The organism is Flavobacterium sp. MMS24-S5, from assembly GCF_050320125.1.
Classification (GTDB): domain Bacteria; phylum Bacteroidota; class Bacteroidia; order Flavobacteriales; family Flavobacteriaceae; genus Flavobacterium; species Flavobacterium tyrosinilyticum.
In genome coordinates this window covers 4,097,211-4,154,881 of record NZ_CP190016.1, presented here as the reverse complement: position 1 = coordinate 4,154,881, position 57,671 = coordinate 4,097,211, and the positions used below count along the sequence as shown (strand labels likewise).

43 protein-coding genes, 2 tRNA genes and 1 pseudogene (1 of these 46 only partly in view) are annotated in these 57,671 nt (G+C 33.5%); 28 read left to right on the top strand and 18 right to left on the bottom strand.

Annotated elements, in window-relative coordinates:
• The 5 genes from ACPWTF_RS19070 to ACPWTF_RS19050 all read left to right on the top strand — a co-directional run.
• A protein-coding gene (locus ACPWTF_RS19070; RefSeq protein WP_248725862.1) for an LptF/LptG family permease crosses the window boundary here: on the top strand, window positions 1–5 show its 3' portion. The gene continues 1,450 nt to the left of window position 1, outside the view; only the last 5 of its 1,455 coding nucleotides appear in the window; the start codon falls outside the window, past its left edge; its stop codon occupies window positions 3–5.
• Between the two features lie 2 nt (window positions 6–7).
• Complete coding sequence (gene ribB, locus ACPWTF_RS19065) at window positions 8–1,141, top strand: 3,4-dihydroxy-2-butanone-4-phosphate synthase (RefSeq protein WP_172426962.1); 1,134 nt, start codon at window positions 8–10, stop codon at window positions 1,139–1,141.
• Between the two features lies 1 nt (window position 1,142).
• On the top strand, window positions 1,143–1,541 hold the full coding sequence (locus tag ACPWTF_RS19060) for an acyl-CoA thioesterase (RefSeq protein ID WP_125721663.1): 399 nt from the start codon (window positions 1,143–1,145) through the stop codon (window positions 1,539–1,541).
• A gap of 151 nt (window positions 1,542–1,692) precedes the next feature.
• A tRNA-Ser gene (locus ACPWTF_RS19055) sits at window positions 1,693–1,777 on the top strand.
• A gap of 227 nt (window positions 1,778–2,004) precedes the next feature.
• Window positions 2,005–3,072: a DUF4291 family protein gene (locus tag ACPWTF_RS19050; RefSeq protein ID WP_427872528.1), complete on the top strand. Its 1,068-nt coding sequence runs from the start codon at window positions 2,005–2,007 to the stop codon at window positions 3,070–3,072.
• 28 nt (window positions 3,073–3,100) lie between these two features.
• Here the strand turns inward: ACPWTF_RS19050 and ACPWTF_RS19045 are convergent, their stop codons facing one another.
• Window positions 3,101–3,298, bottom strand: a complete 198-nt coding sequence (locus ACPWTF_RS19045; RefSeq protein WP_427875775.1) for a YqaE/Pmp3 family membrane protein — start codon at window positions 3,296–3,298, stop codon at window positions 3,101–3,103.
• Between the two features lie 285 nt (window positions 3,299–3,583).
• Here ACPWTF_RS19045 and ACPWTF_RS19040 point away from each other — a divergent pair.
• The 3 genes from ACPWTF_RS19040 to ACPWTF_RS19030 all read left to right on the top strand — a co-directional run bounded on the left by ACPWTF_RS19040 (window position 3,584) and on the right by ACPWTF_RS19030 (window position 6,458).
• Window positions 3,584–3,671, top strand: a tRNA-Ser gene (locus ACPWTF_RS19040).
• 763 nt (window positions 3,672–4,434) lie between these two features.
• Entirely contained in the window at window positions 4,435–5,826 is a 1,392-nt protein-coding gene (locus tag ACPWTF_RS19035; protein ID WP_427872527.1) for a hypothetical protein, read from the top strand.
• Between the two features lie 14 nt (window positions 5,827–5,840).
• Window positions 5,841–6,458: a hypothetical protein gene (locus tag ACPWTF_RS19030; protein ID WP_427872526.1), complete on the top strand. Its 618-nt coding sequence runs from the start codon at window positions 5,841–5,843 to the stop codon at window positions 6,456–6,458.
• Window positions 6,459–6,625: 167 nt separating this feature from the next.
• On the opposite strand, the gene ACPWTF_RS19025 is transcribed toward ACPWTF_RS19030, so the two are convergent.
• The 9 genes and pseudogenes from ACPWTF_RS19025 to ACPWTF_RS18985 all read right to left on the bottom strand — a co-directional run bounded on the left by ACPWTF_RS19025 (window position 6,626) and on the right by ACPWTF_RS18985 (window position 22,019).
• Entirely contained in the window at window positions 6,626–7,525 is a 900-nt protein-coding gene (locus tag ACPWTF_RS19025) for an ROK family protein (protein ID WP_427872525.1), read from the bottom strand.
• 22 nt (window positions 7,526–7,547) lie between these two features.
• The gene (locus ACPWTF_RS19020; RefSeq protein ID WP_427872524.1) at window positions 7,548–9,011 is read right to left on the bottom strand and encodes a glycoside hydrolase family 125 protein; all 1,464 of its coding nucleotides are present in this window, start codon (window positions 9,009–9,011) and stop codon (window positions 7,548–7,550) included.
• A gap of 6 nt (window positions 9,012–9,017) precedes the next feature.
• Window positions 9,018–11,303 (bottom strand): GH92 family glycosyl hydrolase, encoded by a 2,286-nt coding sequence (locus ACPWTF_RS19015; protein ID WP_427872523.1) that lies wholly within the window; start codon window positions 11,301–11,303, stop codon window positions 9,018–9,020.
• A 103-nt stretch (window positions 11,304–11,406) separates the two neighbouring features.
• Window positions 11,407–13,548, bottom strand: a complete 2,142-nt coding sequence (locus tag ACPWTF_RS19010) for a GH92 family glycosyl hydrolase (protein WP_427875774.1) — start codon at window positions 13,546–13,548, stop codon at window positions 11,407–11,409.
• Window positions 13,549–13,786: 238 nt separating this feature from the next.
• Window positions 13,787–15,775, bottom strand: coding sequence for a beta-mannosidase (locus ACPWTF_RS19005; RefSeq protein WP_427872522.1), 1,989 nt, complete (start codon window positions 15,773–15,775; stop codon window positions 13,787–13,789).
• Between the two features lie 436 nt (window positions 15,776–16,211).
• Window positions 16,212–17,471, bottom strand: a pseudogene (locus ACPWTF_RS19000) (SusD/RagB family nutrient-binding outer membrane lipoprotein); the annotation flags it as partial.
• A gap of 18 nt (window positions 17,472–17,489) precedes the next feature.
• Window positions 17,490–17,726, bottom strand: coding sequence for a hypothetical protein (locus ACPWTF_RS18995; protein WP_427872521.1), 237 nt, complete (start codon window positions 17,724–17,726; stop codon window positions 17,490–17,492).
• Between the two features lie 11 nt (window positions 17,727–17,737).
• The gene (locus tag ACPWTF_RS18990; protein WP_427872520.1) at window positions 17,738–20,830 is read right to left on the bottom strand and encodes a SusC/RagA family TonB-linked outer membrane protein; all 3,093 of its coding nucleotides are present in this window, start codon (window positions 20,828–20,830) and stop codon (window positions 17,738–17,740) included.
• Between the two features lie 178 nt (window positions 20,831–21,008).
• Window positions 21,009–22,019: a LacI family DNA-binding transcriptional regulator gene (locus ACPWTF_RS18985; protein ID WP_427872519.1), complete on the bottom strand. Its 1,011-nt coding sequence runs from the start codon at window positions 22,017–22,019 to the stop codon at window positions 21,009–21,011.
• Between the two features lie 389 nt (window positions 22,020–22,408).
• Here ACPWTF_RS18985 and ACPWTF_RS18980 point away from each other — a divergent pair, with 389 nt between their 5' ends.
• Window positions 22,409–24,013: a class I SAM-dependent methyltransferase gene (locus ACPWTF_RS18980; protein WP_427872518.1), complete on the top strand. Its 1,605-nt coding sequence runs from the start codon at window positions 22,409–22,411 to the stop codon at window positions 24,011–24,013.
• A gap of 238 nt (window positions 24,014–24,251) precedes the next feature.
• Here ACPWTF_RS18980 and ACPWTF_RS18975 read toward each other — a convergent pair whose 3' ends face one another.
• The 5 genes from ACPWTF_RS18975 to ACPWTF_RS18955 all read right to left on the bottom strand — a co-directional run bounded on the left by ACPWTF_RS18975 (window position 24,252) and on the right by ACPWTF_RS18955 (window position 32,921).
• Entirely contained in the window at window positions 24,252–26,072 is a 1,821-nt protein-coding gene (locus ACPWTF_RS18975; RefSeq protein WP_427872517.1) for an alkaline phosphatase, read from the bottom strand.
• 250 nt (window positions 26,073–26,322) lie between these two features.
• Window positions 26,323–27,858, bottom strand: a complete 1,536-nt coding sequence (locus ACPWTF_RS18970) for a RagB/SusD family nutrient uptake outer membrane protein (RefSeq protein WP_379797203.1) — start codon at window positions 27,856–27,858, stop codon at window positions 26,323–26,325.
• A 19-nt stretch (window positions 27,859–27,877) separates the two neighbouring features.
• Window positions 27,878–31,258, bottom strand: a complete 3,381-nt coding sequence (locus tag ACPWTF_RS18965; RefSeq protein ID WP_427872516.1) for a TonB-dependent receptor — start codon at window positions 31,256–31,258, stop codon at window positions 27,878–27,880.
• A gap of 71 nt (window positions 31,259–31,329) precedes the next feature.
• The gene (locus ACPWTF_RS18960) at window positions 31,330–32,250 is read right to left on the bottom strand and encodes a FecR family protein (protein ID WP_427872515.1); all 921 of its coding nucleotides are present in this window, start codon (window positions 32,248–32,250) and stop codon (window positions 31,330–31,332) included.
• 113 nt (window positions 32,251–32,363) lie between these two features.
• Window positions 32,364–32,921 (bottom strand): RNA polymerase sigma-70 factor, encoded by a 558-nt coding sequence (locus ACPWTF_RS18955; protein ID WP_095931264.1) that lies wholly within the window; start codon window positions 32,919–32,921, stop codon window positions 32,364–32,366.
• Window positions 32,922–33,444: 523 nt separating this feature from the next.
• On the opposite strand from ACPWTF_RS18955, the gene ACPWTF_RS18950 reads away from it, so the two are divergent.
• Both ACPWTF_RS18950 and ACPWTF_RS18945 read left to right on the top strand, forming a co-directional pair.
• Entirely contained in the window at window positions 33,445–36,687 is a 3,243-nt protein-coding gene (locus ACPWTF_RS18950; protein ID WP_427872514.1) for a YCF48-related protein, read from the top strand.
• Window positions 36,688–36,910: 223 nt separating this feature from the next.
• On the top strand, window positions 36,911–37,834 hold the full coding sequence (locus tag ACPWTF_RS18945) for a bifunctional helix-turn-helix transcriptional regulator/GNAT family N-acetyltransferase (protein ID WP_427872513.1): 924 nt from the start codon (window positions 36,911–36,913) through the stop codon (window positions 37,832–37,834).
• A gap of 208 nt (window positions 37,835–38,042) precedes the next feature.
• On the opposite strand, the gene ACPWTF_RS18940 is transcribed toward ACPWTF_RS18945, so the two are convergent.
• Complete coding sequence (locus tag ACPWTF_RS18940; RefSeq protein ID WP_427872512.1) at window positions 38,043–39,092, bottom strand: hypothetical protein; 1,050 nt, start codon at window positions 39,090–39,092, stop codon at window positions 38,043–38,045.
• A gap of 25 nt (window positions 39,093–39,117) precedes the next feature.
• A complete protein-coding gene (locus ACPWTF_RS18935) occupies window positions 39,118–43,092 on the bottom strand; it encodes a hypothetical protein (RefSeq protein WP_427872511.1) in 3,975 nt (1,324 codons plus the stop codon).
• A 432-nt stretch (window positions 43,093–43,524) separates the two neighbouring features.
• On the opposite strand from ACPWTF_RS18935, the gene ACPWTF_RS18930 reads away from it, so the two are divergent.
• The 10 genes from ACPWTF_RS18930 to ACPWTF_RS18885 all read left to right on the top strand — a co-directional run bounded on the left by ACPWTF_RS18930 (window position 43,525) and on the right by ACPWTF_RS18885 (window position 51,940).
• On the top strand, window positions 43,525–43,722 hold the full coding sequence (locus ACPWTF_RS18930) for a hypothetical protein (protein WP_427872510.1): 198 nt from the start codon (window positions 43,525–43,527) through the stop codon (window positions 43,720–43,722).
• A gap of 102 nt (window positions 43,723–43,824) precedes the next feature.
• Entirely contained in the window at window positions 43,825–44,421 is a 597-nt protein-coding gene (locus ACPWTF_RS18925) for a hypothetical protein (protein ID WP_427872509.1), read from the top strand.
• Window positions 44,422–44,572: 151 nt separating this feature from the next.
• A complete protein-coding gene (locus ACPWTF_RS18920) occupies window positions 44,573–46,978 on the top strand; it encodes a hypothetical protein (protein WP_427872508.1) in 2,406 nt (801 codons plus the stop codon).
• Window positions 46,979–47,135: 157 nt separating this feature from the next.
• Window positions 47,136–47,954 (top strand): hypothetical protein, encoded by an 819-nt coding sequence (locus ACPWTF_RS18915; RefSeq protein WP_427872507.1) that lies wholly within the window; start codon window positions 47,136–47,138, stop codon window positions 47,952–47,954.
• Between the two features lie 321 nt (window positions 47,955–48,275).
• Window positions 48,276–48,470, top strand: coding sequence for a hypothetical protein (locus ACPWTF_RS18910; RefSeq protein ID WP_427872506.1), 195 nt, complete (start codon window positions 48,276–48,278; stop codon window positions 48,468–48,470).
• A gap of 24 nt (window positions 48,471–48,494) precedes the next feature.
• Entirely contained in the window at window positions 48,495–48,965 is a 471-nt protein-coding gene (locus ACPWTF_RS18905; RefSeq protein ID WP_427872505.1) for a hypothetical protein, read from the top strand.
• Between the two features lie 19 nt (window positions 48,966–48,984).
• On the top strand, window positions 48,985–49,542 hold the full coding sequence (locus ACPWTF_RS18900; RefSeq protein ID WP_201999912.1) for a DUF6046 domain-containing protein: 558 nt from the start codon (window positions 48,985–48,987) through the stop codon (window positions 49,540–49,542).
• Complete coding sequence (locus tag ACPWTF_RS18895) at window positions 49,535–50,833, top strand: hypothetical protein (RefSeq protein WP_427872503.1); 1,299 nt, start codon at window positions 49,535–49,537, stop codon at window positions 50,831–50,833. The genes ACPWTF_RS18900 and ACPWTF_RS18895 overlap by 8 nt, the downstream gene beginning before the upstream one ends.
• Before the next feature lie 10 nt (window positions 50,834–50,843).
• Window positions 50,844–51,689, top strand: a complete 846-nt coding sequence (locus ACPWTF_RS18890) for a hypothetical protein (protein ID WP_427872502.1) — start codon at window positions 50,844–50,846, stop codon at window positions 51,687–51,689.
• Between the two features lie 2 nt (window positions 51,690–51,691).
• A complete protein-coding gene (locus tag ACPWTF_RS18885; RefSeq protein WP_427872501.1) occupies window positions 51,692–51,940 on the top strand; it encodes a hypothetical protein in 249 nt (82 codons plus the stop codon).
• 83 nt (window positions 51,941–52,023) lie between these two features.
• Here the strand turns inward: ACPWTF_RS18885 and ACPWTF_RS18880 are convergent, their stop codons facing one another.
• Window positions 52,024–52,824, bottom strand: a complete 801-nt coding sequence (locus tag ACPWTF_RS18880) for an XRE family transcriptional regulator (RefSeq protein ID WP_427872500.1) — start codon at window positions 52,822–52,824, stop codon at window positions 52,024–52,026.
• A 282-nt stretch (window positions 52,825–53,106) separates the two neighbouring features.
• On the opposite strand from ACPWTF_RS18880, the gene ACPWTF_RS18875 reads away from it, so the two are divergent.
• The 7 genes from ACPWTF_RS18875 to ACPWTF_RS18845 all read left to right on the top strand — a co-directional run bounded on the left by ACPWTF_RS18875 (window position 53,107) and on the right by ACPWTF_RS18845 (window position 57,503).
• Complete coding sequence (locus ACPWTF_RS18875) at window positions 53,107–53,682, top strand: hypothetical protein (protein ID WP_201999902.1); 576 nt, start codon at window positions 53,107–53,109, stop codon at window positions 53,680–53,682.
• A 100-nt stretch (window positions 53,683–53,782) separates the two neighbouring features.
• A complete protein-coding gene (locus ACPWTF_RS18870; RefSeq protein ID WP_201999900.1) occupies window positions 53,783–53,962 on the top strand; it encodes a hypothetical protein in 180 nt (59 codons plus the stop codon).
• Between the two features lie 303 nt (window positions 53,963–54,265).
• Window positions 54,266–55,423 carry a DUF2586 domain-containing protein gene (locus ACPWTF_RS18865; protein WP_427872499.1) on the top strand — a complete coding sequence of 386 codons (1,158 nt, stop codon included), beginning with the start codon at window positions 54,266–54,268 and terminating at the stop codon, window positions 55,421–55,423.
• Window positions 55,424–55,554: 131 nt separating this feature from the next.
• Window positions 55,555–55,980 (top strand): hypothetical protein, encoded by a 426-nt coding sequence (locus ACPWTF_RS18860; protein WP_248729710.1) that lies wholly within the window; start codon window positions 55,555–55,557, stop codon window positions 55,978–55,980.
• Window positions 55,981–56,231: 251 nt separating this feature from the next.
• On the top strand, window positions 56,232–56,576 hold the full coding sequence (locus tag ACPWTF_RS18855) for a hypothetical protein (RefSeq protein ID WP_427872498.1): 345 nt from the start codon (window positions 56,232–56,234) through the stop codon (window positions 56,574–56,576).
• Window positions 56,577–56,614: 38 nt separating this feature from the next.
• Window positions 56,615–57,343 carry a hypothetical protein gene (locus tag ACPWTF_RS18850; protein ID WP_427872497.1) on the top strand — a complete coding sequence of 243 codons (729 nt, stop codon included), beginning with the start codon at window positions 56,615–56,617 and terminating at the stop codon, window positions 57,341–57,343.
• Window positions 57,309–57,503 (top strand): hypothetical protein, encoded by a 195-nt coding sequence (locus ACPWTF_RS18845; protein WP_427872496.1) that lies wholly within the window; start codon window positions 57,309–57,311, stop codon window positions 57,501–57,503. Before ACPWTF_RS18850 ends, ACPWTF_RS18845 begins: the two co-directional genes overlap by 35 nt.
• The last annotated feature ends 168 nt before the right edge of the window (window positions 57,504–57,671 follow it).

The window sequence follows — 57,671 nt, the reverse complement described above, 5'->3', positions numbered from 1 at the left end:
AATAATTATGTCAACAACAAAAATACAACTGAATACCATTGAAGAAGCTATAGAAGATATTCGTCAAGGTAAAGTAATCATTGTAGTCGATGATGAGGATCGAGAAAATGAAGGTGATTTTTTGGCTGCTGCTGAAAAAGTGACTCCAGAAATGATCAACTTTATGGCTACTCACGGACGCGGATTAATCTGTACACCACTTACAGAAAGCCGATGCAAAGAGCTGGATCTTCGTGCAATGGTTACCAACAATACAGATCACATGGAAACTGCTTTTACGGTTTCTGTTGATTTAAAAGGTCAAGGAGTTACAACTGGAATTTCTGCAGCTGATAGATCAAAAACAGTTCAATCTTTAGTTGATCCAAATACAAAACCACACGATTTAGCTCGTCCTGGTCATATTTTTCCTTTAATTGCTAAACAAGGTGGTGTTTTAAGAAGAACTGGACATACTGAAGCAGCAATTGACTTTGCACGTTTGGCAGGATTTAAACCTGCCGGTGTAATCTGCGAAATTTTGAACGAAGACGGAACAATGTCTCGTTTGCCAGAATTGATTAAAGTGGCTAAAAAATTCGATTTAAAATTAGTTTCTATAGAAGATTTGGTTGCTTATAGAATGCAGCACGATAGTTTGATTGTTAAAAAAGAAGATTTTGATATCGAAACTCGTTTTGGAACTTTCCGTTTAAGAGCTTACGAACAAACCACAAACAAGCAAATCCATATTGCTTTAACTAAAGGAACTTGGAATCTTGGCGAACCTATTTTGACCAGAATTCACTCTTCTCAAGTAAACAACGATTTATTAGGCACATTGACTAATAATGCAGAACAGCAATTAGACGATATGTTTAAAGTGATTAATGAAAACGGAAAAGGCGCTGTTATCTTTATCAATCAAGATATGACCGCTGTTAATCTTTTAAACAGAATTTCTGAGCTTAAAACATTACAATCTAACGGAACTTTAAAAGCTCCGAAAGTGATTATTGACAGTAAAGATTACGGAATCGGAGCTCAAATTCTTCATGATATAGATATTTCTAAAATAAGATTGGTTTCGAATACAGAACAAACAAAACGAGTGGGTATGATTGGATACGGGCTTGAAATTACAGAATACGTTAATTATTAATATGGGAACAGTAGAAGAAAGAATTCAAAAATCGGAAACTCGTATTTTTAAAGCCGTTTTCCCTAGTACAACGAATCATTATGATACTTTATTTGGAGGAACTGCTCTTCATTTAATGGATGAAGTTGCTTTTATCTGCGCGACTCGATTCAGCCGTAAAAAAGTTGTTACGATTTCTACAGGACAAATTGACTTTAAAAAAGCAATTCCTGCAGGTACATTAATTGAATTAGTAGCAAAAGTAGACAGCGTTGGAAGAACCAGCTGTAAAATTCACGTCGATATTTTCATGGAACAAATGTATTCTGAACTTCGTGAAACGGTAGTTTCAGGAACTTTTTCGTTTGTTGCTGTCGACGAAAACAAAAAACCAACGCCAATTTTAGACGATTTAGATTAATTTCTCAAAAAACATCACTTTCGGAAATACTGATAATTAGACACTTGAAAATTATCTTAAAAAACTTCAAAAAAAAGTCCGAAAAAAGTTTTTATAACCGAAAAACCGTCTTATATTTGCACCCGCAATCAGGCAATGATTGCGACATACTGGAGAAATGGCAGAGCGGTCGAATGCGGCAGTCTTGAAAACTGTTGACTGTAACAGGTCCGGGGGTTCGAATCCCTCTTTCTCCGCAGAACTTTGAAACCCTTAACTTTGTTAAGGGTTTTCTTTTTTACTACAACATCCTCCGACTTTAAATTTGAGTTATATATTCAAGATTTATTCTAAGTGGAACTTCCACCGTAAATAAAGTTGTTCAAAAACCAAACTACTTAGCCAACGCAAATTGTTTATATTAGCTCAAGAAATAAACGAATACCAATCAACCGTTCCCAAAATCCAAATCTTTAATAAACGAATGACCCAAAGAGAAACTGATTTAATTGAAATAAAAAGGCTTTTAACAGAGAAAGACAGTGACGGAGTATATGAAGATGCTCTTTCTTTTATTTACACTTATGAAAAAGATGAAGAAATTCTTTTACTTCTTTGTCAACTGTTTGAATCGGAATGGCATGAAGCTCACGAAGATATGGCTAGCGCTTTTCAATATATTTCAAACCCTATTACAGCAGAAACTTTATTTAAAATAGCATTCTCAGATTATGAATATATTAGTTGGAATGAGTATTTTCCTTTGCAGAGAAAATGTACTTGGGCGCTCGCAGATATTGGCACCAAAGAGGCTAAAAAGTATTTAGAACAAATAGAACAGCAAGCCAATGAAGTAATAGCTGCATACGCAACCAAAAGACTGGTGCAATGGGATTTTGAATTCAGAAGGAAAGTTCCCGTTTTAGGCGAATCAAAATATAAGGGTTTTGCAATAGCTCTTGAAAATTATCCAGATAGATTAAAAGAGTTGCCTGAAAACGGGCAAAACATAATAGGTTATGTAATGAAAAACCTTGACATTCTTGACAACCCTCCATATGATGGTATAGTAAAAGAATTTGCCGTGTTGTATCTGCTTAATACAAAAACTATAGCTACCTCTATTATAGAAAATCAAGACCTCGGGAAGGCTGATTACAGCGGTTTAAAAGTAAATTCAATACAACTAAGTTTTCTATCCATAATGCATCATTACCAATTGAGCGAAAAAGAAAATCAGGAAAGCGCATTGGCTGTTTGGATAAGAAAAGAAGCTTTTGAAGAGATTTTACAAAAAGTAAAACCAGAATGGAATACTGATTACAATTATTTTGGAAAAGAAATCGAAAGACAAACCATACAGCTGGATTTGACAGAAGAAGATTTTGAAAAACTGGTGAAAGAAAAAATTGAATTTGTATTAGACGCTTCTGATTTTATCAAAGAGCAAAAACAATATCTAGATCAAAATCAGATTGAAAAACTGATGATTCCCAAAGAGAGAATAATTGATTTTGAAAAACCTGGAATTATTGATGAGAAATGGGCATAAATTTCCAGATACTTTGAAAATGAAAAAATCATCTTTTTCGCACGGCTCTTATTAGTTTTTCATTACGTCTGTCGGCTCTTGAATTCTGAAGCGATATGACAGCCCATATGGCAGCAGGCAACCAGCCGATTAAAGTAAGCTGTAAAATTAAACAAAGTAAAGACGTTAAAATTTTACCTCTTAAAAGAAAGGAGATACATGGAAAAAATATTGCTATAAGTGTCATCATTTTTATCTGGTTTAAGTTATATGTCGCAAATCTTCTGATTTGTTACTTAAAACCTCATCACAGATTAAAAATTATCTTAAATTGAAATATTTCACAAAGCAAACTAAGATGCCTTAATTCCATTCTTTCTGTTTTTACCTCACTCTTAAACCTTTAGCTTTCTCAGGGATTTTCTTTTTTATGAGTAGATCATTTTCTTTGTAAATAGTTTCAAAAAAATTTTCACAATTCAAAAAACACCTTATCTTTGCACTCGCAATCAGAAAATGAGAGCAACATACTGGAGAAATGGCAGAGCGGTCGAATGCGGCAGTCTTGAAAACTGTTGACTGTAACAGGTCCGGGGGTTCGAATCCCTCTTTCTCCGCCAGATGAAGTTTCAGAAGAAACTAAAAAAGTAAAAAGCCTTTGAACATAAATGTTTAAAGGCTTTTTTGTTTTCTGCGCTTTTCAGAAATCAAATCTTAACTGATTCCCCTCCTTTGGTTGAACCCAAATCTCAATCATTTTTTCTACAGACAAATACATTAAAAGCAAGGAATTGCATTGGAAACCATCTATCATTAATTAATTCCATATGAAAATCGTACTTATTTCTTAGTACTTTTTTTAAATAAAAGTTAAGCTTAAACCAAGCAATGAAACCAAACATAAATGCTAGTTTTTTCATCATATTATTTTCATAAATAGATAAAAATAAGATTGTAATAAGTATGGCAGAAAACTTTTCAATCTACCCCCGTATAAATACCTGTTTTCACAAAATGTTGAATTTTTCTTTTGGCACGAAAGACAAGAAAATTTGCAAATATTAGCATAGCAAATTCATTAACAAATATATCTAAAATGCCTATTTCTATTAGCTTTGGCACGTTTCATAAAATAAAAAAACATCTTCAAAAGAAATCCTCTCCTATTCAAAAAACATGGCTACAAAACGATACTCAACTTCAAACAAATGTTAAAAATATAAATTAATACATATATTTGTGTTAATTAAAACACAAAAAAAACAACCAACAACCCCAAAAGAATACTAATCCATAACAAACCCAAATACTATGAATAGAACATTACTATCCCTAATTCTTTTAATTTTATTGCTTTTACAGTCTTGTGGTTGCAAAAAGAAAATGAGTAGCATCGATTATGATTATACTACCAAGAGCTCTACATACTATACTTTAGACGAAAACGGAAAAAATCAAATAGTCAACGGCAACAATATCAAAATTGTCGAAGGATCAAACATTGATGTTACTATCAAAAAATACAATCCAATAGTACATGACATGACTTTGGCTCAGGATCCTGCAGTCTTATACTATATGAGTACAAATCAAAATGGAGCCTTGTCACAATTTTTGAGCATCCCTAAAACTCCTACGGAAACTCCGGAAAATCTTCATAAGGATGATGACAAGTGTAAAAAAATCACGGAAACAAAAACAAAGCTAGACGAAATTAATTCAAAACGATTACGCTTCATAAACTTCTACAATCAGGTTGCAAAATTAGATAATCAAATAACACAGTTAAAATACATGAATTATCTAACAGAAGATATCCTTTGCAAGGCTATAGAGAATGATGTAATAAAAATCAAGGAATATCCATTTGACAACACTCAACCTCAACCAGAGGCTAAAAACTGTATTGACCATGCAAATGCAGCTTTTATTTCATACGAAAAAGAACAATATTACAAATATTTTGAGAGAGTTTCCGATTCTTTAAGTGATAATTTGGAAAATATTTCAAAAGAGATTGCTATCGAAATAAAGGGAAAGAAAAAAGAAAAAGGATGCGAATATAAAGATCCAACCGAAGAACTGAAAGTTACACTAAAAAAAATAGAAGACTTAAAAGAGGATTATCTGAAGAATTTGTCCCCAAAGATGGATGTCACCGTAAACAATTACAAAGCTCTCTTATACTTAAAATATGAGAAAAAATTCACTAATATCAAAATAGAAGAAACTGACGCCTTTGTGCTGAAATTAACTACTAAAAACAGTTTAGTGAACTCCACGACGACTGAAACAATAGTGAACTTGCCAGTGACAAAGGGTCTAAAAATAGATTATTCTGCTGGAGTGTTTTTCTCTCGACTGTATGACGAGAGCTATACAAAAACAATAGAAGTAATCCAAAATCCAGACAATACAACCACAAATAATTACAAAATTGAGACAACTGACAACGGAAAGCTTTCCTACGGAGCAATGGGCTTTGTCAATTTCCACTCGCAGTGGGACAGGAATTTCAATATTGGGGGCTCATTGGGGGCAGGATTTATGTTCAACCAGTCAACAAAGCTAGTTTTGTCTCCAACAGTTAGCTTTATATTTGGAAAATATCAGCGTGCAATATTGCATTTAGGAGCGGCTTTTGCTCAAGTTAATAGAATCCACTCCATGTATGGAGATAATCAATTCACAGATGCAAACTATGTCCCTGAGACAAAATCAGATATACAAGCCAGTTTTCTAGTAGGAATATCCTATAACTTGACACGAAAATAAAAAGAATAAATTCTATGACTCCTAAAGCATTTCATCATATGATCAAGAACAGATATTATTTCAAACTATTTGGCTTGTTATGCACCATTACACTTGGATGTGGCACCCACAATACAAGCACACCATCCGCTCCTGCCACTCCTCCCACAGTCTCCTCGGACTGCTCATATGGCATCCAGACTTTTAACAAAATGGCATCAGCGTCAATCAGTAACCAAATCAAGGAGGTCAGCCTTCAAAACAGAATACCTGAAGATCTAAAAACATTATATCCGACCGCTAGAGATGCTTGGAATAGAGCCTTAAGGGCAAATGTATATTCCTCAGACTATCAATGTAACTCTCTTGAGCCACTTCCAAAAGTATCGCAACTTGACGTTGATCGGCTTACGGACTATCAAAAGTTTTTTTTCCTTCTAGCACAGTATAAATATGGCTCATATCCTGCAGAAAGCAAAGATACGCTTAAGAAACTGGGATGGATTGAGATGGCCAATCCTAAAAAGAGAATGGAAGGCATGGTAAAAGCGCTTTTAATTTCAAATTGTCATGGAGATTTCAACAATCTCAATGCACTGGTTAAGCCGACACCACTTCCTGAAAATATTGAAGACTGCCTGACTACCAATTAATACAGTTAGAGACTTGAAATAGAAACATTATTTCTTTAAATATTGCTTTTACGATTTTATAAACAAATAAAAAACCGGCTTTAGCTCTAGATGATAATTCTATAAAGATTAAGAAATATTAATCAAAACAAAAAACGGATGAGTCCAATACTCATCCGTTTTTGTTTTTAATCGCAAAGGAAACTGACGGCTCCTAATAATGCTGCCACTTCGTTGTCATTTGAAATGGAAACTTGAATTTCAGAACCCGATTCCTCAATTGTTTTGTTAAATGAAGACAAAAACAAATCGCTTGCATTGGCAATTTTTCCACCAATAATAATATGATCTGCTGTAAAGTTGGTAATCCACGGAATTGCAACTGTTGCTAAATCCTCTCCCATTCTTTCAAATACCTGAATAGCCTTCTGATCTCCATTTTTCGCTAAATTATAAAGTTCTAAACCATTATTAAGATCGCTACCACTTAAAGATTTGTAATGTGATAAAAGACCTCTAACTGAAACATAATCTTCGGCAATTCCATCTTTATAAGACAGATTGTATATTTCACCATCAGTAGGAACAGAATTACCTGAACTAATTGACGTTCCTTTATCAATAAAACAAGCTCCTAATCCAGTTCCTAATGTTACGGCCATTACTTTTTTAGAAAGATTTTCCTGCTGTTTAAAAACTTCTCCTTTTCCAAAACAAACAGCGTCATTTTCAAAAAGAACTGGAAAATCTGCAGGAAAATCTAGAGTTTCCAAAAGCAATTCTCGAATGTTTAATCCGTAAAAATGTTCGTATTTCGACTGATCTTTAATCCAGCAAATTCCGTTTTTATAATCAAAAGGTCCAGGCATGCAAATTGCAATTCCTGTAATATCTTTTACATTAGAATTTTCTATTGCGGTGCTGATTACTTTTTTCCAAATGCTCATAACCTGATCTGCTGGCATATTTGAATCAAAAGATTCTTTACAAAGCGAAACGTCAAGAACTTTCATTTCTGCTTTATCAATAACCGCAGCTGTAATATGCGTTCCTCCTATATCCAGCCCAATGGCGTGTGATGTATTCATTTTTAATTATTTAGCTTTAGTACTAGATATTTTTGTCTTTTAAAATTTGAGGATAATGAATACTGGTATGTACAATCATTTCACCAAATAATGTATTTGCCCAAGCAAACCATTTACGTGTAAATTTGGTTACATCGTCTTTATGAAATGATTCGTGCATAAATCCTGTATCGGCGTTTGTTTTAATTAAATTGCTGATACAAGCCTTTATTTCTTTTTCGTCTACACTTGTAATCGCTCTCAAAACAATACTCATAGGCCAGATCGTATCAACTCCCGTGTGCGAACCGCCAATACCTTCGCCTGCTTTTCCTTTATAGAAAAACGGATTATTTTCAGACAGCACCACTTTTCTTGTATTAAGATATAAAGGATCATTTGGAGCAATTGCACCTAAATATGGTAATGATAATAATGACGGCACATTGGCGTCATCCATCATATGGAAACTGCCGTATCCGTTTACTTCAAAAGCTATAATTTTTCCGAATTTCGGGTGATTGATGATTCCGTGTTCATTAAGTCCATTTTGAACCTCATCTCTCAGTTTTGTGGCTTTCGCAACCAAATCATTGTCTTTTAAAGCTGGAAGAGAGAAAATTTCAATCAGATAGCCCAATATTTCAATAGCGAACATATTACTTGGAATCAGATAACCAAACAAAGTAGAATCGTCACTTGGTCGGAAAGTCGAGACAATTAATCCGCAAGGTTTTACAGGATAGCCATAACCGCCTAACGGAACTCCATCTGTAGCCCAAGCCGTCTGACGCTGAAAACTATATGGCCCGCCTTTGCCGTCCATTCGCTGCTGTTCTTTAAAAGTCTGAAGAATTAAAAGCATGGCTTCTTTCCATTTGGCATCAAATAAACTGATGTCTCCTGTTTCCTTCCAATATCCGTGTGCTAGTCGAACAGGATAACACAAACTGTCAATTTCCCATTTTCTTTCGTGAATTCCGGGCTGCATTTTAGTAAGGTCATTTTTCCATTCGCTTTCCTTCGTAAAATCTTTATAAAAAGCATTCGCATACGGATCCAGCAGAATACATTTCGCTTGACGATTAATTACTCCTTTTACCAGTTCTGCCAGTTTCGGATCTTCTTTTACAAACGGAATATAAGGCCAAATCTGTGCCGTACTGTCTCTAAGCCACATGGCATCAATATCTCCTGTAATTACATACGTATCTGGTTTCCCATCAATAATCTCAAAATCGACTGTGGTATCTAATGTGTTTGGAAAACAGTTTTCGAATATCCATGCTAACTCAGGATTGCCGATTTGTTTTTTAATGCGTACGATAGCGGCTTCAATTGCTTTACTCGTAAATTTTCTTTCGGCAACAGGAGGTCTTTTAGAAACAAAATCTTTTAGCGGAAAGGGAAAAGCATCTGAATTAAATCCGAAAGCTTCTGTTTGAAGTGCCAGTAATCCTGCTGAAAAAATGCCTGCATTTCTTATAAATTTTCTACGTGACTGCATATATTTTTATTTTGAAGTTGAATAAGAATATGGGAATGATTCCTTTGTTGTGCCTCTTTTAAAATTAGGAGAACTTGTCATATCAAAATTTAATTCGCCTCCTTTCAATACATCAAAATGGTTGATGTAATTTTTAGTATGAAGAGCATTATCCCATTTTAATTCGTTTACATATTTGTTAGTTTCTGAATTATTTGGTGCATTGATAATAAGCTGTTTTCCGTTTTCTAACTGTAATGTCGTTTTCTTAAACAAAGGTGCCCCCAAAACATATTCTTCTGTTCCTGGACAAACTGGATAAAATCCCATGGCTGAAAAAATATACCATGCAGAAGTCTGTCCGTTGTCTTCATCTCCGCAATAACCATCTGGAGTTGGTTTGTACAAACGATTCATGACCTCTCTTGACCAATATTGTGTTTTCCAAGGTTCTCCTGCATAATTGTACAGATAAATCATGTGTTGAATTGGCTGGTTTCCGTGCGCATATTGCCCCATATTCATAATCTGCATTTCACGGATTTCGTGAATAACAGCACCATAATAGCTGTCATCAAAAATTGGAGGTGTAGTAAATACAGCGTCTAATTTTGCTGTGAAATTTTTCTCTCCGCCCATCAAATCAATCAGCCCTTGGATGTCGTGAAAAACACTCCAGCTGTAATGCCAACTGTTTCCTTCGGTAAAAGCATCTCCCCATTTAAACGGATTAAAATTGGCTGGAAAACTGCCGTCTTTATTTCGTCCGCTCATTAATCCTATTTCTGGATTGTAAAGTTTTTTGTAATTCAGCATTCGTTTTTCGTACAGACTGATTTCTTTTTTCGGACGATTTAATGCTTTTGCCAATTTCCAAATCGCAAAATCATCGTAAGCATATTCTAGTGTTCGCGCTGCATTTTCATTGATTTTTACATCATACGGAACATATCCTAAAGTGTTGTAGTACTGAACTCCTTTTCTTCCAACAGCATCCATCGGACCTTCATTATTGGCACCATGAAGTAAAGCTTCGTATAAAGTATTGATGTCATAACCGCGTAATCCTTTCATGTAAGCATCAGAAACTACAGAAGCTGAATTATTTCCAACCATTACATTTCTAAAACCTGGACTTGACCATTCTGGCAGAAATCCGCCTTCTTTATAATCATTTATCAATCCTTCCTGCATTTCTTTATTAATAGAAGGATAAACCAAATTTAGCAATGGATATAAAGCACGGAAAGTATCCCAAAATCCTGTTCCTGCGTACATATATCCAGGAAGGGTTTTTCCGTTGTATGGACTGTAGTGCACAATTTTTCCGTCTTTATCAATTTCATATTGCTTTTGAGGAAAACAAACTGTACGGTATAAACAAGAATAAAAGGTCTTTAACTGATCTGTATTGGTATCTTCAATCGCAATTTTTCCTAAAACTTTATTCCATTCTGCTTTAGACTGCGAAACCGTTTCTTCAAAAGTTGATGCGCCTAATTCGTTTTTCAAGTTCCATTCTGCCTGCTCCTGACTTATAAAAGAAGATGCCGCTTTAACATTGACTTTTTCTCCCTTTTTGGTTTTAAATCCAACAACAGCTCCTGTATGATTTCCTTCTGCTTCTAGTTTATCAACAGTCAAAACTTTATCAACCCAAGTAGAATTTACTGCAAATGGTTTATCGAAAATTAACACAAAATAGTTCTTGAAATTTTGAGGAACTCCTCCACTATTACGAGTCGTATAACCGATTATTTTATTTTCTGACGGAATTATTTTGATGTAAGAACCTTTATCGAATGCATCGATTACGATAGAAGATTTATCATTTTCAGGAAATGTAATCTGAAAATGCGCCGCTCTTTCTGTCGTTGTAATTTCGGTTGTAACGTCATGATCAGCAAGATAAACGCTGTAATAATATGGCTTTGAAACCTCAGCTTTATGACTGAACCAGCTCGCGCGTTCATCTTCTGCGAAAGCGACTTTACCAGTAACTGGCATAATCGAAAATTGTCCGTAATCGTTCATCCAAGGCGATGGCTGATGCGTCTGCTTAAATCCCTTAATTTTTTCTGCTGTATACGTATAAGCCCATCCATCGCCCATTTTACCTGTTTGTGGTGTCCAGAAATTCATTCCCCATGGTCTACAAATTGCGGGATACGTATTTCCGTTTGAAAGATTATGCAAAGATTGCGTTCCCATTAATGGGTTTACATATTCTACAGGATCTAAGGCTTTTACCTGTGCATTTAGAAAAAGACAGGACTGTACTATTCCTAAAAAAATTAAACTTTTTATTTTCATATTTTTTTTGCTTTATGCTTTAAGCTTTTGATCATTGTCTAAATACCTACACGTTTTTAAAAACCTTGCAGGAACTGCATCCTGAGACTGTGACTGAAAACTACTAAAATGGTCTATCTTCTTTCTTAACTCCAAATGTTGGTGATGGCTTGCTTCCCATATATAATTTCAATTCTCCTCCTTTTACGATCATCTCTTGTGTGATATACAATTTTGTATAGGGTTTTCCGTTGTATTCTGCTTTTTGAATATACATATTTGAAGCGCTGTTATTTATTGCATTTATCGTAAATGAAATATCTTTTTTATGATGAATGACAGCTGAATTTACCAACGGACTTCCTAAAACATAAATTCCGTTTGCTGGATTAACCGAATAGAATCCCATAGAAGATAAAACGTACCAAGCCGACATTTGTCCTAAATCTTCATTACCGCATAATCCGTCTGGTTTTGTTGAGTAGAATTTCTCATCGATTTCTCGAATTAATTTTGCTGTTTTCCAAGGCTGTCCGACATACGCATACAAATACGGAATATGATGATTTGGCTCATTTCCGTGAGCGTATTGGCCTATTAAACCGCTAATATCTGGCGAAACGTCCTCTCCTTCTACTTTATCAGTCAGGAGAAAAAGCGAATCCAATTTTGCGATAAATTTCTCTTCGCTTCCAAATAAATCAATTAAACCGTACGGATCTTGTGGAACCAGCCACGTGTACTGCCAAGCATTTCCTTCGACATAATCGTCTTTACGATGTGCAGATGAAAGCGGATTAAACGGCGTTCTCCAATTTCCATTTGTCAATTTACCGCGCATAAAAGTGGTTTCTTTATCGAAATATTCTTTGTATAAATTCGCTCTTTTCGTAAAGTAACTATAATCGTCTGTTTTGTTTAAAGCTTTTGCCATCAAAGCGATACAATAATCATCGATCGCATATTCTAAAGCATTTCCAACAGATTCTAATAGTTTATCGGCAGGAATATATTCTAGTTTCTGAACATAATCCATTCCGTCGCGAGTTTGCATTGCCGTTTTTTTAATGGCTTCGTACGCTAAATTGACATCATAATCACGATATCCTTTTAAATAAGCATCGACAATAACAGCTATAGAATGATTTCCGTTCATCGTATTGGTTTCATTCCCCATTAAATGCCAAACCGGCAACCTTCCTTGCTGCTGATAAATCGCTAAAAACGATTTTACAATATCATTGATTTTTTCTGGCTGCGTAATGGTATACAATGGATGCAGTCCACGGTAAGTGTCCCAAAGTGAAAAAGTAGTGTAGTTGGTAAAATTGGCTTTTTCGTAGACTTTTTTATCTGTTCCCAGATAATCTCCATTGGCATCATTAAAAATGGAAGGCGCAAACATAGTGTGATACAATGAAGTGTAGAAAACTTTCATTGTTTTTTCGTCCGCTTTTATTTGAACTTTATTCAGCTCCTTGTTCCATTTTGAATCTGCTAATTTTACAATCGCTTCAAAATCCCAATTCGGAATTTCTAATTTTATATTTGCAGATGCATTTTCGGTACTAACTGGAGAAATTCCAACTTTTACCAGAATCTGTTTATTTTTTAAGGTTTTAAAATCTAAAACCACTTTTATTTTTAAGCCTTCACCTTCTATTCCCTTAACCACCGCTGTGCTGTCATAAACCATCATATTTGTGATTGGTTCAGAGAATTCCATTGCGAAATAAATGCGCTGATCTGCTGCCCAACCTGCCGAATAACGATAGCCTTCAATCTTAGTTTCGCTTATTTTTTTTATGAACGTTTTTACGGGTCTGTCCCAGCCAATTCCGTCAGCTAGATCAATTAAAATGTGTGAATCGTTTGTGTTCTCAAAAGTATATTTATGAAAACCAACTCTTTCGCTGGCTGTTAATTCGGCTTTGATTTTATATTTATCCAATAAAACGCTATAATATCCTGGTTTTACCACTTCGTTTTTATGAGAGAAATACGAACCGTAACCGTTTACCATATCTTCTTTTGTTCCTTTGGTTAAACCGACTTTTCCACTAACAGGAAGTACCAGAATATCATTTAAATCTCCAATTCCGGTTCCGCTTAAGTGCGTATGTGTGAAACCTAAAATGGTATTGCTGGCATAGTTATAACCGCTGCACCAATCCCATCCTTCAAAAATATTTACAGGCTCCAACTGTACCGCTCCAAAAGGAACATTTGCCCCCACAAATACGTGGCCATGCCCCGCCGAACCAATAAGCGGATCTACATATTGTGTATAATTTGTATCGGTTTGTTTTTCCTTTTTTGCTGCGAAATTATCGGGTTAGCAAAAAGTAAATTCAAAGCCAAAAAACCGCTAAATACTATTCTCATATATTTTTATTTTTGATTGCGTCTGTTTAAGTTTGACGCAAATATTTTTAAATTCTGTATGTTAGACGCACTGCAGTGCGTCTCTACAAAAAACCTTTGTCCCTTAGAACCTTAGCATCTTAGTACCTTTTAAGAACATCAAACAAAGAATAAATCTTAATCTCGGGCTTTGATATTTTCCCTTCAAACGAAATTATTTTTTCTTCTCCTGCTTTTTGATCAAAATAATTATCGCTCCATTTTCCGTTATACCCTTTCATCGAGATGCAAACGTATTTTGCCATTTTCTGAGCTTTTACAATTACCTTATTCCCTTTTATTTCCCAGCTTATTTTTGGGTCTTCTAATGCCAAATCTTTCGGATGCGTAAAATCAGTTTCTGGTTTTATGTCGTCTCTATAAGCTTCTTTTATAGCATACCAAGCTGCTTTTGGCTGTCGGTTATGGTAATCGGTAATACTCCAACTTGCCACAGGCCAACAATCGTTTAATTGCCAGACTAGAGTTCCCATGTTATAAGGTGCTTTCAAACGATGAATTCCGACAATATTTTTTATGGAATAATAATGCAGACACTGACTCAAATAGACATAATCTTCTAAATTCATTTTTTTAATTTTAGAAGCATCGATGAAATATTTACCTAAATAAGAATCTAATTTCTCAAAACCTTTACCCGCTTTTAAATGTACTTTTAGTGTATCTGAATATAAATGACGGTCTTCTGGAGAAGTAAAACTTTCAACTGAAGAATAATTCGGTAAAGACAGCATTCCGTATTCGCTCACAAAGCGTCCTGTTTTTTTCTGAACGGCTTCAATATCTTCCAATCCCCACCAAATTCCCCAATAGTGGCTGTCTCCTTCGGTAATGCTTTTAGCTTTCGACCAATGGTGTAAAGGCGAAGAACTTAAATACGGACGTTTATCATCCACTTCTTTTACCCATTTCGGAATACTGTCATGAAATAAACGCGTATAATCTTTCCACAAACGAATTGAATCTTGTTTTGAAATTTTGAAACTTTTCATCCAGCCCCAATTTTTAAAAGCTTCGTCAGATTCGTTGTTTCCACACCATAAAACAATACTCGGATGATGACGCAGTCTTTTTACCTGATACTGGACTTCTTTTTTTACATTCTCAAAAAAAGCATCGTCTCCAGGAACCATTGTGCCTGCGAACATAAAATCCTGCCAGACATTTATACCGTATTTATCGCATAAATCGTAGAAATAATCATCTTCGTAAATACCACCGCCCCAAACGCGAAGCATATTCATATTGGCTTCTTTGGCAGATAAAACTATTTTTTCATATTCTTTTTTATCTACTCTAGAAAGAAAAGCATCTGATGGAATATAATTGGCTCCTTTCATGTAAACAGGTTTTCCATCAATTTTAAAATAGAAAGATCTGCCTAAACTATCTGGCTCTTGTATTAATTCAATCTTTCGATTTAAAACATAAGATTTCTCGGGATTTTTTTCGTTGTAAGATTCCAATCTTGGCATTTTCCATATTCCGCAGGTTGTAAATTTTGGTTCCCAATCCCAACCAAAATGGTATTGTGCTTTACGTACATAGGCACGCGAATTATCTGGAATTACAAATGGATAATCTTTTTTAGCCAGAGAATCAACCACATTTTGTGCCGATTGAAATACGATTCTCAAATCATTATTTCCTGATTTCAAGACTTTTTTAACCTCAACACGCCATTGACGAAACATATTATCGGCTTTTAAAACCAGCTGATTGTTTACATAAACAGATGCATAAGTATCTAATCCGTCAAAAACTAAATCTGTATTTTTCTTTTTCAGCATATTTGCTGTAACCTGAAAAGTGGTTTTGTATTCCCAGTTCTTGCGTTCTATCCATTGCAGTTTTTCTTCATTATCTCTGTAAAACGGATCTGGTATTAATTTGCTGTTTAGCAAATCGGTGTGAATTTCTCCCGGAACAGTCGCCGGATACCATTTTTGCGTTTTCTCTTCACGGTATGCCCAATTGTTTTTTAAATCAATTTGCTGTGAAAAGGCAATTGATGTAAAACCTACCCAAAATAGGCACATGAAACAGTGAAGTTTTTTTTGATAATTCATTTTATGGAATACTATATTAATACCTTCTAAAATTAGTAAAAAGGTAACTAATTTGGCAGTTTAGAGAAGGAAAGAAATGACCAAGTTTATTCCTTCTCTTTAGAATCTATTCTTTGTTAGTAACTCTAAAATACAACTAGAAATATCTTCTTTACCACTGCCTTATGCTTTATTTTGGTTTTAATGTGGATTGTTTTAAATTCAAATAATGAAACAAATTCTTAAATATCGCTTTTTGAAATCTTTTAAATACAGAAAGTAAATCCATCTTTTTCAGCAGAATCTCTCTTAGTTTGCTGCGAAAAAAAAGGTATTTGAATCTGTAAAGTAACTTCTCAAATTGCTTGATTTTTAGATCAATTTATTATATGATTTTAAAAATAAGCCGGGTATGCTCATTACCCGACTTATCTTAACTAACCAACCACTTTAAAAATTATTTATCCCACCAGATTCTTGTGGTCATTAAATCTAAACCTTGACGTTGAATGGCTTCTTTATAATTAGCCTCGTTTGTAATAAGTTCTGACTGATCATAAATTAATCTTCTCGGGATTGTTCCTTTTGTGTCTCCTGTTGGATCATTCACAGGAACTAAAACTGGATAACCTGTTCTTCTGTATTCTGAGAATGCTTCAAAACCGTTGAACAACAATACAATCCATTTTTGAGTAATAATCTGCTCGATTTTTTCTGCTTCTGTTCCTCCAGATTTAAATGGATAAGTAGTAATATAAGTGTTATATTCTGCTAATGTAACTGCAGGCACTTTATCTCCAAAAATGGTTAAAATATTCATAGCTGCTCTTACTCCATTCTCATAATAAGTCTGAGCCGATCCGCCAACGTTCCATCCTTTTACTGCCGCTTCTGCCAATAAAAACTGAACCTCAGCATAAGACATAATTAATGTTGGAGCATCTAAACGCAATACTGTTGAAGTATTTGGGTCTGAGAACAATTTTTTATCTCCTCCCGGAAATTCTTTTGCATCATTTGCCAAACCTTGCTGACTTGCTGGGCTATTATCTCCTGTAGCTTCTAGTTTTGCATAAATTCGTAAACGCGGATCGTTTGTATTTTTCAATAAATCGATGAAAGTTTTACTGAATTTAATGTTTGATTCTCCTCCATTTAAATCATTTCTAACCCAAGAAGAGGTAATTGGATTCGTCTTAACCCCTGCACGACCGGCATCGTGCTTTAAAACCAAACTGTCATCATTTGAAGTAAAAACTCCTTTAGCATAGGCTTTTTCAACAAACTCTTTTGCTTTTGCAGGATTTACTTTAGACAAACGCATTGCTACTCTTAACATTAAAGAATTTGCCAATTTCTTCCATCTTGCAACATCACTTTGATAATACAAATCGGCATTTCCAACAAAAGGTTTTCCAGCATCTAGTGCTGTTCCAGCCTCGTCTAATTCTTTTAAAAGATCGTTGTAAATAGCTTCTTGCGTATCATATTTCGGAGAAAAAACGTTTCCGTTGTATCCTTTTCCTGCTTCAAAATAAGGAACTTCACCATAAGTATCTGTCAATTTTTGAAACAAGAAAACTTTCATGATTCTACAAGCCTGAATCATATTTGTATTCTCTGGCGTATCCTCGACTACAGATAATAATTGGAAAATCTGATTTAAACCTTTTCCGTAAGTTTCACCAAAAAGGGCAGCCGAATACTCCGAAGAATAGGTGTATTTTGAACCTGGTCATCCAAGGGAAGAAAATTGCTGTACAATTTGTGCTGCGTATAAGTTATTTCCTCTTGTGTTAGAGAAATCCTGTCCGTCTACATAAATCTCTGCAAGTGTAAACATTGATTTTACAGCTGGATCTGTTAAGGCGTTCGGATTCTTATTCATTTCTTCGAATCCTTTATCGCATGAAGCCAATGTCAAAGCACCAACAATTGCGACACAAAATATTTTGATATATCTATTTTTCATCTTTTTTAGAATTAGAATTTGACATTAAGTGCAAAACCATAGTTTCTTGTCAAAGGCATAGAAGCTCTTTCCATACCTTGCGCATTACTGTTTGAGTAATTTGACTCCGGATTGATGTTTGGAACTTTGTCATAAATAGTCCATAAATTATGAGCTGAGAATGCTAAACTAACAGACTGAAATGGTGTTCTTTTTAAATATTCTTTTGGGAAATTATAAGCAAATGAAATTGCTCTAAGCTTAACAAAATCAGCATCATAAACAAAGTTTGATGTCACATCACTGTAGCTTCTCCAGTAATCGTATGCCGAAACTGTCGTGTTTACAGGATTTCCGTTAACATCTGTTCCGCTTACTGCTACACCACCTTCACGACCAGGAAGCGTAATTTCAGATAATCCATAACGTGTTCCTAACTGATTTGTAGCTGAATAGATTTCTCCTCCAAATTTAGCATCAACAAAAACTGAAAGTGTAAAGTTCTTATATGAAAAATCATTTGAAAGTCCCATAGATGTTGGTGCAACACCTTGTCCCGCAATAATTAAATTTCCTCTTAAGAATTTTCCATTTGTATCTAATACAATGTTGCCATTGGCATCTCTTAAATAATCGTATGCTTTAATAACTCCAAAAGGCTGTCCTTTTTCTAAAACTACATTAGCTCTTCCGTCTCTATTTCCTTCTAATGTTTTTGTTGTGATTTTATCAGAAAGATTTAAAACTTCACTATCGTTATAAGCAAAATTATAACCTACGTTCCAAGAGAAATTTTCAGTCTTAATTGCTTTTACATTAATAGCAAACTCCACCCCTTTATTTAAGATTTCTCCAACATTGATTTTTGTGGTTCTATATCCTGAAGCTTGAGAAACATCGGCATCTGTAATATCATTCGTTGTTTTTTTGCTGTAGAAAGTCAAATCTGTACTTACTCTGTTGTTGAAAAATGTGTTTTCAAAACCAAACTCAATTGTGCTTACGTTGTAAGGTTTTAAAGTTCTGTTTGGAATTGTTTCTCCATTTACACCTAAAATTGGCTGTCCTAACGAATCCGTTTGTCCGTCTGGCGTTGTATAAGTCAATGCTAAAGCATAAGCTTCTGGCAAAGCTCCTCCAACGTTACCCCAACCCGCTCTAATTTTACCATAAGAAATCCATTCAGGAAGACCGATAACTTCTGAGTAAATAAAACTTGAACTTACAGAAGGATAAAAAGTGCTATTATTTGACGGATTTAAAGTAGAGAACCAGTCTTCACGACCTGTTAAGCTAAGAAACAAGTAGTCTTTGTATCCAAGATCTGCTGAATAGAAAAGAGAGTTTACTTCACTTTCAGAGAATAATTTTTCAGTCTTATCTGGCTGTGTATTTCCGTAGAAATATTTGAACGGAACAATGAAGTTATTTCCTTTCATCTTAATACCGCTGTATCTGTTATGCTGACGGTTTGCCCCAATAAAAGCATCCAAAGAAAGGTCTTTAGCAATATCTCCCTTATAGCCTAAAAAACCAGAAGCATTTACTTCAGAACGCGTTTCAATTCTGTTTTCGATAGATCCTCCTGGACTATAATTTATTCCAGTAGGCTCAATTTCAGCATATTCATAATTAATATCGTCAATACCAATAACAGCTTTAGCATAAATTTTATCTGTAATGTTATAATTTACTTTTGCAGATCCGATAAAACGCTTTCTAAGGTCATCATTTAAAGGAGATTTGGTAGCAAAATAAGGATTTGTATGATATACGTTTGCTCCTAAAAAGTCTTCCTCTCCGCCGTTCGTGTCATAAGGATTGCTTAACCATCTAATATCTGTTCCCGGAGTCATGAAAGTTGTTGGGAAAGATGGGTTTCTCGGCGAATCATTTAAATACGGGCGGTTATGGCTTTTCTCCGAAATATACTGAGCGTTACTTTCTATACTGATTCTTTTATTTGGAGCCGAATTTAAACTCAAAGCCACATTGTTTCTACCAAAAGTAGTTTCTGGCAAAATAGATTCGTCTTTAGTATTTCCAAAAGATAATCTAAAGTTTGTTGATTCATTTCCGCCAGAAATTGCTAAAGTATTACTGAAAGAATATCCAGTTCTGTAGAAGTTCTCCACATTATCTTTTCCATAAGCTTGATAAGGTCTTGTCTTGCCATCAAGTGATAATGAAGGTGTTCCATCATATTTATCTCCCCATGCAAAATAGTATGAATCTCTAAGTTCCTGTAAATTGTTAAATCTAGTTGGCACACCACTCGCATTTGGAGCACCAGCACCATATTGATCTTGCCATTTTAAAAGACTTGCAGGTGTGTTAAAAGAAGAATTGGTACTAAAATCTACTCCTATTCCTGTTCCGTTTTTACCTTTTTTAGTTGTAATTAAGATAACACCATTTGATCCTCTATACCCGTAAAGAGCAGAAGCGGCACTACCTTTAAGCACAGACAGCGAAGCAATATCATCTGGATTGAAAGAAGACATACCATCTCCTTTATCAGCTCCACCCCACATTCCCGCATTTCCTTGCTGTGTATTGTCAATCGGGATTCCGTCTACCACATACAAAGGCTGGTTTAAACCTGATGCAGAAGTCGCACCACGAATAACCACTCGGCTTGAACCTGATGGCCCTGTAACTGGAGCCGAAACGTTTACACCGGCAATTTTACCTTGCAAAGCATTTCCTAAATTGATTTCTTTATTTTTTGTCAGATCATCGCCTTTTAGTTCTCCTACAGCGTAACCTAAACTTTTCTTCTGTTTTTTAACTCCAAATGAAGTTACCACAACATCCTTTAATTCCTGAGTATTTTCAGCAAGTGTAACAGCAACTCTCGTTTCTTTTTCTTGTAATACAACTTGTTTTGACTGAAACCCTATAGAGGAAATAGTAAGGGTAATTTTACCTTCTGGAACATTCATTTTAAATCGCCCTTCAGCATCTGTAACGGCGCTAAATGGTTTTCCTTGAACTTCGATTGATGCAGCAACAACTCCCTTGTTTTCTGCATCTGTAACTATGCCGGTTATTAATCGATTTTGCGCGGCAGCACTTAAACTGCTAAGCAATATCACTCCTAACACTGCTAATATTCGTCTCATAAGCTTTTTTGTTTGGTTATTGGTTTTGATTTCGTTTGTGTTTTGTTGTTACGTGTTTGTTTTTAAATAATTAATAAAAATTGGTACTCTACTTTCAATTATGACAACAAGAAGCCTTTGCAAGTCTTGCTGTTTTTGTTTTTTACTAAATCGTTTTAGTGAAATGGCTAAAAAATTTTTAAACTGATTCTCTTATTATTAAAGAGCCTTTCTTAAGAATTTTTTCAATTTTATAGTCTTCAAAGTTGGTCATCTGACTCATTAGCAATTGTATGGACTTGACCGCTATATCTTCTATGGGCTGAGCAATTACAGATATGGTGGGCGTATGCAGTTTGAAACTGTCGTGATCATCAAAACTGATCACCGAAATATCATCTGGAATTTTATATTTTAAATATCTAAAAGCTTGTAATCCCGCAAGTCCGAGGTAATTTGCTAAAAAAAGAACAGCATCTATATCCTTATTTTTTGCAAAGAAATTTATAATGGCTTCTACTCTGCTTTGTTCGTTTGCATGATAATCTAAATGAAGCGTATAATTTTCGTTATAGATTCCTTCTTCTTTTAACGCTTCTACATATCCTTTTTCTCGCAATTTCATCTGAATCATTCCAGACTCGTTATTTACAACAGCAATATTCTTTCTTCCTTTATCAATCAAAAATTTAGTAGCCGAGTAAGCTCCCTCGTGATTGTCCATTACCACGTGACTTACTTTTTGATTGGCAAAATATCTGTCGATTAGCACCACAGGTTTTTGCATTTTTAAAAGTTGACTGATTGTTTTTTCCAGATTTCGAGTCGGTGTAATAATGAAGCCTTCAACATTTGCCTGTAAAAGACTCTGCACCAATTCTTCCGAACGATTGTTATCGTCTCCTGTGCTGCAATAAAAAACTCTATAATTAATGTTTTTTGCTTCGTCTTCGATCACTCTTGCCAAATCAGCAAAAAACTGATTGGATATATCTTCTACAATAAGTCCGATTGATCTTGTTTTTCCTGTTCGCAGACTGCTAGCAATCATGCTTGGTTTATACTGCAGTTTTTGTGCTACGTCCTGAACTTTTTTAATCACCGACGGACTAATAGCCATTTTTTCGCCTTTTCCATTGATAACAAAAGACACAGTAGAAATAGAAACTTCTGCCTGTTTAGCAATATCTCTAATTGTAATCTTTTTCATCTAGTAAAAAATTTATTGTTGAATATTTTAGTACATCACAAATATATGTAAGCAAAACTTACAAAAACGTTTTAGTAAAATTTTTTTTCAATAAATCTCTTTTTTAACAACAAAATAAAACGAAATATTCAGCAAATAAAGCATTTTGATTAGTTATTGTCATTTTGACTTTTAATGTTGATTTTGCAATTTTTATAAAGATTTTATTCAGTTTTGAGGTATTTAGTAATCATTTTTCAGTACCGTTTTTCGAAAAAAAGCTCAAAAAATCTAAAATTATGAAAAAGCACTTCTTCAGAAAAAACAAAATCAAAACCTCAGCCAACTAAAACCAAGATGTCCTACGTAAGAAAAAAATCACTATTTTTAACTAACTTCATTTTTGCATTATGACCGATAAATCACAACTCTTAAGTTCCATCTTCAGGCATCTTGACGGCTTGGTTACTGCTCCTGTAGCAGTTGCACTGAAAAATAAGTCTGTATTAGAATTTATATTAAATAAAAAACAGACCTCGATAGCTGAACTTACTACTGCCTTTAATGCTAACGAAGGATATCTGAATGTGGGTTTGCGAGTTTTGGCTTCTCAAGGATTTTTAGAATATGAAATTGATAATAAAACGCAAGTGATTACAATTTCTGTAAATGAGAAAACCGAAACTGCTTTTTCGCTGTTTCATCTCTACGAAGATGTTGTCGAGTTACTTCAGTTATCTATACATTTTCATCCCCGTTTGTTTGAAGATACGCCATTTGAAAAGCTCAATACTATTTTTGAAAAATATAAAAAAAGATACGGAATTGAGTCTTCTAATGACCCTTTGACCAATAACATTCAAGAACAGATTTTAAAACATATTGAAGGTTACCTCATCGGACCGACTATTGTTCGATTGGCGATGAACGGAATGTTTCACAAGTATTTTATGGAAACTTCTTTTAGACCTGAAGAGTTTCATAAATCACCCGAAAATTTTAAAAAGATATTAGACTTTTTTGTGCATTTGGGCTGGTTTCTGGAGAAAAAAGGAAATTATCAATTTACCGAAGCCGGTTTATTTTTTGCTAAAAGAGCCAGCGCCTATGGCGTTACAGTTTCTTATCTTCCAACATTTGCCAAAATTGAAGAATTAATTTTTGGCAATCCAGATGCTTTAAGAACTGCAGAAGGCAAAAACGAAATTCATGTCGATCGAGAAATGAATGTTTGGGGAAGCGGCGGCGCGCACGATACTTATTTTAAAGTGGTTGATGAAATTCTTATTAAACTTTTTAATCTTCCGATCGAAGAACAGCCTAAAGGAATTCTAGATATGGGATGCGGAAATGGCGCTTTTCTACAGCATATTTTTGAAGTAATCGACAGGCAAACTTTACGCGGAAAAATACTCGATGAATATCCGTTATTTTTAGTCGGTGCTGATTACAATCAGACGGCACTGAAAGTCACCAGAGCCAATCTTATCAATGCAGACATTTGGGCAAAAGTAATTTGGGGCGATATCGGACGTCCTGATTTACTGGCAGATGATTTGAAAGAAAACTATAATATTGATTTGAAAGATCTTTTAAATGTGAGGACTTTTCTAGATCATAATCGAATTTGGCAAGATCCGAAGCATAGTAACGAAAATAGAGTCAGTACCTCAACAGGGGCATTTGCTTACAGAGGAAAAAGAATTAGCAATAATCTGGTTGAAGATAATCTTTTGGAACATTTGCAAAAGTGGTCACCTTACGTACGCAAATTTGGTCTGCTGCTCATTGAACTTCATACTATAAACCCGAAACTTACGGCTAATAATTTAGGTCGAACTCCAGCAACAGCTTATGATGCAACTCATGGTTTTTCGGATCAATATATTGTTGAAATTGATGTTTTTAATGCCATTGCCGCAGAAGCCGGATTGTTTCCAGATCAATCTATTTTTAAGAGATTTCCTGATGCCGATACGGCAACGGTTAGCATTAATTTGTTGAAAGGAAAATAAATAAAATGTGAAATGCAGAATGTGAAATGTGAAATGTGAAATGTGAAAAGTAGATAAACTATATTTTTTACCCCGCTGGGACTTTACAAAGACATTTTCAAGCTCTGGAAGGGCGAAATATTTATAGATAAAATTTAAAACACAAATTAAAAAAGCTCCAGTGAAGCTATATATTTTAGATAAAAGCAAAAAGGAGCTCCCTTTTAGAAGCTCCTTTCATTTGAATTTATTTAAGAAATTATTTCTTTTCAATCAATTCCATAATCTTGTCGTAAATTGCTGTATTCTGATAAACTCCCATGAATTTCTCAGATCCTTGTCCGTAGGCAAAAACAGGAACAGGAATCGCAGTATGATCGTTCGTGCTGAAACTTCCATGAACATATCCTTTTTCAATACTTCCATCAATTAATGACAATCCTCCAGTTTCGTGATCTGCGGTTACGATTAATAATGTTTCTGGATTTTTATCTACAAATTCCATTGCTTGGCCAACCAATTTGTCAAAATCAAGCATTTCTCTCACAACATATTCGACATTATTCTGGTGTCCGCCATAATCAATTTGAGCGCCTTCGGCCATAATAAAAAACGGATTCTTTGTTTTTGAAAAAGTGTTGGTTGCTTTCGCTAAAGATTTCGTTAGAAAATCTCCTCTTCCATTTTTTATAGAAACTACCGCTGCTGCGTCTTCTAAAACAACAAATTTGCTGTTTTTAATCGTATCTAAACTCGAGAATTTATCTGAGAAAGTGTATCCTTTTTCGATTAAAGTTTTAGACAAATCTTTGCCATCTTTTCTAGAAATAAATTCTTTCTGTCCTCCTCCAATTAAAATATCTGACGGATTCGAAAGAAAATCGTTTGCAATTGGTTCACTTAAACTTCTTTCTGGCTGATGCGCATAAAACGCCGCTGGAGTTGCATCTGTAATATTTCCAGCAGAAATAATTCCTATTTTATAGTTTTTCTTTGCCAGTTGTTCTGCAATCGTCTGAAGCGGTTTTCCTTGTTCATCGACACTTATAAAACGGTTATTGGTTTTATGTCCCGTTGCCATTGCCGTTGCTCCTGCGGCAGAATCTGTGATATAACTATCTGAAGCTTTTGTGATCGAGAATCCTTGCGTAGGAATGTTAAATAAACTCAATTGCCCTTTATTGGCTGTGTATCCAGAATAAATTTGCGTTAATCCCATTCCGTCTCCAATTAAAAGAATCACATTTTTTGGGTGCTTATTCTTGAAAACATTTTTAGGAACATAAGCTTGATGAAATTCTGTATTCTGATAAAATGTCGTTTTGATACTATTAATAAACTGAGTCAGTTCGGCTACTTTATCCGTTCCGATGAAATCAACTTTTAAATTCATCAAAGTCATATACGTGTTCACGTTATCTTGTGTAGCCCAGAATCTTACTTTTTTCTTTTGATCATGAACTTTTTTAATAATTGCCTGAATTTTTTCGGCATCTGGCTGCGTCAAAACACCTTTTCCGTTCCAAACTGTGATTTCATGCAAATCTTCGCTAATCATTTCAACTCTCGCCAATTGATCTGGAGTATAATTTTCATTCAATCTTCCATCAAAATAAATAAAATCTGGATACGTTGCCCAAAGCGATGGCAAAGGTCTGTTTCCAGAAATAACCACTTTTATGTTTTTATTCGAAATGATATCTGGAAAAGTGTTTAGTTGCTGTGTAATTGCTTTCAAAGTTGAATCGGCATCTGACTTAATATCAATCATTAAAATCAAAGGCTTATTGCTTGGATACGCTTTTCCTTCCAATGTTTTTAATTTGTTAGAAAGCGGTTCCAAATACATGCTTTTAAGTGTATTGTGAAAAGCAATTTCTTTGGAAGTGTGTGCCACAAATAATTCGTTATTTACTAAAAAAACATCGGCTTCTATAACACCCGTTTCGTTAGAATAAGCTCCGTAGAATGGCAACTTACTTTCGTAATCGTTATGCGAATGAATGTTAGACGAACTGTATTCTTGCGCTTGCGCGAATAGGCAAAATTGAAGGCAAAAAAGGGTGATTATTTTTTTCATCGAAAATGATTTATATTCTTTTAAAGCTGTAGGTAACTTTATTAGAAATGTTTTTTTGTAATTTATTTTTAACACATAGAAACATAGCTTTTCTTCATGTGTAAAGGCGTTTCACTTGTTTAAATGCACATAGTAAAAAGTAATCTTGTCATTCCTCGAAATGACAAACTTTACTGTTTTTTTTACAACTGCAGTCTCCTGACTAAGACTGCAGTATAAAAAACTAAAAAAACACAATGAAATTAACGTATTACCAGCCTTGGTTTTGAGTCAAAGCTCCTTTACTTACTGCGATTTCATCTGGCGGAATTGGCCAAACGTGATGAATCGCTGGATTGAAATTACGAGCAGGATAAATTACGCTTCCATTGTAATGGTGCAATGGTTTTGCGTATGTTTCTTTTGCATCTCCCCAACGCACTAAATCGAAATGGCGATCTGTCCATTCTCCTGCCAACTCGCATCTTCTTTCTCTTTTTAAATCTACCATTGTCGCACCAGCAATATCTGTAAGACCTGCGCGGTGACGAATCATATTGATTTCTGTATCTGCGTTTTGCCCTTTCATTAATTTCGCTTCCGCTAACATCAAAATGACATCTGCATAACGTAAAAGAGGCACATTTAAAGCTGTTGAAGGTTTGTCTCCGTTTGCATTTACGTAACGAATATCTACTCCGCCCGAAGTTGTTTTTGGATAACTGAACGGCTCCATATATTTTTTAAACTGATAACCTGTTCTGTTGCTTGAACTTACTACGTGATTGCCTTCGTTAAAAGTTACTGTTTCTCCGAAATAAACAAATTTGTCTCCTTTTTGTAAAATCGTAGCGCTGCGTCTTTTATCGTTGGCAGCGTAAGTATCGAATAATTCTTTTGTCGGATAAAAATTTCCCCATCCGTTGTAAACTCCCCAACCTTTATCTTCTAAACAAACTCCAGGAAAAATAGAACCCAAAGAAGTATTTTCTGCACTTGAAGTTACCGACCAAATATATTCTGAAGACCAGTTGTTACTGATTTTAAAGACATCTTCAAAATTGTCCAATAATTTGTGCTTTCCGCTAGCCACGATCATGTTTGCATATTTGATGGCGTTGTCCCAATCTTTTGCATACAAATACGTACGAACCAAATAAGCCCAAGCCGCAGTTTTGTGAGCGCGTCCGTAATTGTCTGGCGTAAGCTGATCAAAATACGGTAGCAAATCTGCCGCTTTGATTAAATCTGCTTCAATGTAAGCGTAATTTTCGGCTACATTTTTAGCACGAGGCACAAAAACATTTGTTGGATCTTCTCTATCTTGAATTGGAATTCCGGCACGATCGTCTCCATAGTGGTACGCTAATTCTAAATGCATTACAGCATGGTTAAAATAAGCTTCTCCCAACATTCCGTTTTTTGTACTTTCGTCCAATGCAATCTTTGGAATATTGCGAATCACATCGTTGCAACGTTTCATAATTTCGTAGTGAATTCTCCAAATATCCTTAGTATCCGATTCTGATCCGTCTACAATAAAATTTTTGATTCTTTCTGCATTTTGTCTTGGTTTTGTTCCAATATCATCGCTGGCATTATTTAACCAAAAGAAACCACGACCGTACATATTATCATCAGAATATAAAGCATAAATTGCATTTACTCCCGCTTTTGCATCTGCTGGCGTTTTCCAGAAATTTCCGCTTGACGGAGCTCCTTGTGGCACAACATCAAGTTCGCTTTCGCAAGCCGAAGTGCTTACCAAAAGCACGAAACTCAATAATAAAAGACTTATTTTTTTCATTTTAATTGTTTTTTATTTTTTAAAAAGTTGCGTTAACACCTGTCATGTAAATACGAGAAAGCGGATAACGTCCTAAATCCATTCCGAAGTTTTTAAGACCAACTTCAGGATCCATTCCAGAATATTTCGTGATTGTAAATAAGTTTTGTCCAGAAATAAAGAATCTCAATTTTGCTTTTCCGTTCAGCCAGCTTTCTTTAATTGTATACCCAATCGAAACGTTTTTCAGTCTTAAGAAAGAAGCGTCTTCAATGTATAAATCAGAAATACGTCCGAAGTTGTTATTGTTATCTGTTGAGGAAAGAACAGGAACATTAGTATTGGTGTTTGTTGGCGACCAAGCCTCTTTTGATTCAGACAATAAATTGTAACCTGGGAAAGAAGCATTTAAACCAGTATGTTTTACCGCATTGAAAACACTATTTCCTGCAGCTCCGCTGAAAAAGACATTCATATCGAATCCTTTATATCTGAAATTGGCATTCAAACTATACGTTGTTTTTGGGAAAGGGCTTCCTAAAACTACTCTATCACTATTGTTGATTACACCATCTCCATTTTCATCTTTAAATTTAATATCTCCAGCAACTGCATTTGGCTGATACATTACGCCATCTTTATTTACGAAAGCTTTTACCTCATCATTGCTTTGGAATAATCCATCGGTAGCATATCCGTAGAAAGCTCCAACTGGACTTCCAACTTGGTAAATATTGGCTAACGGCAAACTACGAACTCTGCTTAAACCAAGTGGTTCTAATGAATTTAAATCGTCTTTGATAGAAACAATTCTATTGCTTAAGAATCCAGCATTTGCCGTAACATCAAATTTAAATTCTCCGCGAGTTTTTTGATAGGTTAAACTCACCTCGATTCCTTTGTTTTCAACATCTCCCGAGTTAACGATTCTTCCTTGTGGCGTTCCCGAAACTCCTGGTAATTGGTCACGAACCAACATGTCTTTATTTTTTTTCACATAAGCATCAACAGATCCTACTAAACTATTATTTAGCATGGTAAAATCTAAACCAATATTAGTCTGCTCAGAGCTTTCCCATTTTAAATTCGGATTTGATAATTCGCTTTCAGCATAACCGTAATTGATTGATGGTACAGCTCCAATTAAAGCTTGAGTTTGTACCAAAGGCACACTAAATTGGTATGGCCCAAGGTTTCCTAAGTTTCCAATTTGTCCCCAACTTGCACGAAGTTTTAAATTGCTGATGATTGGCTCAATACCTTTCATGAAATTTTCTTCAGAAATTAACCAACCTGCAGAAACAGAAGGATACACTTTCCATCGGTTATTTTCTAATAATTTTGAAGTTCCGTCACGACGAACAATTCCAGAGATTAAATATTTCTGATTGAAATCGTAATTGATTCTTCCCACATAAGAAGAAATAATTTCATCTGATCTTCCTGCTGCTGTCTGCTGAATCAATTTTGCATTCAATAAATAGCGCTGCGATGGATCTTCGTTATCAAAACCAGTTCCTTCAACGGTATAAAAATCTCTTTTAGTTTCTTGATACGTATATCCAGCCAAAGCTTTCAAATTGTGTTTTCCAAAAGATTTCTCATAAGAAATAGTCTGCTCGCTCAATAAATCTGTAGTTGTTATATTTTTCAGCGTCAATCTGTTGAAATCGAAGATTTTCCCCGGCTCTGTAACTTTTACTGTAAAGTCTGATGCATTATCTTGAATTCTAGTATAACCCCAGTTCGATTTTACTTTTAACCCTGGAACAATTTCCCATTCTGCATACGGATTGATCAAAATGGTAGAAATTGGATTTTTATTGTCTAATCTTTTCAAATACGCTACCGGATTGATAACGTCTCCGTAAGAACCAATATATTTTTCTGGAACACCACCAAATTGGCCTGAACCATCTTCTCTATAAATCGTTGCGTTTGGCGGATATAAAATCGCTGCTTGAATTGCTCCTGTATATGAACTTGACGTATTAGCCGTCTGACCATCAGTTAAGGAGTACGAAATATTTTCTCCAATTGTGAAATTATCAGCCAATTTAAAAGAAGAATTTGCTCTTACTGTATAACGCTCTCCATACGTATTCAACAAAATACCTTCATTTTTTCTATAACTTCCAGAAAGAAAGAAATTAGATTTTTCTGTTTTTCCGTTTACCGAAAGCGATAGATCTTGAATTTCTCCTGTACGGAAAATTTCATCCATCCAGTTTGTTTTTGTTGTTCTTGCAGTTGGTTCAAATGCAGGATCGAAAGCAGGAATTCTAGGCAAACCTGCGTTATCTCTTGCAAGATTCATAGCATCAGCATATTCTGCAGCGTTTAAAACCTCTAGTTTTTTGGCTACATTCTGAAAACCTCCTTGGTAGTTTACATTTACATTAATTTTATCTGAAACTCCTTTTTTAGAAGTAATTAAAATTACCCCACCAGAAGCTCTCGCACCGTAAATTGCTGCAGAAGCCGCATCTTTTAAAACGTTTATCGATGCAATATCATTTGGATTTATGGTATTTAAAGAACCGCTGTAAATAATTCCGTCCAAAACAATTAGAGGCGTTTCAGCATTCAAAGATCCAATACCACGAATGTTGATTGTTGGCGATGCAGTCGGATCTCCACCATCATTAATTACCGTAACTCCGGCAACTGTTCCTTGCAATAATTCGGCAGCGTTGTTGTACGTTCTGCTTGAAGTTTCTTTCATAGAAACAGAACCAACAGCTCCTAAAACTTCATTTTTTTTCACGCTACCGTAACCCATTACCACAACTTCTTGAAGCTGTTTTACATCGGCAGCCAATTTTACATTAATGGTTTGCGTACCCGTAACTTTTAGTTCTTGCGTTACATATCCAACATAAGAAAAAATAAGCGTTGCTTCAGAGGCGTTTACTTCCAATTTAAAAGTTCCATCAAAATCTGTTGCTGTTGCGGCATCCGAACCTTTGTCTTTAATCCCGACACCTGGCAAAGGCATATTATCGTCTCCTGCTATAACAGTTCCCGAAACAATAATTTTGTTTTGATCTGCCGAAGCAACTTTCTGATTTTTCTTGATTACGACATTGTTGCTAACAATCTCATATCTAAGCACATTACCGCAAATTTTATCCAACGCTTGTTCTAGCGTTACATTATTCAGTTTTAAACTTAATTTCTGATTGGCATTTACTTGGCTGCTTTCGTACATAAAATGCACATCAACCTGATTCTCAATTTTTTGAAATATATTTTTTATACTCTCATTGTCAACTTTTAAAGTCACTCTTTTGTTAATGTCAACATTCCCGGCTTTTACTGTTAGTGCAGCAAAAAACAAAGTCATAAACAGGAATAATTTTGCTCCTATTGTCCTTATGCTCTGCCATTTTGCGGCATACCGCATTTGTTTTTCATTCATAGTTTTTAGATTTAGTGTAATTGTTTTGTTTATTAGTTTGCTACGTAGTTTTATTTTTATTGTTTAAAGAATTATTCGATTTTGTAAACCCCTGAGTCCATTTTGTATTGGGCATTGATTATATTGCACACCAATCCAATTACCTGATCGGCAGGCAGTTCTTTAAAATAGGCGCTAATCTTTAAAGCGTTTAAATTCTTGTTTTTGACTTCAATTGAAACATTGTAATTGCGATTAATTGTGGCCACAACTTCTGGCAAAGGAGTTTCTTCAAAAACCATAATATTTTTTCGCCATAACGAAATGGCATTTACCGGAATATCTTTAAAAGCCTGAAGCTTATTGTCTTGAGATTTAAAAACCACTTTCTGACCTGGAGTTACATACACATTTTCTTCTGTAACAGTCGATTTCACGTTTACTCTTCCTGTAGCAACCGAAACTTCTTGTGTCGTTTGATCTGGATACGCTTGAACATTAAAACTGGTTCCGAGAACTTTGGTATCCATTTTATTGGTATGAATGATAAACGGATGCTTTTTGTCTTTGGCTACATCAAAAAAAGCTTCTCCACTTAAATACACTTCTCTGGTATCTCCTTTAAATTCTTTTGGATATTTAAGTACACTTCCTGCATTTAACCAGATTTGTGTTCCGTCACTTAATTCTATTTTAGCATGCTCTCCTAGTTTTACGGCAAATTGTTTACTTTCAACTGCATTTGATGTTTGATAAAAAAACACCGATAATCCGATTAAGAAAACCAATGAAGCCGCAATAGCCCAGTTTTTGTATGGAAGGGCAATAACTTTATGAGCATTTTTTATTTGTCTTAATTCCTTTTTAAGTTTGGAACGGTCTGATTGAACCATTTCCATATTATCAAAAAAATCATCTGTCCGATCGTACCATTTATTCCACATTTCTTGTCCTTTTGGAGAATACTTTCCTTCTAAAAAATTTTTGATTTCGTTATTTGAATTTTCAGGCATTATAATTTCTTTATGTCTTTAATAGTATGTCTTGGGAATTGTAATTTTAGGTAGGCGCAAAAGGTTACGCTTCTGTTAAGAAAAAAGCTGAGTTCTTAATCTGAAGTTTGCTTTTAATTGAATTCGCCCAAATAAGTGCGCATGAATTTCAGCGAATATGTAATATGGTATTTTACGGTTTCGATTGAGACGTTTAATTCTTCGGCGATTTCTTTATTGGTGTAATGTTTTACGCGGCTAAGAATGAAAACCTCTTTTGATTTTTTAGGAAGTAACGATGCCGCTTCATCAACCGCTTTTTTCAACTCGTCATAATAAATAGAATCCTCGATCGCATTATAACTGGTTTGCGAAACGGTATTTTTATCTAAAACTTCCTGAATGTATTGGTCGGTAACTTCGTGCGATTTGATGTAATCTAAAGTCATGTAACGAACCGAAGTGTAGATGTAGGCCGCAAAACTTTTTTGGATCACAATTGTTTTGCGTCTTTCCCAAATAGTGGTAAAAACTTCCTGCACAATTTCTTCTGAAATGGCAATCGATTTCATTCGGAGATATACAAATCGAACTAACAGATCTCGATATCTAAAATAAAGTTCATCAAAAGCTTTATCCTTGCCCGATTTTAATAATTCGACAAGTTCTTCGTCTGTAAACTTCTTATACATGATTCATTATTTTATGATTAATCAAATGAAAAGCGTGAGCCAAAACACTTTTTCTGATTTCGTTTTGATAATGATCCTGCTGTTTAAAAATTGGCATATACAAAGTATTGGGTTCTTCTTATATGTCTCCAAAATTAAACCTAGGGGTAGGTTGATTAGGTTACGTTTACATTAATAAAACCCCTGTAAAACGAAACATATTATTAACATTTGAAGTCGAAAATTAGCCACGAAATAAAGCTTTACAGCATTTGGAGCAAAAACTCAGAAACTTTGTCTGAGATAAACAGTCTTTATCTTATAAAAAGCAGAATTGGAGCGAAAAAGTGCTTAACAAATAATTAATAGGAATGCCTTAAAATGAGTTTTATTCTATTGAAAATTCTTTTCAAAAAAAAATGAATGAAGAGAATAAAATTTTTATGTTCACAACTATTTTTAACACCTCATGTAAAAAGCATCTAATTTTTTCTAAATTAGTCTGACATTTTTTATTTTCGATCAGCAAAAATAAATCCGAACTATGATTAAAAAACTACTCCTGATTTTATGTCTTTTCCTTTCTGCGAATACAATTTTATCCCAAACAAATTGGGAATTATTAAATCCTAAACCAACTGTCAACACAGGAAAAAAAGTAAAGTTTGTATCCTCAACCGTCGGCTACATACTTACATCTGACGAATTACTACAAACCGAGGATGCAGGTAATTCTTGGAAAAAAAAGCTTACACTTACCGCCTCAAGCAATGATATAAACTTTTTTAATAATCTTGGATTTATTGTTGGTGACCTTGGATACGTCTTAAAAACAACAGACTCAGGAAATTCATGGACAAAAATTTCAACGGGTTTCAATGTTTCTTTCAATACCGTTAATGTAATTAATAGCACTACCATCATATTATCAAGTTCTAATAGTATTGTTAAATCTACTGATGGTGGAATTACTTGGACGAGCTTAAGCATTCCTAATGTGGATGTGAATAAAACTTTTTTTAATTCTGAATTAATCGGACATGCTGCATGTAAAAACGGAAAAATGTTAAAAACCATTGATGGCGGACAAAACTGGTATGTTACCCAAAGTACAAATGTTTTTCCCTCAGATTTTTTTACCGTTTATTTTATCAACGAAAAAGTTGGTTTTTCATCACAACAACATAGCAAAGTGTTTAAAACAACTGATGGAGGAGAAACATGGATTGAAATTACAGGAATTAGTCAGGCCATTTATGATTTCTATTTTTTAAATGAAAATATAGGCTTTGTAACAGGAGATAGTGGTGCAACATTTAGAACAGAAAATGGAGGAATTACATGGAGTCAGATATTTTTTCAGAAAGGATACATTTACAATACCTCGATGTATGGAATTTACTTTGAAAATAGTGATATCGGTTATGCAACTGGTGCGAGAGGTAGAATAATCAAAACGGTAGATGGCGGCAAAACCTGGAAAGAAAATTCTTTCACTTATAACCTTATCAAAAAAATTCAAATGTTTAATGATGGAACTGGATACTTTGAAACAGGTCAGATTTTTTATAAGACAGTCGATAACGGAAATTCTTGGTCACAAGTTGGAAGTGTAAAACATTATGAATATTGCAGTGGTTTTTACTTTGTTAACAAAAATGTAGGGTATTCTATCGGAGGAGGAACAACCAGCATTTCCGGAGACGTTTACAAAACTATTGATGGTGGACTTACTTGGAATAAACTAAGCATTTCTGTAGACGAAGGATTGAGTTCTGTTTTTTTTACAGATGAAAATACAGGTTTCATTTCTGGAGGCTTTAATAGAAAAATAGCATTAAAAACCATTGATGGCGGAATTACATGGAGTCAGGTTTCTAATAACGAATATGGTAAAATTCAGTTTGTTAATAGTCAGATCGGGTACGGAAACAGGATAGGTTATTCTACTGGATTTATGTACAAGACAACAGATGGAGGAAATACATGGAAGCAAAGTATAGAAGTAGAAGATGATATTGTAGATTTTGACTTTGTTGATGCAGACAATGGCTACTTTACAGGTGACCAAGGATTATTATATAAGACGAATGATGGTGGAAAAACATGGAAAAAACTAACTCTTCCTTTTGCATATTACACCATCATTAAATTTTACTCAAAAAACGTAGGTTATGTGGCAGAGGATTACGGAAAAATATATAAAACCGTTAATGGAGGGGAAAGCTGGGAACTATTAACTACCCAATTCGGAATCAGATCAATAGAAATTGCATCAGATAAAATTTTTAGGAGTGGTGAAAATGGAAGACTTTACAGAAGTGATGTAGAATATGATGATGTTTCTTTAGAGGCATTAACTCCTGTTGTAAAAAATTCAATTGTTACTTTAAATGGAAATGTTACATCAAATAAAGGGGAAATTTCCAATATCCGTTTTGAATACTATAATGCTGATTATTCCTCTTACAAAATAATGAATGCAATACCAGAAAAAGTAGATGCAAATGAGTCGTTAAATGTATTCGCAGATATAACAAATTTTGCTCCTAATACAACATATTATTTTAGAATATTAGCAGACTACAACTCAAAAACTTACACTAGTAAAATTTTAAGTTTTACTACTTTGCCTAATTACACTATTACAGATTTATATCCTAACTGCACAACAAATTCAGCTCAACTTACTGCAGAAATTACTTCAAATTATAACGATATAAGTTCTATAGAATTTCAATATGGACTACAAAATAATGTTTTAGATAAAACAATTAGCGCCAATCCATCATTAGTCCATAAAGAATCAACAGAAAGCATTACGAGCAACCTAACTGATTTAAAACCCAATACAGCCTATTTTTACAGAATAAAAGCCAAACATCAAGGAGAAGTTATTTACGGAAATACCGTGTCTTTTACAACAAAACCTGAATATACATTCTTTTTGTATGGTCCTTATATACAAGAGAACACAGTTACTTTTACCAGTTATATTACTGCCAATACTTACGATATTACCGATCTTGTTCTTGAATATGGAACATTGAATTATGAAAAAAACGTACCTCTAAGTTTATCTAAAATTACAGCCAATAGTACAGAAACTGTAACTGCACAAATCTCAAATTTAGATCCAAATTCGTTCTATTATTTTAGACTAAAAGGCAATTATAATGGCAATACTATTTATAGTAATGAGGCTGTATTTAACATATCTGGTAAAGTTATAATGGCATCTGGAAAAATAGAGAACAAAAATGAATCGATAGTTTTAAAGGGGTTGGTAAATAGCAACGGATATTATTTAACAAATATACAATTTGAATATGGTCTTACGGATAGTTTTGGTAATTCAATTGCTACAAATCCATCCTTTATTTATGGAAACGGAACAACTATAGTGACCTCTTCTATTAATAATCCACTTCCAAACCAAACTTATTATTATAGAATAGTAGCAAATCAATATGGCACTAAAATTTACTCAGACACTTATCAATATAAAACTTCATCTTTAAATGTTGGTGATTTCTCTAATCAGAAAAATATAATTATTTATCCTAATCCTGTAGCTGACTTTTTAACCATAAAACTCAATAATGAAGAAAAAATAGATACTCTCGAAATGTACAATTTAAATGGTCAAAAAGTAATACTCAAAAACAAAGTCGTAAATCCTGATGACATTAAAATTGATGTTCGTCATTTTACAAAAGGTTTATATATACTCAAATTAAACTTTGAAAATAATAAAGTTTCTTATAAAAAAATAATTGTGAATTGATATGAGAAAAATGCTAGAGTATTACTAGGCTTTCATAATTATTTGATCCGCACTAAAAACTCCAAAAGTCAGATTTTGGAGTTTTTTTTTTATAATATTCTTGCATGCTTTTTCAAAAATAGCTTCTAAAAAATTGGCGAACTCATAAAAAAACAAATCCAAAAATAGTTGACAAAAGCAACTAATTTTATATATTTGTACCTCAACAATACAATATCAAATCATGACTAGTACGACTTCAAAAATTAGAAGTTTCAATAGATTTTATACTGCGCATTTAGATATTTTAAGTCAGCATTATTTAGACAGCGAATATTCTTTGACTGAAATACGAATCCTTTATGAAATCAGCGAAAGCAAAACTATAACAGCTCAAAAAATCACTGAAATTTTAAATCTGGATAAAGGATATTTAAGCCGAATTTTAAAACGTTTTTTAAAGGAAAATTTAATTGTGAAAATCGCTTCAGAAGAAGACAAACGCGCTTTAAACATTAAACTGACCGATTCTGGCAATGAATTATTAAGTGTTTTAAATACTAAATCTGAAAACAAGATTGAAGGTAAAATTGAGAATCTGAATTCTTCGCAAAAAGAAATTTTGATTGATTCAATGAAAACGGTTAGAAACCTGCTGACAGAAAATAAAATAGCTCGAGAAGCTATTACGTATCGTCATAAAATTACGCCTGGAGATGTTGGCTATATTATTCATTTACACGGCACGATTTATGGCAAAGAATACAATTTTTCGACCGATTTTGAAAAGTATGTCATCAAGACTTTTTACGATTTCTTAGAAAAATATTCCCCAGAAAATGACCGAATTTGGATGGCCCAATACAACAACAAAATTGTAGGTTGTGTTGCAATCGTACATCAATCCAACGAAGAAGCGCAATTGAGATGGTTTCTTCTAGATCCTGCTTTTAGAGGTCTTGGAATTGGTAAAAGATTATTGACTGATGCTGTAGATTTTTGCAAAGAGAAAAATTTCAAAAATGTTTTTCTGCTTACCACAAACATGCAAGACAAAGCGCTTCAAATGTATAAAATGATGGGATTCGAGCTCACAAAATCGGAACAAGTTCAAGAATGGGGAAAAACGTTTTATGAGGAGCGATATGATTTGAGGTTTATTGAATGATAGGGCATTGATTATCAATACAAAAGATTCCTTTTCTTTCTAGAAAATCGTGTTGAAAGCTTTGGGTTCTAGTTTTCACCTTAGTTTGTTTTTACAAAAAAGCCTGCAAACTCAATGTTTATAGGCTTTTTTGCTTGAAATCTTAATTACTTTTAAAATTTGTTTAATGCAGCTAATAGTTGAAATCTATCATAATTTTTTTATTTCCTTAAGGCTTATTTATCGAAAGGTATCCACTAAATGCAATACCTTCTTTGGTTTCCCCTTCTTTATCTTGGTAAATTACATTTACCAAACTACCTTTTTTACCATCTATATAAAAATAATCATCAGACCCACCTTTCATTTCAACTCGTTCTCCCTTAGGTATTTTTACAATCAGAAATTCTTCCTTTCCAAAACAATCGCTTTCTTGTGAGTTGTCATACAATTCTAATCCATTTGATGATGTGACAAATCTTTCTTCGTCTAAATGAGGATTTATGACTTGTATTCTTTCTATTTCTTTTAGGTCTACGTATTTTAAACCTTCTTTCTTTATGGAAACTTTAGCAAAATATTTAAATGAATTTCCATCTTTTTTTATTTTAATATCTCTTAAATAATTAAAAGGTATACTTGAAGAAATTACTTTAAAACGACCTGTATCATTTGTTTCATATACTTTTAAAGAATCTTGACCTGCATACAAATCCTCCTTATTATTTTTAATATCATACAAAGATTTAGGCATTTTTTCCAGAGGGAAATTTATTTTACTTAGTACAATATCTAGAGATAAAAGACTGCTAAAATATCCCTTAGATGGATCTTCAGTGCTCTTAAAGTAATTTTCAAGTTTTTTCCCATCTGGAGATACGTAACTAAAAATGTAGGTGTTTCTATAAAAATTATAGTACTCTTCATATTTTCTTGGATAATCTGAACCGTTATTGACTTCTAAAGTGTCATTGATCGTAACAGTAGCATCCAAAATATTATTTTTATTAATATGATATCCGTATCTCACATAACCCGAAGGAGTATCTCCACCAAAACTTTCATTAAAAACTTTGATCTCAACTCTATTTAATTGACTATCAATATAGAACAAATTTAAAGTGTCTGTTTTTTGTTGTAGAGCAGAACTTTGCTTTTTGTTGTAAGAAGTAAAATACTCCCCTTTTTCTAATTCATTACCTACTTTGCTTTCGGTTACTGTTTCTTTCTTTTTACAAGAAAGAAACAGTACAGCTATTATTAAAATTATTTTTTTCATTATTTAAAATATTTAAGCGAATATACTAAAATTGAATATGAATATGATTCCAGTGATCCGATTTTGGAATTAATTTCTCTCCATTTCTAAGTCTTTTTCTTCTTTCTTCTGTAGTAGTTCTATCTGCACGAGTAGCAGAATAATACGGATGATAAACATTTACAGCCCCCATTTCTTTAACAGCTTTAGTTAATTCTACATAAAATTCTTCAGTATAGTTTTTATCGTCGACATGCTTACCGTCAATTGTGTTAATATCTATAGCTGTTCCTTTATAATGCTGACTACCTGAAGAGTGAGAGGCACCTGCAAGCTCTTGAACATTAAATTTATATTTTTTGCTTAATTCATGAAGAACATATAGCACTCCAACAGAAAGTTTAACCTGTTTACCTCTTGCATGTCCATATTCACTTGTATACACTTTATTTCCTTCAGAAGCATCTTTGATATTATCATCTGCATTAGCTCTGTCATTTGTAGATAAATATGGATGAATTGAACTAAATGTAATTCTCTTTTCTTTTATTATTTTGTCTGCTAAAACAACGTCCAAGTTTCTAGTTTCATCAATTTCTATTGCATACATTTTCCCAAGGTGAATCGATTGCTTTATTCTAGGTGTCAATTCATTTTTTGTTAGTTTTTCATCTTTTTTCCCTTTAATTATCTGGTGTTGTTTTTCATCCCAATATTCTCCATCTGCACTCCTGTTATCATGATAATTTTTAGGACTTAATGCCTTATCATAAAGAACTTCATTTCCATCTTTTCCTACGCCAATTGGTGCAAAAATTGCCATGTACATATCTTCAGCATTATCAATAACTCTTTTATAACGCTCTATATGCATTTTAAAATATAGCTTAACAAAATCTAACTGTCTAATCTCTGTCATATCTCTTAAATCAGATCTAGTTAGCAGTTTGTCTTTGTAATCAGGACCAGTATACTTTATTCCATTTTGTACTCTATTCATTTCACTTATAGCAGTTCCAGTAAATTGTATCAACCCTGTCGCTTCTGGATAACCCACACTTGAGGTAAATTTTCCTTTGGTTTCCACATTCATACAAATCATTAAATGGTTTGCCATTCTCAGTTTATTTTCTTCTCCCCAAAGTTCTTTACATATCTGAACCACTTTTTTACGGAATTCTGGAGTAACTTTTGCTCCCCACATAATGCCAAATCCATTATTAGTAATTACTGAATTACCATTTTTCACTTTTGTATCATTACTCAAAACAGCATTCAATCCATTCTCAGAATAAAGTTTTGATTCTACCCCTACCATCGCGATATAAAACATATCCATTACACCTTGCATAAAATTTATTTCCTGCCATTTTTCATTCAAAGTAAAATCAATTGTTGCAGTTCCTTCGTTATCTACAATAACTTTTACACTATGTTTAGGATAGCGGAAATCCTTATAAACTTTTAATACTACTTCCTTCCCTACCATATTTAAAGTTTTAACCACTCCTGTTACTTTTGAACCATATGGCACTTGTGTAAAAGGAGATACTCGGTTTCCTTCATAAACAAAATATGCATCTGTTATTTTAGCAGCAGTAACGACATTTAATACTGCATCATCATACACATTGCTGTCTTTCTTAAAAGGGTATGATTTTCCATTTTTTATCCCTTCAAGCTCAAATCTAATTTTGGCTGTTTTGCCTTTCTGAATTCCGAAATGCTTTTGTAAGACGTTATCAAATTTTAATTTTTTGTTTATTTCTCCATTTCCGTCTGTTTTGGTGTCATTGTAATAATTAACCTCTCTACTATCATTTAAAAAGAATTTAATTCTTACCTGCTGATTTCCATAGCCTGGAATACTTGCTTTTATAGTATTCATTTCTCCCGCAAAACCAGAGGTTTTCTTTGTACTTCCATCGGTGTAAGTCCAAGAAGCCTCAGTTACTTTTGGATATTTGACATATATTTTTTTGATTATTTTTGATTTCAAACCTTTCATAATATTGCTGTACGCCTCAACAATAAATACACCTTCTTTTTTAGGAATTGGAAAAACAAACGTTTCTCCTTTAGCGAGATATTGTTTCCCCGCTTCATTATTTTCTATTTGCAGTTTAAAACCATCTGGTATATAAGTTTTGCCATTTTCTTCATAAACCAACCATTTTACATTTTCTCTTTCTTGCGAAGTAGCTTCAATTTTAAAGCTTTTGGCAGCAAATATGGCATCTCGGCTTGTTTCATTCCAAAAATAAACATCATTGCTAATATCAGCTTGCGTGAGGATTTCTATACTGTCAACAGAGTTTTTAATCGCGCTAAATGTTTGATTCTGAATTAGACCATATTGATCTTTACTGGCAATTTTAATAGCATATTCTCCAAAATTTTGCATCGCTAGCTTAACAATTCCTGTCGAATCAAGCTCTTGTTCCTTCGAAACTACAGTTGCTTTATCTTCATTTGTGTATACTACTTGATAATAAAGTTTTACTGGATTTAGAGTTTTTATTTGTGGATTTTTTAAAGATACTCTGAACAAGTGCTCTTCTACAGAAGTTCTTCCCAATTTATTTTTGATGCTTACAGGTGGCGTAATTACAATTTCTTGAGCAATTATACTTAGTTTTATAAATGCCGATGTACTCGCTGTTGCCTTTTTATTTGCGCCAGGTCTTGATCCGTATGCTTCTACAATATAAGTTCCTGGAGCATCAAAGTTGTAAGTAAAAGATGTACCCTTATCTATAAATTCTGTTCCTAATTTTTTTGAATCTTTGTAAATAATCCAATTGATGTTTTCTTTTTTATTTTTTCCTTCTTTTAATAAGGTTTCATCAAGTAAAAATTCCAAACTTTCGCCTACAATAAATGAAGTTTCAGTACTATTTTTAATTTTTACTGCACCCGATTTTACAGAACTTCCAGAAACATCAACGTTATTATTTCTTTGTAGAAATACATAAACATCTTCTTTTCCAATATTCGCATAAGGATTGCTTAAATTAGGATATATTTTCGTTTTTGTTGTTATCGTAATAGAATTAGGTAAAGCATCAAGTCCTTCAACTTCTTTTAGTAATAAAAATAATTCGTCATATTGCGTAAAAAGATTAGCAACATTTGTTTTATCATCTGCCAATTTGTTTTTGATTATTCCCCAACGGATTTTATTTTCTTTTGAAATAGCACCTTTCAATATATTAGCATTAATTGCTTCAATCATTTTTTCACGAACCATTTCCCAATTAAAGTTTTTAATTTCAATTGATGATAATTCTGACTGTCTCAATGCATTATACATTTCTGCAAAAGGCAGTTCATTTTCAAAATCAGTTATCTTTGCTTCTCCATCAAAAGCTTTATCGATACGAGTCCAATATGTAATCATCTCTGTATCATTTGCCTTCGTCGCCTCTTCCAATTTCTTTTTGATTTCGGCTCTTACCGCTTCTATTGTTGGCTCATTACTACTTGCATGAAATGCTTGTGGAACTGATAACACCTCTTGTGACGCGACATTGGAATAAACTTGCGACGATAATTCGCTATTTAAATCATTTTCTACTCCCAAAATCGGAGAAGTAGTGCTAACTGATGCAGAAGAACCGAAAATTGTTCCTCCTGTGGTATCAGTAACGCCTTCTCCGATTGGAGCGCTAAAAGTTGATGTTGTTAAAGAAGCTTTTTCAATAAATTTCAATCCATTATTAGTTGTGCTTTCTATAGCTTTCCCTGAAACCGAAAGAGTATTGCTAACTGATTGTGCTGTTTCTTTATTTTTAGCAAATGTTTCAGCAGCGCCGCCTTCGGTTGAGAAATTAGAAACGTTTAAACTGGCATTTTTATCTTGTTGTTCCTGCCATAATTGGGTTATATCTTTTTGCTGATTCATTTCGTTTGAAACTTTAGCCAACTCTTTGATAATAGTTTCAGTTAAGTGTTCTGAGTTTTGAATTTCAGCACTATTTTGTATGGAAAGATTGAAATTGTGAATTGTATTTTTACTCATCGCTTTGGTGTTTTTTCTGGGTGTAAAAGTAACATCCTTATTCGTAATTATAAAATTACAAACCACTAGCATTCAGTAGTTTCAGTAAGTTTTCTTTCTACTGAAACTACTGAAAACACGCGTCTTTTTCTTGCTCATTTTCTACTCTTCTGACTTACTTTTACAACCTCAAATTATCCAATGGAGCTATCATTTCTGAACAGCATTTATCTGTCAGTTTTCCAATCTCATTTTTCTTCAGAAAGCAATTACAACTTTATTTATTAATCAATTTAAACAATAACCATTATGGATTACAGATTTGCATTTGGCATCAGTAAAATGCCTAAAATACCTGATAAGAACTTCCTTTTTATGACTCAAAATTTAATCTTCAATTATTAGAATAAAAACACATTCTTCAAGACCATAAACAAACTAAAACTTACACATATGAATCAGAAAACTATTGCCGTACTAGCGAGCATTTTAATTGTAATAACAGGAATTATTGATACAAAATTTGATCTTTTACAACAAGCAGGACTTTCATTGATCGCAATTAACAGAATTAAATTGATTGGTTTGTTTTTATCGGCCGTATTGCCAAGCATTACTCCTTTGTTTTCAAAGGATAAAAATAATTTCTAAAGGCAAAAAAAAAGAGACATCCATAATTTCAGATTCTTGCCCGAATTCAAAAAAGCAGAATTTAACCTACTTCATTACTAAATAATTTTTAAATCAAAAAATATGGCAATTCAACCTTTAAAAACAATTAAAAACTGGTTTAGAACTAGCTCAAAACCAACACAAACCCAATTTTGGGATACATGGGATTCTTTTAGACATAAAGATGATAAGATCCCTTTAGAAGATATTGAAAATATTGATCAAATAACGGGGCAAAAAATTATTCCATCTGGAGAGTTATTAATTTTTAAAGTTGCTCCTAATACAGCTGACGAATTAGAAATCGGTGATAGTGTAATTGGTTACTGCGAAGGAAATTTCCTTGCCGAAGCAACCTATTACGGCGGAGATACAAGTTTGATGAGCAGTTTTACTAAACCTAATAATCTAGTGGGAAAAATCATTTCATTTGATACTAATTCTATCACTTACGAACTTCATGACGAAATACTTTTAAGATCTTATACTTGTGGTGCTTACAATGGAATTGCCATTAAGTATAAAAGACCAGGAGAACTTGAGTTTTCTACTTCATGGCCAACAGGCTATTATCCTAAATTATATGTGTATTGGCTTGATTTACCTTCTGGTACAATTATGAAATTAACAGACACTCTTGGTGACTTTGAAGATTCGGAGGAATTTATAGTTTCATAAAGAAAAAATCGTAAAAAAACTTTAAGCATTTTAAAACTTTTAAATCACTTAATGAAGCACTCAGAATTATTGAAGATATAGATTTCTAATAATCCTGAGTGTTTTTTGAGGAAATATTATAAAGTACATTATTAATTAAAAAAGCAAAAAAATGAAAGAAAATATAGCACCAAAGCCTGACGAATCAAAAGGAACACAAATAATTAATAAGCCTTTACAACTAAATACTGTAAATGAAGGCGAACCAACCGACAATGTTTTGGTTTATGGTGCAGATAAGGAAGTGAAATCTGTTTCTAGAAGTGAGTTTGGAGGAGAACCTCAGGGGTTACAAGAGACATTGGAGACTGGAGAAACTGCACAATTCGATGGAGGAAATAGTAGAATAAAACTATTGAATGGAGATCCTGATTCAAGAACCATTGAATTAGTTACAGGTGACGGTAATACTAGATCATCTATGGTTTTAGGGAATACATATGCTAGTTTAAGCCATTCAGAACCTGCCCCAGGACGTGTTAACAGCAATATATCGCTAACAAATGAAGGCATCACTTTATTAAATAATGATAATGGAACTAATGGATGGTATAATATTCTTAAAGTTCCTTATAACACCTCAACTCAAACCACTTATAGTTTACCAATTGATAAGCCTAATGGTAATTATACGTTAGCGACGACAGACGACGTTACGGGAGGCAATCAAAATTTACAAAGTGTATTGGATAACGGCAATATTGGATACTCTAATATTGCTATGTTTAATTATTTTGCATCACCCACTTATATAAACCTGAACGGGACTGGTTTATTTGTTTCAGATACTAAATCAGGAGCGTCAAACGAGTTTGCAAATACCACTTACAATGCTGATTTTATCAGCAGATCAATCGGATCAGGAGCAGAAGGATGCTCTACAACACTGACCTTAAATGATAGCAGTTATACAGCAGGAAGAGCCTTACACTATAAATTCCCCGACAAGGAATCAGGTACTTATACATTAGCTACCACATCAGACCTTGAATCACTAGGTAGTGGATTTATTTCAGGAACTCCAAACCGTATCTCCAAATTTAACAACTCTGGAAGTGGAATTGTAGACAGTGGCATACTTGATACTCCAGATGAAGTTACAATTTTAAGACCTTCAACGAGAATTAGCAGTACAGTCGTTGATTATTCAGGGTTAAAACTACCTAATATTTCAGCTAGAACAATCGAAAGTAAACCAATAATGTTTGGAACAACTGGTTCATATCCATGGGATATGCTTGTTGATAATTTTGGCAATACTTATCTAACAGATAGAGTCGATAGCAATGTAAGGAAAACTACCATTGACGGTGTGACAACTATTATTGCTGATACAGGAGCATATCCATCTGGAATTGTTATGGACAGTAAAGGAAATCTTTTTACTGTAAATAGATCAGCAGCAACTATAACCAAAATAGATAAAAATGGTACAGTTACTACTACATGGGCAACACTACCCAACAGAACTTATGTTGGAATCGAGATTGATGAGTATGATAATATGTATGTCTTAGGTATTCTAACTTCATTAAGAGAAATTTATACCATAACTCCAGACGGTATTATTAAATTATTGGCATCCGAACCCCAACCTATAGCCCCTTCAGTATATGCTTTTACTAGGCACAAAGCTTCTGGCATGATGTATATACTTCATGATAATGGTATGATTAGAAAAATATCTCCAAATGGTACTATGTCGCAGCTAAGGTCAGGTTCTTTAAACGGTGCAATTTGTTTGGCAACTGACCAAAATACCGGATATATATACGCATATGGTTTTTATTCAGGAACCACCAATCTTTATAAAATTGCTCCTGATGGAACTACTACCATACTATCAGACACTGTTACAGGAGGCTGGGATCTTAAAGTAGATAATCAAAGTAATGTTTATACAATTGGCAGTAATGGTGTTACAAAAACTTCTCCTAATGGGGTTTCAACAGTACTAGGTGCTACTGCTGAAGGACCACAGTGTATTGCCGTTGGAGGCGATGGATCCGTTTATGTTGCCAGCAGAACAAATAAAGTTTACACAAGATTTAGCCGTCCAACTTATAGAAACTCTTTAATAGTTGACCAATCTGGCAATGTAATTGCCAATCCAGACTTTTATACTGATTCTAGAGGACTAGGCTATTTACCAAGTACTTTACTTTCAGATATTAAATCTGAAAGCACAGGAAAAGCTATTGCTACCAAAGAGTATTTAGAGTACAAAATAAATGCAATAAACGATAATGTCATCATTAATTCAAGTGATACGATAACTCTAAATACTAACGCTCTCACCATTTATTATACCTATACAGGAAATGCCCCAGTAACCTGGAATTTACCTCCTGTCTTTGGAAATAATAAAATAAGGTTTCAAATTATAAATGCTGGATCTGGCACAATAACAATACAAGGAACTATTTGGAATTCGGGTACAAATGAAACATCATCGACTGTAGTAAGCGGCAGTACAAAAGAATTCTATAATAATAGTTTGGCTTATGTAATTCTTTAAGAATTCTAGTTTTAACATTTCTATCTAAAAAGCATTCAAAAAACAACTTCTCTTTAATCCAATGCATCAAAGCCCTATCAAAGATCTTAAATCTTTCATAGACTTTGATGCGTTTTAAAGCCTATTACAATAATAATTAAATGGAAAAACAAAAAACATGGCAATACAAACATTAAAAACAATCAAAAACTGGTTTAGAACGGGTTTAAAACCAACGCAAACTCAGTTTTGGGATACTTGGGATTCTTTTCGGCATAAATATGACAAAATTCCTGCAGAAGATATTGAGGATATTGACCAACTAAAAAATAGCCAAAAGATCATTCCATCGGGAGAATTTCTAATTTTTAAAGTTGACCCCAATACAACAGATAAATTAGAAATTGGCGACAGTGTAATTGGCTATTGCGAAGGAAATTTCCTGGCAGAAGCAACTTATTATGGTGGAGATACGAATTTGATAAGCAGTTTCGAACCACTTACAGAAGCAATTATAGAAAATATAACCTTATCGGATATAAACAGTTATAATGGCACTAATCTATTTTATAACAATATTGAGAATCGAAATGGTATAATTGAAAATACAGTCCGATATCTTAATCCAGATTATAGTTACTTAGACCCAATCTTTCAAGGTGCATTACCTTCTCCATATAATTCAGTTACTCGCAGAGAAAGTGGTTTGAAATTAGCTGAATTTATGATAATGAATTCAAATACTGTAAATAGTATATTATCTGAAAATCCATCTTTACTATTTCAACTCACCATGAATGTTACTGCTGGAGAATCACCTGCTACATTAAGACCAAGGTTATATTTAGGAGGTAGTTTAACAAATCAATTTGATGCCTTCGAATCATCTTACAGATTAATAGAATATAGCAATGATGGCACTTATAGAGAAACTGATTTACAAAGCAACTGGTTTGGAGAATGGGAAACTTTAGTGAGGATAAAAACCAAATTTTAAAAATCTGCTTTACACTAAATAATTAATATAATTGAAAACCAGAATCAAAAGATAAAGAATCTTTAATTCTGGTTTTTTATATTCTAAAGCATAAAATACTCATAATTAAGCTTAATTTTTTCTTACTGAAACTACTGAAAACGAGCTCCTTATTTTTCGTTTTTCGCCTCCTTAAGTCTTATTTTTACATACTCTAATTCCGGCTATTAGTTTACTTAAACAGCATAAAAAACTTCTGCATTCAAAACATTTTAGAAAGCAGATACCTCAACTATACCCTTAACTCAACTATTCATATTAACAATTAAACAATCACTAATCATGGATTTTACACCAAAAGATTTAGGAGAAACACCTCCTGCACCAGACATGAGCAATTTTAAAAATCCTTTGGCTCAGACTTCTGAAGGAAACATTTTTATCGAACAGTTTACAATCGCTCCATTAAACATTTCTCCAAAAAACGAAAGCCTGGAAGAAGCCGTCAAAAAAGAATTCAGAGACAGCAATATTTAATTCTTAATCAAAAACATAAAAAAAATGCTTGACGAAATAACAATTCAAAACCTAAAAGAAAAACACGGCTCTTTGCTTAAAATCACTTCTGATGATCAATTGGTTACAGTTTACTGCAAAAAACCTTCTTTCAATACATTTCTAAATTATCAAAATATTTACAAAGACAATCCACATGAAGCGATTCTATTTTTATTTAAAGAATGTTTACTTGAGAAAGAAAATTATAATGACGAGTTCATGCTTTCTTCAGGAAACTCAATCGTCGAAATAATCAAAAAAGACAGTGAATTCATTATAGATGCAACACCACAAAAAGACGAATTCAAAAAATCGGCTGCACTTATTAGATACGCTTTTCACGTAAATCCTTACCAATTACCTATGGATGAGTTTTACAAACTTTTGGAAGAAGCTCTCTGGCTACAAAAGCATAATGAGAAAAGAATGGAAAACACACTTATGACAGCTTTCGCACAAACATTTTCAAATTAAAAACAAAAAATAAATTATTATGAAATTCAATTTTAATGTAAATGAAATTTTAGAAAATAAAGACATTGAATATAGTGGCCTAAACTATAACGAATCTGAATCAAAAGATTTTATTATAGATAAAACTGGGGGCGAATTTAATCTTAGAGTTTTTGCACCTTTAGTTTTTGAACCTCTTGTAAAAAATGATCTTAATTTACCGAGTTTACGAATAGATGCGGTTACGGTTAATATCAATCGTTCAAAAATTATCAAAAAAGAAGGAATCGAAGGAAGAGATTCAACAATCAAAGAACATATTACAAATGGCGATTTTAGCATTTCCATAGAAGGGTTAATTGCTAATGAAACTGGAGATGAATATCCAAAAGAAAAGCTTTTTTTATTGAAACAATTCTTAAATGCGCCTTATTCTTTAAGAGTTACCCATGCCATTCTGAATCGATTTGGAATTTATGAACTCGTTATCGATTCCTATTCAATACCTTCAATTTCTGGAACAAAAAACATCCAAAAGTTTACGGCCAGCGCCACATCAGATGAAACTGTAGAACTAATAATTAGAGACAATGCTTAAACTAAATGCTAGAATTAAAGTATACGAAACAGTAAGCCTTATACCTACTCCTAAATTTTATGAATTTACTTATGTAAAAAATGTAGAAATAAACAGTTCATATAAATCGTTGACCGATACAGCAACTATTGTGATGCCCAAAAAAGTATATACTGATACGAAAGGATTTGATCAAAGCTTATTTAAAAACGCAAATGGAGAAGAAAAAACAATCCATGATTTCTTTAAAATAGAAAATTACATCGAGATATTTTTAGGTTATGATGGAGATTACAAACCCGCTTTTAGAGGTTATATCACAGGAGTTCAATCTGATATAACTGCAACTATTTCTTGTGAAGATGCAATGTATGCCTTCAAAAAAGTAAAAGCGGTAAAAGATGATGACGTTCAAAATTCAAAAGATACTCTTAATGCCGTCGCTACAAATCCGACCACAAATGTTGACAGTTTTAATCCTAAAACATTTTTTGAGAAAAGAATGAAAGAATTAAAATTTCCTTTTAAAATAAATGCTCTTGACGAAGAATTAGGAAACATAATGATCAATCGAAGCCACAGTTTGGCACAAGTTTTTGAAATGCTAAAAGACAAAGGAATCTATACGTATTTTAAAACCGAAGAAGCTGGTCCGGTATTAACCATTACCAATAACCCGCAGCAGCATACTGTAAGTGAACTAGGCAGTTTTATAGATAGAAATTTCATTAAAAGTCCGCTCGCAGGAACATTGGTCAAAAAACTAATAACTCAAGGTTTAAGTCTTTTAGGTTCTCAGATTAATAAATTAAGCAAATCTGTTTCTGACCGTTTTTTAGGACAGGTTCATTTTAGATTTCGATATAACATTATAGAAGACAAACTAATTGTTGTAAAAGAGTCAACAAAGAACACACGCATTAGAATTGAAAAGTATTTTAAGAACTCTAATACTCCCGTTTATGTTGAATTAGGAGATCCGAATGGTCAATTAATCAAAACGCATGTTTTACATGATGATAGTGAAGATTTGCCAAATAATCCCGAAGCTTTCAAAAATGCAGTGACAAAAACTGCCTCAGAACTGTACCAATATGGCGCTTTAAGAGCCATGGAATGTAAGCCAAGCGGATTTGAAGGTTCTTTTCTCACTTTTGGAGAACCATTTGTAAGGCCAACCGACAAAGTAATACTTGAAAATGCAAAGGATAAGGAAAAAAATGGAACTTTTCAGGTAGAGAAAGTAGAACGAAGTTATGGCGAAAATGGATACAGACAGAGAATTTATATTGGAAGAAGAGTAGAAATTTAAAAAGAAAAAAATGGGGAATATAACAAACCTAATAAAAGATGTCGCCAGCAAAAATCGAATTATTGAAACCTTTGCAGCAAAAGTCATCGAAATCAATACCGAAAAAACTTCGCTCCATGATCCCGAAGATGCTTATACCGTAAATGTAATGCGCGCTGATGGGGCAATTATTAAAAATGTACGATTAAAAGCTTCAATTCAAGATTTGGAACAAGGAATTATTTCTGTTCCTAAAAAAGACAGTTGGGTTTTGACTACTATTATTGATGGAGTTGAAACTAGAGCATTTATTTCGCAATTATCTGAGGTTGAACGTACTTTTATCCGCTTTAAAAATGAACAAAATCGATATCTGGAAATTGATACTGATGTAGATAAATTTAAAATGCTATTTAAAGAAAAAAATAGTAATGATTCTTCTGCTGTTTCAACGCCTTCCTATAAAAATATTGCTCAACTAGAATTTAACAGCAACGAATCGGCCAATATAAGTGCTTCTTTTTATGATGAAAATGGAAAAGAAATTTCTAAAAGCAGTTTTAGCATCGATGAGCAAAAAATCAGCATTAACGAAGGAAATACTATTTTCAATTTTAAAGACAAAGAAGTAAAAGTAAGCATTAAAGATGGTTTTGAAGCCACGATTACAGACAAAAAAGTTTCAATAGTAAAAGACAAATTAACTTTTGAAATGGATGAGAAATTTAAAATTGATGCGAATGGAAACAATCTATTACTTGAATTAGAAAATTTCATAACAGAAGTATCAAAGATTGTCGTCGTGCAAGGCGTAGGTTCAAATGTTGCAAATCTACTTGCAATAAAATCTAGATTAAATAATTTATTAAAAAAATAAAAATGGGACTACAAATATCAGCATTGGAAGAAGCAATATTAGAAGCATTAGAAGAAAACTCAAAAATAAGTGTTGATGTCGATAACGGAGATGATAATGCTAATAAAACAAAAAATGCCAGAAAAACTACCGCAAAAAAATTAGCAACTGCCATTGATACATTTGTCAAAACAGGGCTTGTAACTACAACGGTAGCCACAACAGGTTCAGCATCGGCACAAACAGGAACTGGAACAGGATATATTTCTTAAATCCATGTAATCTAAAATTAAAATGCCCCTTGTAAAAAATTACAAGAGGCATTTTTTATTTCAAAACTTTTTAGAAAATGATATTAATTCAGTTTCTTTTTCAGCGTTTCCTCCAATTCAAAATATTTACTTTCTAGTGCATGCAGCTTTTCATAAATATTAATTGGATCGGGCATTTGTCTAGATGCGTACATACTTGCATACCAAACTTCCAGAATATCCTCGGCATAAATAGAATACATTGGATAATTTCCGTCTCGGTTATCGGATCTTAATATCAATTTTCCGCTTTCTCTAATTCTATTCAAAACCCTTTTTACTACTACTCCATCATTCTTACTCACAATTACATAAATTCTTCCGTCTAGGATATCATCAAAATTATCCACATATTTTCCAAAAAGATAATCTCCATCATGTATTGTGGTAGACATCGAATTTCCTTTAATTTCAAAACATCTGTAAGTGCCGTTTTTAAGCATCGGCATGCTAAAAGAAGGAAGACTTTCCATATATTCAGGATCCGCATATCCGTCTAAATATCCTGCTCGAGCCTTTACTCCCACAAAATTGATATTTTCGTCGCCCTCTTCATTTACTGTTATAATTTTCGGCACATGCAAACTAACCGCATTACTAGATTTGCTCGCAAAAATATCTTCGCTGTCTCCAAAAAAATATTCAGGGTTTACATGACAATGTGTAATAATACTTTGGAGCAGATCAAAACCTGGCTTGGTTCTTTTTCTTTCTCCATCGGCTTGTAATCTTCCAATCGTAATACTATCTATAGTTGTACTGGTAACTCCTATTAATTTTGCAAATGAGTTATTATTCAACTTCATTTCATCTATAATACGTTTTATTTTATCATGTATTTCCATGTTGCAAATCGTTTGTGGTTTTATGTAATATGTTTTACTTAAAGCAAAACTTCAAGTATATGTTGCAAAACTACACAATATATGGCTAATAATCACAATTTTATATGTAATTTTTAAAATACACTGATTATCAGTACTTAATAATTAACAAAAATATGAATTATCATACATATTAGTAGTCAAATGGTTAAATCATATTACTGAAATTACTGTATATTTATATGTAATATGTTTGCGAAAACAAAACATATGTTTTATATTTGCTTAAAAATAATCCAACATATGATTTTAAAAGAATTTTATACCGAAAAAAAGAGCGCTATTGAAACAGAGTTTTCTTCTAGTGCGCCAGCTGTTCATCTTTATAGTGATGCCATTTTTAAATCTTCAATAGAAGAACCAATCGTGATGTTTAAATACGATAATATTTCTTGGGAGACCTCTTCTGAGAAAAATTACAAAGCAGATGTTGCTTTTTGTTTATACATCGTGCTTCCTGTTGACACGATCTCTTCAACAAGTTATGCAAATGCATTCGATATTGCACAAAGAGTTGACAAAGCTGTATTGTCTAGAAGCAATAACAATACCCTTATAGATAGCAATTCGATCTTTAAGGTAAGAGAAAAGCAATATACCAATGAACATACTTACTGGAATATAAACGATTACTTCATCTGGGAAATCACTTATAAAACAACATTGGTTGAAAATACATTGAAAAAGAAATATATCCTTTTTAATAACGGATTAAGCAATGAAGATTTAGAAGAATTAGGATACGATTTAACCTCTGGAATAATTGAAATTAACCCAAATCAAGTTCAAGGAGATATCGATTTAAACTCTAATTCGTAATCTTCAAAATATGAGTATTCCCCAGATCTCATAAAAAATTAAAATATTACAAGCCAAAAACGAACCTAAGCAAAATTAACTCCTACTATAAATACCACATATGAAAAGAAGCAGAACACTACTAGACAAAAGAAGAGATTACGTTATTAATTATCTTAACAACAATCAGGCTAAACAAATGAAAGTTGTTGTTGCCGAACTTTCTGACACTTTGTTCTTAACAGAGCGCACTATTTATACCATTATAAACGAAGGATTGGCAACAGAAGCTAAAGCTTAACCTGCTGAAACTACTGGTTTTAGCAATCACAAAAATTGTAAAAAACGATATTAAACTTTAAATTTGTACTCGATATCAAAAGCAAATTTATCTCTTGGCCAAGAGTAAAGTTCAATAAAAAACCAGTTTTGCAAATCGTCCAAAAATAGTAATTCTCCCTTTTTGGATTCCTGATTACAAATATCATTTTAAAAAAAATAAACCATTGACTATAACAAGTTTAACTACTTGCTACAGCCCCCATTTTGCCTTTTTTCAAGCAAAAACCAAAAACAAATTTTAAACATTTAAACATTTTATATTATGAGTACATTAAACGATGTAGTAATTAACAAACTATCTGGCGGATTAGGAAGAAGAACTCCAGAACAAGACATGGTTTCAGGATTACTTTTTGATGGAGAAACTACGGGAGAATTTGAAGCGGACAAGGTTGAACGCCTAGCTTCATTGGAAGATGCTAAAGACTTTGGCATTACAGAAGATAATGATCTAAATGGTCAATCTGTTTATTATCAAGTTCAGCAATTTTTCAGATTAAATCCTTCTGGTGATTTGTATATCATGAAAACAGCTGCCAATTCTTATGAAGATATTGCAGGAAAAGCTTTTGATATGCAGCAAAAAGCAAATGGAAATATTCGCCAAATGGCAATTATCTACTCTGGAGCAACCACTTTTGAGGATACTCAGGATGCTGTTGCTGTAGCGCAAACTCAAGCAGAACTTGCTTTTGCAGATTACATGCCTTTTGAAGTAATTCTTGAAGGAAAAGGTTTTGATAGAAATGACGTGCCTTCTTTAGCTGGAAAATCAGCAAATGTATCTGTTGTGGTAGCTATGGATGTTAAAAAAGCTGAGAAATATCCAAATTCGGCAGCAGTTGGATTAGCATTAGGTGCCGTTTCAAAAGCAAAAGTATCAGAAAACATTGCCTGGATTGAAAAATTCAACCTAACTGGTGAAGGTTTTTCACAAGCTGGATTTGTTGGTGGAGAAGAAATTAAAACTCTTAGCCAACTAAGAGAACTGAATGACAATAGATTCATTTTTGCAAGAACACACACAGGTTTAGCAGGTATTTATTTTAACGACAGCTCTACTTGTACGGCAGATACATCAGACTTTGCTTATATCGAAAACAACCGTACAATCAACAAAGCAACTCGTTTATTGCGTACTGCCTTATTGCCAAAATTGACTTCTCCTGTTTTAGTTGACATTGATGGTAAATTACCGCAATCTGTATCAAAAAGTTTTGAAGGCTTATGCAGATCAGCTTTAGAAGGAATGGTGGCTAACCAGGAGGTTTCTGCTTTTGATGTTTATGTAGACCCAAAACAAAACATTTTAGCAACTTCTGAATTAAAAATTAAAGCAGAAATTACTCCAATTGGAACTGCTCGCAAAATTACGGTTGATTTAGGATTTAAAAATCCTTTTGGAATCGACAAAGCGTAATTTAAAATTCACAGACCATAAAAATTCACAAAATGTTATCATCCTAACTCTTTTCTTAGAAAAGCAAACAAAAACAGATGATAGCCCCTGAACGTTATCGGGATTATTAAAAAACAAACAAAAGCTACACTATGAATAAATTGCCATTAATTAACGGACAACAACACAGCTGGTCATCAATTGAAGTAAGTATTGCAGGTAATATCGTAACGGGTATTACAGCTGTAAATTACAGTGACTCGGTATCTAAAGAAAACCATTATGGAGCTGGAGACATGCCAGTACACAGAGGAAGAGGAAAATATGAGGCTAAAGCTTCTCTTACTTTATATAATTACGAAGTAGAAGCGATTTTGGCTGCTTTACCAAAAGGACAAAGATTGCAGGATATTAATCCTTTCAGCATCATTGTAAGTTATTTAGATGACAGCAATGAAGTTATCACACATACTGTAAGAAACTGCGAATTCAATTCAAACAGTAGAGGAATAAGTCAAGGAGATACTAAAATCGCTGTTTCTTTCGACTTGATCTGTTCACACATCGAGTGGAACTAATCCATTACATAAACCAACTTACCTAAACTATAAATTGTTTAAAAACCGACTCCGAAGAGAAAACCAATTTTATCATGCGTTACGCAAAAAAGAAGTTCTGAGCAACATGATTTTTGCAAGCAAACTATTTTAACCGCTCTTTAGGAGTCCGTTTTAAACAGCTTATTTACTTCAGAAGGCTGCTCTGAGCATTTTCGTCCTGAAATAAAGCTCGAGCAGCCTCTTTTTTAAAAACAAAAAAGATTTTCAACATGAAAACAGCAACACCAGAAACTACCGAAATTCTAGACGGAAATATCACCCAAGCACAATTAAACCAATGGAAATATAAACATAAAAAAGTAGTAAAGCTTACCATTAACGATGACGACGACACTACTCTTTTTGCTTATTTCAAGAAACCAGACATGAGCATTCGTGCTGCTGTTTTGCAAGCTTCTAAAATGGATGAATTCAAGGCTTTAGAAGTCTTGTTCAAAAACTGCTATTTGGGAGGCGATGGCAAAATCGAACAAGAAGATGATTTACGTCTTAATATCACAACCGCTTTCTCAGATCATATTCAGCCTAAACCAGTTAAGGTAGAAATCCTTTAAAAAAAATAAACACTTTTCTTTTAAAAACATCAAGCATCATGATTGTTAAAAACCATAATATAGAATTAAAAGACACCAGTGCTTCAGAAATGGCTCGGTTTAGACAAATTATGCTGAGCATTTGGCGTCAGCAGATTGAAGACGACAAAAATAGCGCAGAAATGCTTAAATATATTGAAAATTCTCAAACAAATCGGAAAGATTTGAGTCAACTAAATTTATATTCTAATGATTCTGACACAAAAGAATCAATTACACCTTTACATGTTCAAACTAATAATCTTTCTAAATTGTGGAGATACGACCGTGACACCGTTGCCTGGACAAACAGCGATATAATAAAATGGAAAAAATCGGGAAACAATGATTATTTATTTAAAAGAAAGGCAGAGTTTGTTAAGTATTATAGTGCAGTAATAAAACATGCTGCTAAAATGAATGGAATACCACCATTTTTACTAGCAGGTATTGCGTTTACAGAATTTGGAGGAAAACCTGATTGGCTAAAAAAGGGAGTTCGATCTCTTAGAGAGCTGGATTGGAGTGGACCAGATATCATAGATAGAAATCTAACAACAACAAATCATCCAGACAAAACATCTTTTGGAGACATGGCAATTCAATTAGGCAGAGCTGGCAAAGAGTTAGGTTACGAAAGCATAAATAAAACAGATAGAGACGCTATACAAGAGTCTTTATTAGAATCCTGTAATTGGAATCTATATTGCTGCTATGCACGTAAAAAGGCTAAAAAATGTAGATTTTAAAAATACTCCAGTAGATAAATTAACACAAGCAGATATAGAAATTATTGCCAGCCGCTATAATAGAGGATTAGAATTGTCAAAAGAAAATATTAAGAAAGATACTTCGTACGGAAGATCAATTTACAAACATCAAAAAGAAATTAATAATGCTTTGAACTAATAATACATTAACGAGATCAGAATTAATTATTCTAAACCACCATCTTTTTTCCTAAAATTCAAAAGTTTAAAACTATTAAAAAAATCTTATTCAATATTATTTTATATTTGACATAGTCTGTTTTACTTAACAACTTAAAAAATAACTTGCATTTTACTTTAATAACAA

Excerpts from the sequence above, each read along its gene's own strand:
- ribB (WP_172426962.1), top strand. The coding sequence starts at position 8 with ATGTCAACAACAAAAATACAACTGAATACCATTGAAGAAGCTATAGAA.
- ACPWTF_RS19060 (WP_125721663.1), top strand. The coding sequence starts at position 1,143 with ATGGGAACAGTAGAAGAAAGAATTCAAAAATCGGAAACTCGTATTTTT.
- ACPWTF_RS19050 (WP_427872528.1), top strand. The coding sequence starts at position 2,005 with ATGACCCAAAGAGAAACTGATTTAATTGAAATAAAAAGGCTTTTAACA.
- ACPWTF_RS19045 (WP_427875775.1), bottom strand. The coding sequence starts at position 3,298 with ATGACACTTATAGCAATATTTTTTCCATGTATCTCCTTTCTTTTAAGA.
- ACPWTF_RS19035 (WP_427872527.1), top strand. The coding sequence starts at position 4,435 with ATGAGTAGCATCGATTATGATTATACTACCAAGAGCTCTACATACTAT.
- ACPWTF_RS19030 (WP_427872526.1), top strand. The coding sequence starts at position 5,841 with ATGACTCCTAAAGCATTTCATCATATGATCAAGAACAGATATTATTTC.
- ACPWTF_RS19025 (WP_427872525.1), bottom strand. The coding sequence starts at position 7,525 with ATGAATACATCACACGCCATTGGGCTGGATATAGGAGGAACGCATATT.
- ACPWTF_RS19020 (WP_427872524.1), bottom strand. The coding sequence starts at position 9,011 with ATGCAGTCACGTAGAAAATTTATAAGAAATGCAGGCATTTTTTCAGCA.
- ACPWTF_RS19015 (WP_427872523.1), bottom strand. The coding sequence starts at position 11,303 with ATGAAAATAAAAAGTTTAATTTTTTTAGGAATAGTACAGTCCTGTCTT.
- ACPWTF_RS19005 (WP_427872522.1), bottom strand. The coding sequence starts at position 15,775 with ATGAATTATCAAAAAAAACTTCACTGTTTCATGTGCCTATTTTGGGTA.
- ACPWTF_RS18995 (WP_427872521.1), bottom strand. The coding sequence starts at position 17,726 with ATGAAAAATAGATATATCAAAATATTTTGTGTCGCAATTGTTGGTGCT.
- ACPWTF_RS18990 (WP_427872520.1), bottom strand. The coding sequence starts at position 20,830 with ATGAGACGAATATTAGCAGTGTTAGGAGTGATATTGCTTAGCAGTTTA.
- ACPWTF_RS18985 (WP_427872519.1), bottom strand. The coding sequence starts at position 22,019 with ATGAAAAAGATTACAATTAGAGATATTGCTAAACAGGCAGAAGTTTCT.
- ACPWTF_RS18980 (WP_427872518.1), top strand. The coding sequence starts at position 22,409 with ATGACCGATAAATCACAACTCTTAAGTTCCATCTTCAGGCATCTTGAC.
- ACPWTF_RS18975 (WP_427872517.1), bottom strand. The coding sequence starts at position 26,072 with ATGAAAAAAATAATCACCCTTTTTTGCCTTCAATTTTGCCTATTCGCG.
- ACPWTF_RS18970 (WP_379797203.1), bottom strand. The coding sequence starts at position 27,858 with ATGAAAAAAATAAGTCTTTTATTATTGAGTTTCGTGCTTTTGGTAAGC.
- ACPWTF_RS18965 (WP_427872516.1), bottom strand. The coding sequence starts at position 31,258 with ATGAATGAAAAACAAATGCGGTATGCCGCAAAATGGCAGAGCATAAGG.
- ACPWTF_RS18960 (WP_427872515.1), bottom strand. The coding sequence starts at position 32,250 with ATGCCTGAAAATTCAAATAACGAAATCAAAAATTTTTTAGAAGGAAAG.
- ACPWTF_RS18955 (WP_095931264.1), bottom strand. The coding sequence starts at position 32,921 with ATGTATAAGAAGTTTACAGACGAAGAACTTGTCGAATTATTAAAATCG.
- ACPWTF_RS18950 (WP_427872514.1), top strand. The coding sequence starts at position 33,445 with ATGATTAAAAAACTACTCCTGATTTTATGTCTTTTCCTTTCTGCGAAT.
- ACPWTF_RS18945 (WP_427872513.1), top strand. The coding sequence starts at position 36,911 with ATGACTAGTACGACTTCAAAAATTAGAAGTTTCAATAGATTTTATACT.
- ACPWTF_RS18940 (WP_427872512.1), bottom strand. The coding sequence starts at position 39,092 with ATGAAAAAAATAATTTTAATAATAGCTGTACTGTTTCTTTCTTGTAAA.
- ACPWTF_RS18935 (WP_427872511.1), bottom strand. The coding sequence starts at position 43,092 with ATGAGTAAAAATACAATTCACAATTTCAATCTTTCCATACAAAATAGT.
- ACPWTF_RS18930 (WP_427872510.1), top strand. The coding sequence starts at position 43,525 with ATGAATCAGAAAACTATTGCCGTACTAGCGAGCATTTTAATTGTAATA.
- ACPWTF_RS18925 (WP_427872509.1), top strand. The coding sequence starts at position 43,825 with ATGGCAATTCAACCTTTAAAAACAATTAAAAACTGGTTTAGAACTAGC.
- ACPWTF_RS18920 (WP_427872508.1), top strand. The coding sequence starts at position 44,573 with ATGAAAGAAAATATAGCACCAAAGCCTGACGAATCAAAAGGAACACAA.
- ACPWTF_RS18915 (WP_427872507.1), top strand. The coding sequence starts at position 47,136 with ATGGCAATACAAACATTAAAAACAATCAAAAACTGGTTTAGAACGGGT.
- ACPWTF_RS18910 (WP_427872506.1), top strand. The coding sequence starts at position 48,276 with ATGGATTTTACACCAAAAGATTTAGGAGAAACACCTCCTGCACCAGAC.
- ACPWTF_RS18905 (WP_427872505.1), top strand. The coding sequence starts at position 48,495 with ATGCTTGACGAAATAACAATTCAAAACCTAAAAGAAAAACACGGCTCT.
- ACPWTF_RS18900 (WP_201999912.1), top strand. The coding sequence starts at position 48,985 with ATGAAATTCAATTTTAATGTAAATGAAATTTTAGAAAATAAAGACATT.
- ACPWTF_RS18895 (WP_427872503.1), top strand. The coding sequence starts at position 49,535 with ATGCTTAAACTAAATGCTAGAATTAAAGTATACGAAACAGTAAGCCTT.
- ACPWTF_RS18890 (WP_427872502.1), top strand. The coding sequence starts at position 50,844 with ATGGGGAATATAACAAACCTAATAAAAGATGTCGCCAGCAAAAATCGA.
- ACPWTF_RS18885 (WP_427872501.1), top strand. The coding sequence starts at position 51,692 with ATGGGACTACAAATATCAGCATTGGAAGAAGCAATATTAGAAGCATTA.
- ACPWTF_RS18880 (WP_427872500.1), bottom strand. The coding sequence starts at position 52,824 with ATGGAAATACATGATAAAATAAAACGTATTATAGATGAAATGAAGTTG.
- ACPWTF_RS18875 (WP_201999902.1), top strand. The coding sequence starts at position 53,107 with ATGATTTTAAAAGAATTTTATACCGAAAAAAAGAGCGCTATTGAAACA.
- ACPWTF_RS18870 (WP_201999900.1), top strand. The coding sequence starts at position 53,783 with ATGAAAAGAAGCAGAACACTACTAGACAAAAGAAGAGATTACGTTATT.
- ACPWTF_RS18865 (WP_427872499.1), top strand. The coding sequence starts at position 54,266 with ATGAGTACATTAAACGATGTAGTAATTAACAAACTATCTGGCGGATTA.
- ACPWTF_RS18860 (WP_248729710.1), top strand. The coding sequence starts at position 55,555 with ATGAATAAATTGCCATTAATTAACGGACAACAACACAGCTGGTCATCA.
- ACPWTF_RS18855 (WP_427872498.1), top strand. The coding sequence starts at position 56,232 with ATGAAAACAGCAACACCAGAAACTACCGAAATTCTAGACGGAAATATC.
- ACPWTF_RS18850 (WP_427872497.1), top strand. The coding sequence starts at position 56,615 with ATGATTGTTAAAAACCATAATATAGAATTAAAAGACACCAGTGCTTCA.
- ACPWTF_RS18845 (WP_427872496.1), top strand. The coding sequence starts at position 57,309 with ATGCACGTAAAAAGGCTAAAAAATGTAGATTTTAAAAATACTCCAGTA.